The 56,121-nt window shown below is 72.5% G+C and carries 49 protein-coding genes and 3 pseudogenes (2 of these 52 only partly in view); 14 read left to right on the top strand and 38 right to left on the bottom strand.

Annotation, left to right across the window (positions count from 1 at the left end):
• The 3 genes in view from zwf to tkt are tightly spaced (at most 19 nt apart) and all read right to left on the bottom strand, a layout consistent with a single transcriptional unit that may run on beyond the window.
• A protein-coding gene (zwf, locus tag QFZ75_RS07025) for a glucose-6-phosphate dehydrogenase (protein WP_307534753.1) crosses the window boundary here: on the bottom strand, positions 1-1,103 show its 5' portion. Its footprint begins 640 nt before the window's first position; only the first 1,103 of its 1,743 coding nucleotides appear in the window; its start codon is at positions 1,101-1,103; its stop codon lies off the left edge, out of view.
• Positions 1,100-2,245 carry a transaldolase gene (gene tal / locus QFZ75_RS07020; protein WP_307534751.1) on the bottom strand — a complete coding sequence of 382 codons (1,146 nt, stop codon included), beginning with the start codon at positions 2,243-2,245 and terminating at the stop codon, positions 1,100-1,102. The genes zwf and tal overlap by 4 nt, the downstream gene beginning before the upstream one ends.
• A gap of 19 nt (positions 2,246-2,264) precedes the next feature.
• On the bottom strand, positions 2,265-4,340 hold the full coding sequence (gene tkt, locus QFZ75_RS07015) for a transketolase (RefSeq protein ID WP_307534749.1): 2,076 nt from the start codon (positions 4,338-4,340) through the stop codon (positions 2,265-2,267).
• A gap of 146 nt (positions 4,341-4,486) precedes the next feature.
• Between tkt and QFZ75_RS07010 the strand changes: the two genes are divergently transcribed.
• Positions 4,487-5,440, top strand: coding sequence for an AraC family transcriptional regulator (locus QFZ75_RS07010; RefSeq protein WP_307534747.1), 954 nt, complete (start codon positions 4,487-4,489; stop codon positions 5,438-5,440).
• 101 nt (positions 5,441-5,541) lie between these two features.
• Here the strand turns inward: QFZ75_RS07010 and QFZ75_RS07005 are convergent, their stop codons facing one another.
• From QFZ75_RS07005 to QFZ75_RS06955, 11 genes and pseudogenes are all read right to left on the bottom strand, one after another.
• The gene (locus tag QFZ75_RS07005; protein WP_307534745.1) at positions 5,542-6,918 is read right to left on the bottom strand and encodes a glycoside hydrolase family 16 protein; all 1,377 of its coding nucleotides are present in this window, start codon (positions 6,916-6,918) and stop codon (positions 5,542-5,544) included.
• Positions 6,919-7,228: 310 nt separating this feature from the next.
• On the bottom strand, positions 7,229-8,137 hold the full coding sequence (locus tag QFZ75_RS07000; protein WP_307534743.1) for a DUF72 domain-containing protein: 909 nt from the start codon (positions 8,135-8,137) through the stop codon (positions 7,229-7,231).
• A gap of 69 nt (positions 8,138-8,206) precedes the next feature.
• Positions 8,207-8,578 carry a hypothetical protein gene (locus tag QFZ75_RS06995; protein ID WP_307534742.1) on the bottom strand — a complete coding sequence of 124 codons (372 nt, stop codon included), beginning with the start codon at positions 8,576-8,578 and terminating at the stop codon, positions 8,207-8,209.
• A 62-nt stretch (positions 8,579-8,640) separates the two neighbouring features.
• A complete protein-coding gene (locus QFZ75_RS06990) occupies positions 8,641-9,399 on the bottom strand; it encodes an IclR family transcriptional regulator (RefSeq protein WP_307534740.1) in 759 nt (252 codons plus the stop codon).
• Between the two features lie 84 nt (positions 9,400-9,483).
• Positions 9,484-10,404, bottom strand: a complete 921-nt coding sequence (locus tag QFZ75_RS06985; RefSeq protein WP_307534738.1) for a GNAT family N-acetyltransferase — start codon at positions 10,402-10,404, stop codon at positions 9,484-9,486.
• A 121-nt stretch (positions 10,405-10,525) separates the two neighbouring features.
• Positions 10,526-10,819 (bottom strand): annotated as a pseudogene (locus tag QFZ75_RS06980) (histidinol-phosphatase); the annotation flags it as partial.
• 232 nt (positions 10,820-11,051) lie between these two features.
• Entirely contained in the window at positions 11,052-13,976 is a 2,925-nt protein-coding gene (locus QFZ75_RS06975) for a glycoside hydrolase family 2 TIM barrel-domain containing protein (RefSeq protein ID WP_307534737.1), read from the bottom strand.
• Positions 13,976-14,875 carry a carbohydrate ABC transporter permease gene (locus tag QFZ75_RS06970; protein ID WP_307534735.1) on the bottom strand — a complete coding sequence of 300 codons (900 nt, stop codon included), beginning with the start codon at positions 14,873-14,875 and terminating at the stop codon, positions 13,976-13,978. The genes QFZ75_RS06975 and QFZ75_RS06970 overlap by 1 nt, the downstream gene beginning before the upstream one ends.
• Positions 14,876-14,889: 14 nt before the next feature.
• Complete coding sequence (locus QFZ75_RS06965) at positions 14,890-15,852, bottom strand: carbohydrate ABC transporter permease (protein WP_307534732.1); 963 nt, start codon at positions 15,850-15,852, stop codon at positions 14,890-14,892.
• Entirely contained in the window at positions 15,852-17,138 is a 1,287-nt protein-coding gene (locus QFZ75_RS06960; RefSeq protein ID WP_307534730.1) for an extracellular solute-binding protein, read from the bottom strand. Before QFZ75_RS06960 ends, QFZ75_RS06965 begins: the two co-directional genes overlap by 1 nt.
• A gap of 37 nt (positions 17,139-17,175) precedes the next feature.
• Entirely contained in the window at positions 17,176-18,231 is a 1,056-nt protein-coding gene (locus tag QFZ75_RS06955) for a carbohydrate kinase family protein (RefSeq protein WP_307534728.1), read from the bottom strand.
• 148 nt (positions 18,232-18,379) lie between these two features.
• Here QFZ75_RS06955 and QFZ75_RS06950 point away from each other — a divergent pair, with 148 nt between their 5' ends.
• The 4 genes from QFZ75_RS06950 to QFZ75_RS06935 all read left to right on the top strand — a co-directional run bounded on the left by QFZ75_RS06950 (position 18,380) and on the right by QFZ75_RS06935 (position 24,292).
• Entirely contained in the window at positions 18,380-19,129 is a 750-nt protein-coding gene (locus tag QFZ75_RS06950; protein WP_307534726.1) for a DeoR/GlpR family DNA-binding transcription regulator, read from the top strand.
• Positions 19,130-19,193: 64 nt separating this feature from the next.
• Positions 19,194-20,531: a 6-phospho-beta-glucosidase gene (locus tag QFZ75_RS06945; protein ID WP_307534724.1), complete on the top strand. Its 1,338-nt coding sequence runs from the start codon at positions 19,194-19,196 to the stop codon at positions 20,529-20,531.
• A gap of 69 nt (positions 20,532-20,600) precedes the next feature.
• Complete coding sequence (locus tag QFZ75_RS06940) at positions 20,601-23,669, top strand: glycoside hydrolase family 38 C-terminal domain-containing protein (protein ID WP_307534723.1); 3,069 nt, start codon at positions 20,601-20,603, stop codon at positions 23,667-23,669.
• A 101-nt stretch (positions 23,670-23,770) separates the two neighbouring features.
• Positions 23,771-24,292 carry a cupin domain-containing protein gene (locus tag QFZ75_RS06935; RefSeq protein WP_307534721.1) on the top strand — a complete coding sequence of 174 codons (522 nt, stop codon included), beginning with the start codon at positions 23,771-23,773 and terminating at the stop codon, positions 24,290-24,292.
• Positions 24,293-24,398: 106 nt separating this feature from the next.
• Here the strand turns inward: QFZ75_RS06935 and QFZ75_RS06930 are convergent, their stop codons facing one another.
• Positions 24,399-25,571: an ATP-grasp domain-containing protein gene (locus QFZ75_RS06930; protein ID WP_307534719.1), complete on the bottom strand. Its 1,173-nt coding sequence runs from the start codon at positions 25,569-25,571 to the stop codon at positions 24,399-24,401.
• 340 nt (positions 25,572-25,911) lie between these two features.
• Here QFZ75_RS06930 and QFZ75_RS06925 point away from each other — a divergent pair, with 340 nt between their 5' ends.
• Both QFZ75_RS06925 and QFZ75_RS06920 read left to right on the top strand, forming a co-directional pair.
• Positions 25,912-26,817: a metallophosphoesterase gene (locus QFZ75_RS06925; protein WP_307534718.1), complete on the top strand. Its 906-nt coding sequence runs from the start codon at positions 25,912-25,914 to the stop codon at positions 26,815-26,817.
• Positions 26,765-27,472 carry a 4'-phosphopantetheinyl transferase gene (locus QFZ75_RS06920; protein WP_307534715.1) on the top strand — a complete coding sequence of 236 codons (708 nt, stop codon included), beginning with the start codon at positions 26,765-26,767 and terminating at the stop codon, positions 27,470-27,472. Before QFZ75_RS06925 ends, QFZ75_RS06920 begins: the two co-directional genes overlap by 53 nt.
• Before the next feature lie 51 nt (positions 27,473-27,523).
• On the opposite strand, the gene QFZ75_RS06915 is transcribed toward QFZ75_RS06920, so the two are convergent.
• From QFZ75_RS06915 to QFZ75_RS06900, 4 genes are all read right to left on the bottom strand, one after another.
• The gene (locus QFZ75_RS06915; protein WP_307534714.1) at positions 27,524-27,751 is read right to left on the bottom strand and encodes a hypothetical protein; all 228 of its coding nucleotides are present in this window, start codon (positions 27,749-27,751) and stop codon (positions 27,524-27,526) included.
• Between the two features lie 203 nt (positions 27,752-27,954).
• Positions 27,955-29,148 (bottom strand): MAB_1171c family putative transporter, encoded by a 1,194-nt coding sequence (locus QFZ75_RS06910; RefSeq protein ID WP_307534713.1) that lies wholly within the window; start codon positions 29,146-29,148, stop codon positions 27,955-27,957.
• 15 nt (positions 29,149-29,163) lie between these two features.
• Complete coding sequence (locus QFZ75_RS06905) at positions 29,164-29,694, bottom strand: toxin-antitoxin system, toxin component (protein WP_307534711.1); 531 nt, start codon at positions 29,692-29,694, stop codon at positions 29,164-29,166.
• A 32-nt stretch (positions 29,695-29,726) separates the two neighbouring features.
• Entirely contained in the window at positions 29,727-30,386 is a 660-nt protein-coding gene (locus QFZ75_RS06900; RefSeq protein WP_307534709.1) for a helix-turn-helix transcriptional regulator, read from the bottom strand.
• Positions 30,387-30,665: 279 nt separating this feature from the next.
• Between QFZ75_RS06900 and QFZ75_RS06895 the strand changes: the two genes are divergently transcribed.
• The gene (locus QFZ75_RS06895; RefSeq protein ID WP_307534707.1) at positions 30,666-31,343 is read left to right on the top strand and encodes a hypothetical protein; all 678 of its coding nucleotides are present in this window, start codon (positions 30,666-30,668) and stop codon (positions 31,341-31,343) included.
• 36 nt (positions 31,344-31,379) lie between these two features.
• On the opposite strand, the gene QFZ75_RS06890 is transcribed toward QFZ75_RS06895, so the two are convergent.
• From QFZ75_RS06890 to QFZ75_RS06875, 4 genes are read right to left on the bottom strand one after another with little or no spacing between them, the layout of a single operon-like run.
• Positions 31,380-32,198, bottom strand: a complete 819-nt coding sequence (locus tag QFZ75_RS06890; protein WP_307534705.1) for an ABC transporter ATP-binding protein — start codon at positions 32,196-32,198, stop codon at positions 31,380-31,382.
• Positions 32,199-32,218: 20 nt separating this feature from the next.
• Positions 32,219-32,998 carry an ABC transporter permease gene (locus QFZ75_RS06885; RefSeq protein WP_307544261.1) on the bottom strand — a complete coding sequence of 260 codons (780 nt, stop codon included), beginning with the start codon at positions 32,996-32,998 and terminating at the stop codon, positions 32,219-32,221.
• A gap of 8 nt (positions 32,999-33,006) precedes the next feature.
• A complete protein-coding gene (locus QFZ75_RS06880) occupies positions 33,007-33,780 on the bottom strand; it encodes an ABC transporter permease (protein ID WP_307534703.1) in 774 nt (257 codons plus the stop codon).
• Positions 33,777-34,757 (bottom strand): ABC transporter substrate-binding protein, encoded by a 981-nt coding sequence (locus QFZ75_RS06875; RefSeq protein ID WP_307534701.1) that lies wholly within the window; start codon positions 34,755-34,757, stop codon positions 33,777-33,779. The genes QFZ75_RS06880 and QFZ75_RS06875 overlap by 4 nt, the downstream gene beginning before the upstream one ends.
• 197 nt (positions 34,758-34,954) lie before the next feature.
• On the opposite strand from QFZ75_RS06875, the gene QFZ75_RS06870 reads away from it, so the two are divergent.
• Entirely contained in the window at positions 34,955-35,770 is an 816-nt protein-coding gene (locus QFZ75_RS06870; RefSeq protein WP_307544259.1) for an IclR family transcriptional regulator C-terminal domain-containing protein, read from the top strand.
• Here QFZ75_RS06870 and QFZ75_RS06865 read toward each other — a convergent pair.
• The 3 genes from QFZ75_RS06865 to QFZ75_RS06855 are packed head-to-tail and all read right to left on the bottom strand — an operon-like array spanning position 35,721 to position 37,923.
• Complete coding sequence (locus tag QFZ75_RS06865; RefSeq protein WP_307534699.1) at positions 35,721-36,695, bottom strand: PDR/VanB family oxidoreductase; 975 nt, start codon at positions 36,693-36,695, stop codon at positions 35,721-35,723. The two genes, QFZ75_RS06870 and QFZ75_RS06865, sit on opposite strands and share 50 nt — an antisense overlap.
• Positions 36,692-36,862, bottom strand: coding sequence for a hypothetical protein (locus tag QFZ75_RS06860; protein ID WP_307534697.1), 171 nt, complete (start codon positions 36,860-36,862; stop codon positions 36,692-36,694). The genes QFZ75_RS06865 and QFZ75_RS06860 overlap by 4 nt, the downstream gene beginning before the upstream one ends.
• Positions 36,859-37,923 (bottom strand): aromatic ring-hydroxylating dioxygenase subunit alpha, encoded by a 1,065-nt coding sequence (locus QFZ75_RS06855; protein ID WP_307534696.1) that lies wholly within the window; start codon positions 37,921-37,923, stop codon positions 36,859-36,861. The genes QFZ75_RS06860 and QFZ75_RS06855 overlap by 4 nt, the downstream gene beginning before the upstream one ends.
• 144 nt (positions 37,924-38,067) lie before the next feature.
• On the opposite strand from QFZ75_RS06855, the pseudogene QFZ75_RS41075 reads away from it, so the two are divergent.
• Positions 38,068-38,217 (top strand): annotated as a pseudogene (locus QFZ75_RS41075) (alpha/beta hydrolase); the annotation flags it as partial.
• A gap of 14 nt (positions 38,218-38,231) precedes the next feature.
• On the opposite strand, the gene QFZ75_RS06850 reads toward QFZ75_RS41075, so the two are convergent.
• The 5 genes from QFZ75_RS06850 to QFZ75_RS06830 form a co-directional block, all read right to left on the bottom strand.
• Positions 38,232-38,528, bottom strand: coding sequence for a DUF5133 domain-containing protein (locus QFZ75_RS06850; RefSeq protein WP_307534695.1), 297 nt, complete (start codon positions 38,526-38,528; stop codon positions 38,232-38,234).
• 94 nt (positions 38,529-38,622) lie between these two features.
• A complete protein-coding gene (locus tag QFZ75_RS06845) occupies positions 38,623-40,089 on the bottom strand; it encodes an aminotransferase class I/II-fold pyridoxal phosphate-dependent enzyme (RefSeq protein ID WP_307534694.1) in 1,467 nt (488 codons plus the stop codon).
• A gap of 105 nt (positions 40,090-40,194) precedes the next feature.
• On the bottom strand, positions 40,195-41,388 hold the full coding sequence (locus QFZ75_RS06840; protein WP_307534693.1) for an amidohydrolase: 1,194 nt from the start codon (positions 41,386-41,388) through the stop codon (positions 40,195-40,197).
• Positions 41,389-41,413: 25 nt separating this feature from the next.
• Complete coding sequence (locus tag QFZ75_RS06835) at positions 41,414-42,217, bottom strand: SDR family oxidoreductase (protein ID WP_307534692.1); 804 nt, start codon at positions 42,215-42,217, stop codon at positions 41,414-41,416.
• Positions 42,218-42,257: 40 nt separating this feature from the next.
• A complete protein-coding gene (locus QFZ75_RS06830; protein ID WP_307534690.1) occupies positions 42,258-42,584 on the bottom strand; it encodes a plasmid stabilization protein in 327 nt (108 codons plus the stop codon).
• A 304-nt stretch (positions 42,585-42,888) separates the two neighbouring features.
• Between QFZ75_RS06830 and QFZ75_RS06825 the strand changes: the two genes are divergently transcribed.
• Positions 42,889-44,943, top strand: coding sequence for a phosphocholine-specific phospholipase C (locus tag QFZ75_RS06825; RefSeq protein WP_307534688.1), 2,055 nt, complete (start codon positions 42,889-42,891; stop codon positions 44,941-44,943).
• 39 nt (positions 44,944-44,982) lie between these two features.
• Positions 44,983-45,405, top strand: a pseudogene (locus tag QFZ75_RS06820) (scramblase); the annotation flags it as partial.
• Between the two features lie 73 nt (positions 45,406-45,478).
• Here the strand turns inward: QFZ75_RS06820 and QFZ75_RS06815 are convergent.
• Both QFZ75_RS06815 and QFZ75_RS06810 read right to left on the bottom strand, forming a co-directional pair.
• A complete protein-coding gene (locus tag QFZ75_RS06815; protein WP_307534686.1) occupies positions 45,479-46,459 on the bottom strand; it encodes a DMT family transporter in 981 nt (326 codons plus the stop codon).
• Complete coding sequence (locus tag QFZ75_RS06810) at positions 46,456-47,292, bottom strand: phosphatase PAP2 family protein (RefSeq protein ID WP_307534684.1); 837 nt, start codon at positions 47,290-47,292, stop codon at positions 46,456-46,458. The genes QFZ75_RS06815 and QFZ75_RS06810 overlap by 4 nt, the downstream gene beginning before the upstream one ends.
• 228 nt (positions 47,293-47,520) lie before the next feature.
• Here QFZ75_RS06810 and QFZ75_RS06805 point away from each other — a divergent pair, with 228 nt between their 5' ends.
• On the top strand, positions 47,521-48,144 hold the full coding sequence (locus QFZ75_RS06805; RefSeq protein WP_307534682.1) for a TetR/AcrR family transcriptional regulator: 624 nt from the start codon (positions 47,521-47,523) through the stop codon (positions 48,142-48,144).
• A gap of 172 nt (positions 48,145-48,316) precedes the next feature.
• On the opposite strand, the gene QFZ75_RS06800 is transcribed toward QFZ75_RS06805, so the two are convergent.
• Positions 48,317-49,276, bottom strand: coding sequence for a DUF2510 domain-containing protein (locus QFZ75_RS06800; RefSeq protein WP_307534680.1), 960 nt, complete (start codon positions 49,274-49,276; stop codon positions 48,317-48,319).
• A 269-nt stretch (positions 49,277-49,545) separates the two neighbouring features.
• Here QFZ75_RS06800 and QFZ75_RS06795 point away from each other — a divergent pair, with 269 nt between their 5' ends.
• Positions 49,546-52,209, top strand: a complete 2,664-nt coding sequence (locus QFZ75_RS06795; RefSeq protein WP_307534679.1) for an AAA family ATPase — start codon at positions 49,546-49,548, stop codon at positions 52,207-52,209.
• 95 nt (positions 52,210-52,304) lie between these two features.
• Here the strand turns inward: QFZ75_RS06795 and pcaD are convergent, their stop codons facing one another.
• The 4 genes in view from pcaD to pcaH are tightly spaced (at most 2 nt apart) and all read right to left on the bottom strand, a layout consistent with a single transcriptional unit that may run on beyond the window.
• The gene (pcaD, locus tag QFZ75_RS06790) at positions 52,305-53,459 is read right to left on the bottom strand and encodes a 3-oxoadipate enol-lactonase (protein WP_307534677.1); all 1,155 of its coding nucleotides are present in this window, start codon (positions 53,457-53,459) and stop codon (positions 52,305-52,307) included.
• Positions 53,456-54,805 carry a 3-carboxy-cis,cis-muconate cycloisomerase gene (gene pcaB, locus QFZ75_RS06785; protein WP_307534676.1) on the bottom strand — a complete coding sequence of 450 codons (1,350 nt, stop codon included), beginning with the start codon at positions 54,803-54,805 and terminating at the stop codon, positions 53,456-53,458. Before pcaB ends, pcaD begins: the two co-directional genes overlap by 4 nt.
• Positions 54,802-55,365 (bottom strand): protocatechuate 3,4-dioxygenase subunit alpha, encoded by a 564-nt coding sequence (pcaG, locus tag QFZ75_RS06780; protein ID WP_307534675.1) that lies wholly within the window; start codon positions 55,363-55,365, stop codon positions 54,802-54,804. Before pcaG ends, pcaB begins: the two co-directional genes overlap by 4 nt.
• 2 nt (positions 55,366-55,367) lie before the next feature.
• Positions 55,368-56,121, bottom strand: partial view of a protocatechuate 3,4-dioxygenase subunit beta gene (gene pcaH, locus QFZ75_RS06775; RefSeq protein WP_307534674.1) — the 3' portion only. Its footprint extends 41 nt past the window's final position; 754 of the gene's 795 nt are visible here — the last part of the coding sequence; the start codon falls outside the window, past its right edge — the gene reads right to left on this strand; its stop codon occupies positions 55,368-55,370.

Raw genomic sequence — 56,121 nt, 5'->3', positions numbered from 1 at the left:
AGCTTCACGGACTTGAGGACCTTGAGCTTCTCGGTGAGCAGCGCGTCGGCGTCGAAGGCGATGGGCTCCTCCATCGCGGTCAGCGCCATCAGCTGCAGGAGGTGGTTCTGGATGACGTCACGGGCCGACCCGATGCCGTCGTAGTAGCCGGCGCGGCCACCGATGCCGATGTCCTCGGCCATCGTGATCTGTACGTGGTCGACGTACGACCGGTTCCAGACGGGCTCGTACATCTGATTGGCGAAGCGGAGCGCCAGGATGTTCTGGACGGTCTCCTTGCCGAGGTAGTGGTCGATCCGGAACACCTGCTCCGGGTCGAACACCTCGTGCACGACCCGGTTCAGCTCGCGCGCGCTCCTCAGATCGCGGCCGAACGGCTTCTCGATCACCGCGCGCCGCCAGGAACCGGCCGGCGCCTCGGCCAGGCCGTGCTTCTTGAGCTGCTTGACGACCTTGGGGAAGAACTTCGGCGGTACGGAGAGGTAGAAGGCGTAATTGCCGCTGGTGCCCCGGGACTTGTCCAGGTCGTCGACGGCGGAGCGCAGTTGCTCGAACGCCTCGTCGTCGTCGAAGTCGCCGGGGATGAACCGCATGCCCTCGGCGAGCTGCTGCCAGACCTCCTCGCGGAACTCGGTGCGCGCGTGATCGCGGACCGAGTCGTGCACGATCTGGGCGAAGTCCTCGTCCTCCCAGTCGCGCCGGGCGAAGCCGACGAGGGAGAAGCCGGGCGGCAGCAGCCCGCGGTTGGCCAGGTCGTAGACGGCCGGCATGAGCTTCTTGCGCGACAGGTCGCCCGTCACACCGAAGATGACCAGCCCGGAGGGGCCGGCGATCTTGGGCAGGCGGCGGTCCTGCGGGTCGCGCAGGGGGTTGTCCCAGCCGTCCGCGAGGTCCAGGAGCTCGGTGAGGGAACCGGGCTCGGCGTCGGTGTCGGTGTCGGTGTCGGCTTCGGCACCGGTGGCCGCCGGACCGCCGTCCGTGGTGCCGGTGCCGGTGCCGGCCGCCGTACGGTTCTCCGCGGCCTCCGCGGCCTCCGCGGCGGTGGCGTCCAGTGCCGTACCGGCCGGCTCCGCCTGGGCCCCCTTGGGGGTCTTCCTCCTCATTCCCCGTCAACTCCCTTGTCGTCGAGCGAAACCTTGACGGCGTCCAGCAGCTCGCCCCAGGCCGCCTCGAACTTCGCGACGCCCTCGTCCTCCAGCTGCCTGACCACCTCGTCGTACGAGATGCCCTGCTTCTCGACGGCCTCCAGGTCCGCGCGGGCCTGGGAGTAGCCGCCGCTCACCGTGTCGCCGCGGATCTCACCGTGGTCGGCGGTGGCGTTCAGCGTGCCCTCGGGCATCGTGTTGACGGTGCCGGGCGCGACCAGCTCGTCCACGTACAGCGTGTCCTTGTAGGCCGGGTCCTTGACGCCCGTCGAGGCCCACAGCGGGCGCTGCCTGTTGGCGCGGGCCCCGCCGAGGGCGGTCCAGCGGTCACCGCCGAAGACGTCCTCGTACGCCTCGTAGGCGAGCCGCGCGTTGGCCAGTGCCGCCCGGCCCTTCAGCGCGAGGGCCTCGTCCGTGCCGACCTTCTCCAGCCGCTTGTCGATCTCGCTGTCGACGCGGGAGACGAAGAAGGAGGCGACGGAGTGGATGAGGGAGAGGTCGAGGCCGGCGGCCTGCGCCTTCTCCAGACCGGCCAGGTAGGCGTCCATCACCTCGCGGTAGCGCTCCAGCGAGAAGATCAGCGTGACGTTGACGCCGATGCCGAGGCCGATGACCTCGGTGATCGCGGGCAGTCCGGCCTGGGTCGCCGGAATCTTGATCATCACGTTCGGGCGGTCGACCAGCCAGGAGAGCTGCTTGGCCTCGGCGACCGTCGCCCGCGTGTCGTTCGCCAGGCGCGGGTCGACCTCGATGGAGACCCGGCCGTCCCGGCCGCCGGTCCCGTCGTACACCGGCCGCAGTATGTCGGCGGCGGCGCGCACGTCGGCGGTGGTCATCATCCGTACGGCCTCGTCGACCGTCACACGCCGCGCGGCGAGGTCGGCGAGCTGCTCCTCGTAGCCTTCGCCGGAGCCGATCGCGGCCTGGAAGATCGAGGGGTTGGTGGTGACGCCGACGACGTGCCGGGTGTCGATGAGCCCGGCGAGGTTGCCGGACGTGATGCGCCCCCGGGACAGGTCGTCGAGCCAGACGGAGACGCCTTCGCCGGAGAGGGCCTTCAGGGGGTCGGTGGTGGTGGTTGTTTCGGTCACAGTGATCATCTTCCTTCGTGCGGTCGGATCAACCGCGGACTGCGGCAAGAGATTCCCGCGCGGACGCGGCCACGTTCTCGGCCGTGAAGCCGTACTCGGCGAACAGGGTCTTCGCGTCGGCGGAGGCGCCGAAGTGCTCCAGGGAGACGATGCGTCCGTTGTCACCGACGTACCGGTACCAGGTGAGACCGATGCCGGCCTCGACCGCCACGCGGGCCTTCACGGATGTCGGCAGGACGCTCTCCCTGTACTCGGCGGACTGCTCCTCGAACCACTCCACGGACGGCATCGACACCACCCGGGTGCCCACTCCCTCCGCTTCCAACTGCTCGCGTGCGGAGACGGCGAGCTGGACCTCGGACCCGGTGGCGATCAGGATCACGTCGGGCGCGGCGGTGGACGCCTCGCGCAGGACGTAGCCGCCCTTGGCCGCGTTCGCGTCGGCCTCGTACGTGGGTACGCCCTGACGGGTGAGGGCCAGACCGTGCGGCGCCGGGTTCGTCGCGTGCCGCCGGGTGATCTCCGCCCAGGCGACGGCGGTCTCGTTGGCGTCGGCCGGGCGCACGATGTTGAGCCCGGGGATGGCGCGCAGCGAGGCGAGGTGCTCGACCGGCTGGTGGGTGGGGCCGTCCTCGCCGAGTCCGACGGAGTCGTGCGTCCACACGTAGGTCACGGGGACCTGCATGAGGGCCGACAGGCGGACGGCGTTGCGCATGTAGTCGGAGAACACCAGGAAGGTGCCGCCGTAGATGCGGGTGTTGCCGTGCAGCGCGATGCCGTTCATCTCCGCGGCCATGGAGTGCTCGCGGATGCCGAAGTGGATGGTGCGGCCGTACGGGTTTGCCTCGGGGAGCGGGTTGTCCGCCGGGAGGAAGGACGACGTCTTGTCGATCGTCGTGTTGTTCGAGCCCGCGAGGTCGGCCGAGCCGCCCCACAGCTCGGGGAGCACCGCGCCGAGCGCCTGGAGGACCTTGCCGGAGGCGGCGCGGGTCGCCACGGACGTGCCGGCCTCGAACACCGGCAGCGCGGACTCCCAGCCCTCGGGCAGCTGCCCGGCCACGATCCGGTCGAAGAGCTTCGAACGCTCGGGCTGCGCGGTACGCCACTTCGCGAGCTGCCTGTTCCAGGCGGCGTGGGCCTCGGCGCCGCGGTCGAGCGCCCGGCGCGCGTGCGCCAGCACCTCGTCGGCGACCTCGAAGGACCGCTCCGGGTCGAAGCCCAGCAGGCGCTTGGTGGCCGCGATCTCCTCCGCGCCGAGCGCCGAGCCGTGCGCGGCCTCGGTGTTCTTCGCGTTCGGCGCGGGCCAGGCGATGACGGTGCGCATCGCGATGATCGACGGGCGCCCGGTCTCGTCCTTCGCGGCGGTGAGGGCCGCGTGCAGGGCGTGCGTGTCGATGTCGCCGTCCGCCGAGGGCTCGATCCGCTGCACGTGCCAGCCGTAGGCCTCGTACCGCTTCAGTACGTCCTCGGAGAAGGCCGTGGCGGTGTCGCCCTCGATCGAGATGTGGTTGTCGTCGTAGAGGAAGACGAGGTTGCCGAGCTTCTGGTGACCGGCCAGTGAGGACGCCTCGGCCGAGATGCCCTCCTCCAGGTCGCCGTCCGAGACGATCGCCCAGACGGTGTGGTCGAAGGGGGACTCGCCCTCGGGGGCGTCCGGGTCGAACAGGCCGCGCTCGTAGCGGGCGGCCATCGCCATGCCCACCGCGTTGGCGACACCCTGGCCGAGCGGTCCCGTGGTGGTCTCGACCCCGGCCGTGTGGCCGTACTCCGGGTGACCCGGCGTCTTCGAGCCGTGGGTGCGGAACGCCTTCAGGTCGTCCAGCTCCAGCTCGTAGCCGGAGAGGAAGAGCTGCGTGTAGAGGGTCAGCGAGGTGTGGCCGGGGGAGAGGACGAAGCGGTCACGGCCGGTCCACTCCGGGTCGGCGGGGTCATGACGCATCACCTTCTGAAAGAGGGTGTACGCCGCCGGGGCCAGCGCCATCGCCGTGCCGGGGTGGCCGTTGCCGACCTTCTGGACGGCGTCCGCCGCCAGCAGCCTGGCCGTATCCACGGCCCGCCGGTCCAGGTCGGTCCACTCCATGCCGTCAGACGTCTGCGTGCTCATCTTCAAGAAGTCCTTGCCGTAAGCCCGATAACTCGTTCGATGTGTTCAAGTTTAAAAGTCTGACCTTTTCGCGGCGAGGTCTCCCTGTGTCAGCCTTTGGTGAAAGTGGGACAACGACCACGGGACCGAGTCGACACGAGATGGACATGGCGGACAGAAGCACCCAACACGAAGACGGCCGGAGCGGGATCAGGACTTTCCCCTTCCCCGCCGGCCTCAGCGTTCTCGGCGTGGGCATGCAGGTGGGCCCGATGGAGTCAGGCCGCGGCTGGCATCTGGGTGAACAGACCGACCGCGTCCACCGCATCGACTACCACGTGGTCCTGCTCCTCCGGGGCGGTCCGGTACGCCACATGGTCGACTTCGACGAGTACGAGGCGGGGGACGGCGAGGTCCTGTGGATCCGCCCGGGCCAGGTGCACCGCTTCTCCTCGACGGCGCACTACCGCGGCACCGCTCTCATCATGCAGCCCGGCTTCCTGCCCCGCGCCACCGTCGAGGCGACCGGGCTCTACCGCTACGACCTGCCCCCGCTGCTGCGCCCCGACACGGCCCAGCGCGCCGCGCTGGAGCACTCCCTGGCCCAGCTGGAGCGCGAGTACGTCGACACGGGCACCCTGCCGCTCAGTCTGCACACCGCCGTGCTGCGGCACACCCTGACCGCGTTCCTGCTGCGTCTGGCCCATCTGGCGGCCGGCGCGGGCGCGGCGCACGGACATACCGGCGGCGAGCGGACCGGCGGTGAGCAGGACGGCAGCGAGCAGGGCGGCGCCGAGCAGGGTGGCGGTACCTTCGCCCGTTTCCGGGAGGCCGTCGAGAAGGGCTTCGCCACCAACCACAGCGTCAGCGCCTACGCCGACGCGCTCGGTTACTCCCGGCGCACCCTCGTCCGCGCGGTCCGCGCCGCGACCGCCGAGACACCCAAGGGCTTCATCGACAAGCGGGTCGTCCTGGAGGCCAAGCGCCTGCTGGCCCACACCGACATGCCGATCGGCCGTGTCGGCGCCGCCGTGGGCTTCCCCGACGCGGCCAACTTCTCCAAGTTCTTCACCCAGCACACCGGGACGACGCCGGTGGCGTTCCGGGCGGAGCTGCGCTGAGCCACCGCCGGGGCGCCGCCGGGAACCCCTGGGGGCGGCAAACCCTTGGGGGCGGCCCGTCCGGGCCGCCCCCAAGGGCGGATCCTGCCGCAACCGCGTTCTCAGTGACCGAAGCTGAACCAGTTCACGTTCACGAAGTCCGCCGGCTGACCGCTCGTGAAGGTCAGATAGACGTCGTGCGTCCCGGTGACGCCACTGATGTTCGCGGGTACGGTCCGCCAGCTCTGCCAGCCGCCCGTGTTGGCCAGGGCGAAGCTGCCGACGGGCGTGCTCGTACGGCTGTCGAGGCGGACCTCCACCAGACCGCTGACCGCGTTCCCGGCACCGCTCGCGACCCGGGCGGTGAACTGCCGGGCCGCCGAGGAACCGAAGTTGACACCCTTGTACTGCGCCCAGTCGCCGTTGGCGAGCGCGCCGATGTTCTGGCCGCCGCCCGAGTCGGTGGTGGTCTCGGTGATCGTGCCGCCCTGGCCGTCGAACGACTCGGCCTGGATCGCGCTGTACGCGTCACGGTTGCCGGTCGGGGGAGGAGTGGTGCCGCCGCCCGACGTGAGCACCTGGACGTAGTCCACGACCATCGGGTTGCCGGGCACCGTGGCGCCGTCGGGCCCGCCGCCGAAGGCGTCCACGAAACCGCCGCCCATCGCCACGTTCAGGATGATGAAGTACCCGTGGTTCGTGGCGTTCGCCCAGGTCGTCGCGTCGACCTGGTTGGCCCGCACGGTGTGGTAATTGACGTTGTCGACGTAGAAGCGGATCTCCTCCACGCTCGTCGAGCGGTCCCACTCCATGGCGTACGTGTGGAAGCCGGCCTGGCAGGTCGCGCCCGGACAGGCGGTGGAGCCGCCGATGCCGGTCGTCTCGTTGCACGGACCGCCCGGGCTGCTGCCGCAGTGCATGGTGGCCCACACGGTGTTGAGGCCCTGGACGTTCTCCATGAGGTCCAGTTCACCGACGCCCGGCCAGTTCTGGTAGTTGCCGCGGTAGGGCGCGCCCAGCATCCAGAACGCCGGCCAGTAGCCGCGGGCGGCGGCCCCCGTCACGTTCGGCATCTGGATACGGGACTGGACGCGCAGCTTGCCCCCGGCGGCCGGCTGGAAGTCGGTGCGGTTGGTCTCGATGCGGCCCGAGGTCCAGTTGCCCGAGGCGTCGCGGCGCGGCGTGATACGCAGGTTGCCGCTGCCGTCCAGGGCCACGTTGTTCGTGCTGGACGTCATGTTCTCGATCTCGCCCGTGCCCCAGTTGGTGGGGCCGCCCGGGTAGCCGTGGCCGGTGGCGTACTGCCAGTTCGAGGTGTTGACGCCGGTGCCCGCGGAACCGTTGAAGTCGTCGACGAAGACCTGGGTCCAGCCGCTGGGCGGCGCGGGCGCGTCGGCGGCCGCGGAACCGGCCGCCGCCAGGCTCAGCACGCCGACCAGAGCGACGAGCGTGCGCCGCAGACGACCGGGTCTCACGGGTGTGCCGGAAGTTTCCCTCATGGGTGCCTCTTCGGGTACGGAGTGGGGAGTGGGGGATGCGCGGCCGGTGCCGAGGGCGCTGAGAGCGCTCTCAAATCCGCTGCGCGGCCAATGTGCTCCCCGCCACCCCGGCCGTCAAGAGGTAAAGCAGAGAAAGCGCGCGCAGGCTCCGGGAGTTCACGCCGTGAAGGAGGGACGGATCGGACGTGACGCCAGAAAGCGCTTCCTGCTTGCCACTTGGACCAGGGCGTGCCTCGGTTGCCGGGCGGCGTCGGAGCCGTCGGGCGGCGCCCGCCGCGCTCCGGGCATCGCGTGGTCCGGTACGGGGAGGTCAGCGAGCGGGCCGGGGTGCGGTCGGCGCGGTCGGTGCGGTGGTCGTGGTGAGCAGGCCGCTCATCGTCTCCGCGGCGCGTACGGCGGCGTCGGCGCAGCAGTTGTTGAACAGGACGTGCAGTTCGTCGGCGCGCCCGGCCATCGCGCGCAGTCGCGGCAGCCACTGCGCCAGCTCGTCGGCCGTGTACGTGTGCCGGAAGCGGTCCTCCTTGCTCCCGGACCCCCACGACGTGCTGCGTCCGTGGAAGCGGACCACCGCGAGCCGGGACGTGGTGACCACGTCGACCGGTGGGACGGCGTCGGCGACGGACTGCGCCATGTCCACGCTGACCGTGCTCATGCCCAGCCGTGCGAGCAGGTCCGCGGACGTCTCACGCCGGTCCGGGTGCCACCAGTCCGGGTGCCGGAACTCCACGGCGACCGGCCATCCGGCGGCCCGCCCCGCCCATTCCCGCAGGACCGCCTCCGCCCGGTCCCCGGGTCCGAACCACGGCGGGAACTGGAACAGCAGGGCGCCCAGCCGTCCGGTCCGCCGCAGCGGTTCCAGGGCCGCGGTGTACCGCTGCCACAGTTCGTCCAGCAGCACGGGATCGGCCGCGTCGCGGGTGTGGCGGGTGTGGCGGGCCCGGAGGTCGGCGGGCAGGGCGGCGGTGCGGGTGGGATGCCCGGTGAAGAGGGAGAAGGCCTTCACGTCGAACCGGAAGCCGTCCGGGGTCCGCTCGGCCCACAGCAGGCTGTTGCGCTCGCTGGGCAGGCCGTAGTACGTGGAGTCGACCTCCACGACGGGGAAGCGCTCGGCGTAGTACCGCAGCCTGCCCTCGGCGTCCCGCCGGCCCGGCGGGTACCAGCCGCTGGTCACCAGCTTCGGATCCGTCCACGAACAGGTGCCGACGCGTGTGTCTCCCATGCCTCACCAGTTGCCCGGGGACGATGTCCGACACCTCCGGGTCCGGCACCACCCGGGTCCGGTACCGCTTCACGGGTTCGGGCCGTGCGGGCGGGGCCTCCTCGGCCGGGCCGAACCGCTCGTGGGCCCGGCGCGGCGGCGCGCGAGCCCACCACGCGCGTCGGCCCGGGGCCGATCTGCGGGACGGGCGCGAAACCGCCCGTCGTGAAGGCGCCGAACACGACCGCGGGCAGCGGCGTCGCGCGGCGGGATCAGGACCGGACCGGTGAGGGAGAAGGGCGGGACGAAGACGACGGCGAGGGCGGTGATGACGGTGAAGGCGGCGAGGGCGGTTTCAGGGCGCCCGGGCGGCGGCGCGTGGTGGACCGCCGTGGCGGGGGCGAACACCGGGATCCCGCGGGCCGCGAGCAGCGGCCGGGTGGTCCGGGACCGGGTGGACACGAGCGGTTCCTCACCGGCGAGAGGGATATCGGCCGACCACCACGACCGGTCCGGTCCGGTCGCTACGGCCTGGTCGGCTCGGGCTGCCAGCCCAGTGCCCTGGAGATCCCGCGCGCGGCGATCCGTACCGCCGGGACCAGCGCCGTCGTCCGTGCGTCCCGTTCGGGCACCACGACCGAGACCGCCGCCACCACCGAACCCTCCGTGCCGCGCACCGGAGCGGCCACCGACAGCGCGTCCACCGTGATCTGACGGTCGCTCAGAGCCACTCCCGTACGGCGCACTTCGGCGAGGGCGCGGCGCAGCGTGCCCGGATCCGTGAGGGTGTGCGCGGTGAACGCGGCGAGCGGTCCCGCGCAGTACTCCTCCTGGAACGCCGGCGCGCAGTGGGCGAGCATCGCGAGCCCCACACCGGTCGCGTGCAGCGGCCAGCGCGCGCCCACCTGGATCTTCACGCCGACGGCCGAACGCCCCGAGATCCACTCGATGTAGACGACCTCGGAGCCGTCGCGGACGGCCAGCTGCACGTTCTCGTGCGTCGCTTCGTAGAGGTCCTCCAGATACGGCAGCGCGACCTGCCGCAGCGCGAGCCCGCGCGGGGAGAGCGCCGCGATCTCCCAGAGCCGCAGGCCCACGTGGTAGACGCCGGCAGCGTCGCGTTCCAGGGCGCCCCACGCGGTGAGCGCACCCACCAGCCGGTGCGCGGTGGTCAGGGAGAGCCCGGCCCGGCGGCTGATCTCCGTGAGGGAGAGCGCCGGATGCTCGTGGTCGAAGGCGGCGAGCACGGCCAGCAGTCGCTCGGGCGCGGACAGCGAGGTCATGGGGGTCCGGTCGCGCGCCGAAGGCCCCGCCGGATCGCGAGCGCCTCGTCACCGGTCACCCGCCCCACGGTACGCCCGCCCTGGTCACAGGTCTTTTCCGAAGACCGTGGAGCTGTACCGGACCGCCATCCCGACGCGCAGGTACAGGTTCAGCGCGCCGGTGTCCGAGTGCGTCCCCAGGGTGCAGGTCCGCCGTCCGTGCCGGTGGCAGGCGCGGAACGCGTCGAGGAGCAGGAGGCGGGCGATGCCCCGGTTGCGGTGGTCGCGGCGCACGGCGACCTGTTCGATGTAACCCTCGTCGGTGTCCGGGAGGTCCAGCGAGAGCACGGCGCCCACCAGTTGCCCGTCGGCGAACGCCAGCGCCGACATCGCCGGTGCGAAGGCGGGGCGTCCGACGGTGTGCCGGGCCCACTCCTGGTAGCCCATGCGCCGTTGCTGCCATTCGTCGAAGGCGTCCTCGACGAGCTGGTGCACGTCGCGTCCGTCGCCGGCCCGGAACGACCGGACCGTGATGCCGGCGGGCGGTTCGGGCACGGCCGGCTCCTCCGGCATGAGGAACTCCAGCAGCCACTCGGTCGCCATCGGCCGGTACGCGCGTGAGCGCAGCAGCGCCACGGCGTCCGTGTCGCTGTCCGGGACGGTCTGGACGATGCGCGCACCGCCCGCCTGTCCGGCCCGGGCCTCGGCCCAGGCCAGGAGCGCACCGCCCAGGCCGCGGCCCCGGTGTGCGGGGTGGACGTCCACCTCGCAGCGTCGATCGACCCACGCCCGGGCGGCCAACCGCCCCGCCCGGTCGTGGATCAGCCGGGTGTCCGACTCCAGGACCAGGCCGGGCCTTGTGAAGTCGGCGGCGATGCGGCCGGGATCGGTCCGCTCCCGGCCGAAGAGCTCGCGCTCGCACGCCGCGACCAGGCGATGGACGTCACCGGTGTCGTCGGCGGTGATGTCAGCGGTGACCGGCCGCACCCGGTACTCCGGCGGCAGCCCTGGTACGAGATCCGGCAATGGAGGACACCCCCGAGGCGGCGGTACGACAGACACGGCACCGTGACAGTGTTCCGCCCGGCCCCGGGTGTGGACAACCGCTCGACCCGTTCACGTCACGGACCGCCCCGGGCCCCACGCCTCACCGGCCGTCCGTGACCTCCACGAACACCGGGTTCGAGTAGAACCACGTGCCGGCCCACGGATCACCGTCGCCCGGCGCGTGCGGGACCGGCCCGTGCGGGTCGACCGACGCGCCCAGGTACCCCGCCCCGTGCCGGTTGCCGTCGCTGCCGCGCAGCCGCACGTGGAAGGACTCGTCACCGGCGGTCAGCGGGATCCGCAGGGTGTACGTGTCCCTGCGGCCGGCCACGTCCGCCGTGTGCACGACCTTCGTGGCGGGCGCGCGCCAGGCGTCCCGGTCGGCCGCGAACCCGCACCCCGGCCCCGGGCCGCCGCCGGCGCGGCCGACGCCCCTGGCGCACCGGCCGCGAAGACGGCCCCGGACAGGCCCGCCCGGCACAGGAGCCGGCGCCGGGACACGCCCTGCGCGTCGAGTGCGGCGGCGGAGACGGACGGGTCGGCCCAACCGGGCAGTTCCTGCTCGAGCATGGTCTGCGGGGTTCCCCTGGGCTCGTGGTGTGTGTCGGTGGTTCGGTCCGGGAGGGTCACAGCACGCGCAGCGTCCACTCCCACCGGTGGGTGCCGGTCGCGACGAGGTACCGCGCCGAGGTGTCCGGGCCGCACGAGGCCGTACCGAGTCCCCGGTGCGCCGCGTCGAGGTGGACCACGCAGCCGGGCCGCGGCACCAGCTCGTCGTGGTGCGTGGCGGCCGCCAGGTCCTCGGCCCGGTACCGGTTGACCGAGACCTGCCCCGGCGCCCCCAGTTCCACGGCGAGGCCCGTCGCGTCCGGCGCCGACAGCGTGAACCGGCGCACCCCGTGCCGGCCGCCGCTCTCCTGCGGCCGCAGGTACGGCGTGAACAGCTCGTCCACCGGGAGCGAGTGGTGCCCCACGGGCGCGCCCGCGCTCCGGTCCGGGTACGCCTCCCAGGGGCCCTGCCCGTACCAGTCCAGGACGTCCAGGCCGGGCGCCGTCTCGAAGACGGTGCCGACCCTGGCCACGTCGTCGAGCCCCGCCGGCAGTTCGGCCGACTCCTCGATCCGGACACCGCCGGGGACGGGGGTGAACACCTGCTCGTGGCGGACGGGCCCGGCCCCGGTCGCGTACTCGCTGCGCACGACGACCCGGGGGCCCTCCTCGCGTACGTCCACGACCTTGCGTACGAGCGCGTCGAGACCCCAGTCGTGCCAGCGGGCCGCCATGCCGCCCAGCTCGTCGTTGTCGGTGGGCGCCCGCCACAGCGAGAGCACGGGCGCGGACACCAGCAGCGGGTGGACCAGCAGCGCGTCCTCGTCCAGCGTGACGGCGGGACCCGGCGCGGGCTCCGGGGGCGCGCCGGTGACCGGTGCGCCCAGCCGGACCTGCGGCACACACACCTCCGTGCCGAGCGGCGCCCACGCCTCGTCGTCCGCGGTGGTGACCCGCAGGGTCAGCCAGACCTCACCGGCGTCGGGTTCGGGGAGCGGGAACGGCGGCGGCACCTGCGCCGAGGCGCCCGGCGGCACGGCGGGCAGCTCGGCCGGCGCACGGTGCGTCGCCCCGTCGGCGTGCACCAGACGCCACTCGGCGGCCAGCCACTCCAGGCCGCGGAAGTGCTGCCGGTTGTGGATCCGGAGCACGCCCTCCTCGTACGTCAGGCGGACCGGGCCCGCGATCTCCCGGTGCTCGTACATCACGGGCTTGGGGGTCCGGTCGGGGAACACCACGCCGTCGGCGATGAACGCCCCGTCGTGGATCACCTCGCCGAAGTCGCCCCCGTAGGCCCAGCGGTGGCCGGGCGCGGTGACACCCTTGTCGTACAGACCCGCGCCGCCACGGCCGGCCGGTCGTCCGTCGTTCACACGCTGGAGGATGCCGTGGTCCCAGAACTCCCAGATGAAGCCGCCCTGAAGACCCGGGGTGGACTCGATGGCGGCCCAGGTGTCGGCGAGCGTGCCGTTGCTGTTGCCCATGGCGTGCGAGTACTCGCACTGGATGAGCGGCTTGGTCTGCCGGCCCGACAGGGCGTGGGCCACGCAGTCCTCGATCGGCGCGTACATCGGGCAGGCGATGTCGGAGGCGAGTGCCGGGTCCGCCCAGTCGAGCTTGGCGGCCCCCTCGTACTGGATCGGCCGCGTCGGGTCGTGGCGGCGCACCCAGCCCGCCGCCGCGTCGTGGTTGGCGCCGTAGTCGGACTCGTTGCCCAGCGACCAGATGATGACCGACGGGTGGTTCTTGTCCCGCAGGACCATGCGGGAGACCCGGTCGACGAACGCGGGCAGGTAGCGGGGGTCGCCGGCGATCTCGTGGGCGTGGTCGTGCGACTCGATGTCCGCCTCGTCCACGACGTAGAGGCCCAGTTCGTCGGCGAGGTCGTACAGCGCCGGGTCGTTCGGGTAGTGCGAGGTGCGGACCGCGTTGAAGCCGAACCGCTTGAGGAGGACGAGGTCCGCGCGCAGGTCGTCCGCGGTGACCGTGCGGCCGGTCAGCGGGTGGAAGTCGTGCCGGTTCACGCCCCGGATGTAGACCCGCTCGCCGTTGACCAGCAGGTCCCGGCCGACGATCTCGACGTCCCGGAAACCGACCCGGTGGTGCGAGGTGTCCGCGACCGAGCCGTCGGCCCGGTGCAGCCGCACGGCCAGGTCGTACAGCGCGGGCGTCTCGGCGGTCCACGGGCGGACGTCCTGGACGACGGTCCGCAGCCGCGCCTCGCCGAAGAAGTCGGACACCCGCATGTCCTCGGCGTTGAGGCGGTCGAACTCGGTGTCCTGGGTGAGGAGCCGGCCGTCGAGGTCGGCGGTGACGTACCAGCCCCCGGGGAGCGGCCCCGCCGTGTCGCGCACCGTGCAGTCGACCAGCAGCCCGCCGTCGCGCCCCGCGCGCACGGTCACGTCCGCGAGGTGCAGCGGATCGGTGGCGTACAGCAGCACCGAACGGGTGATGCCCGCGTGCCACCACTGGTCCTGGTCCTCGATGTGCGAGGCGTCGGACCACTTGACGACCGTGCACCGTACGGTCGCCGGATCCCCGGGGCGGACGATGCCGGAGAGGTCGAACTCGGCGGCCAGGTGGGAGTCCTTGGAGATGCCGGCCGGACGGCCGTTCACATGGACGAGCAGCACGCTCTCGGCCGCGCCGACCTGCAGGACGATCCGGCGGCCCGCCCACTCGGCGGGGATGTCCACGGACCGCTCGTAGACGCCCGTCGGGTTCACGGCGGGCGAGTGCGGCGGGACGTCGTCGAACGGCATCCGCACATTGGTGTACTGGGGCAGGTCGTCGGTGCCCTGCACGGTCCACACGCCCGGCACGTCGGCGAGGGTCCACTCGCCCGACGCGCCGGTCGGCGAGGGCAGCAGCTGGAAGTGCCAGGAGCCGTCCAGGGACAGCGCGCCGGAGCGCCGGTCCACCGCGTTCATGGGCAGCCGCCGCCAGGAGGTGATCTCCGGTGACTCCCAGGGACGCAGGGCGAGCAGGTGGTCGCGTCGCATCAGCGGATCGCTCCCTTGCCGAGGTCGGCGATGATCTGCTTGGCGCCGATCGCGAAGACGATCAGCAGCGGGATCAGGGCCAGGACCGCGCCCGTCATGACCATTCCGTAGTCCGTGGTGCCGTGGACGCCGTTGAGCTGGGACAGGGCGACCTGGAGCGTCACGTTGTCCGGGTTGGTGAGGGCGATCAGCGGCCAGGCGTAGTCGTTCCACTGGCCCATGAACGTGAAGATGCCGAGGAAGGCCAGCCCGGGGCGGACCACGGGCAGCGCCACGTGCCAGTACTGGCGCAGGAAGCTCGCCCCGTCGATCTTCGAGGCGTCGAGCAGCTCGTCGTGGATCGCGCTCCTCATGTACTGCCGCATCCAGAAGATGCCGAAGGCGTTCGCGGCGGCCGGCACGATCAGCGAGGTCATCGAGCCGATCCAGCCCAGTTTCGCCATGATCACGAACTGCGGGATGGCCGCGAGCTGCGCCGGCACCATGAAGATCGCCATCATCATCGCGAACAGCGTCCGCCGGCCGGGGAACGTGAACTTGGCGAAGACGAACGCGGCCAGCGAGTCGAAGAACAGGACGAGGAACGTCACGGAGACGGCGACGAGCAGCGAGTTGAACATCGACCCGAAGAAGTCGATGCTGTCGAAGAGTTTGTCGAGGTTCTCGCCGAAGTGCGAGCCGGGCAGCAGCTTCGGCGGGTAGGAGAAGATCTCGGTCGACGTGTGCGTCGACATGATCACGGCCCAGTAGAACGGGAACGCGGAGAGCAGCACCCCGAGGAACAGGGAGACGTGCAGCGCGATGCCCCTGCGCCGGTCGCCCCGGATGCGCGTGCCACCGCCGGGCTCGGCGCGCGGCGGTTCGGTGAGGGCGGGCTCGGTCTGTGTGGTGGTTGCCATGGTGACGGGCCTCCCTAGTCTTCGCCCCGGCGCTGCACCAGGCGCCAGTTGATGATCGAGAAGATGACGACGACGAGGAAGATGCCCCAGGCCACGGCCGCGCCGTAGCCGAAGTCGTTGTTGTCGAAGGTCTGCTGGAAGAAGTAGAGGACCATCGTCCGGCCGGCGTGGTCGGGACCGCCCGAGAACGTCGACTCGTTGGCGGTGGACTGCAGCAGCACCTGCGGTTCGGAGAAGCTCTGCAGTCCGGTGACGGTCGAGATGACGAGCACGAACAGCAGCACCGGCCGCATCAGCGGCAGCGTGATCCGGAAGAAGGTCTGCACGGGCCCGGCGCCGTCCATCCGCGCCGCCTCGTACAGCTCGCCGGGGATCGTCTGGAGTCCGGCGAGGAAGATGATCGCGTTGTAGCCGGTCCACTGCCAGGTCATCAGGGTGGCGATGGCGACCTTGATGCCCCACGGGGTGTTCAGCCAGGCCACCTGGTCGAGTCCGACCGCCTGCAACAGGGCGTTCACCAGGCCGAAGTTGGTGGAGAAGACCGAGCCGAAGATGATCGCGACGGCGACGACCGAGGTGACGTTGGGCAGGAAGTACGCGAAGCGGTAGACGTTCTTGAAGCGGACCGCCGAGTTGAGCATCACCGCCGTCACCATCGCCAGGAAGATCATGGGGAAGGTGGCCAGCGCCCAGATGATCAGCGTGTTGCCGATCGAGCTCCAGAAGTCGGTGTCGCTCAGCAGGTAGCGGTACTGCGAGAGCCCCGCGTACTCCATCGGACCGAGGCCGTCCCACCGGTGGAACGACAGGTACAGCGAGAAGCCGACCGGGATCAGGCCGAAGGCGAGGAAGAGGAGGTAGAAGGGCGAGATCGCGGCGTACAGCCGCCAGTGGCTCAGGATGCCCTTCTTCGGGTGGGCGGAGGGCGGTCCGGCGGGGGGCGCCGGAGGCCTGTCGACCAGGGGAGCGGTGGCCATCAGTGGCTCACCCCCAGGTGGTCCGCGATGCGCCGGCACTTGCTCATGGCGTCCTTCCAGGCCTGCTCGGGGTTCTTGCCGAGGACGCCGACGTTCTTGATCTCGTCCCTGACGGGCTGCCCGAGCGCCACGTCGTACGGGCTGTTGAAGGCGACCGGGATCTTCTCCGCGGCCGGCCCGTAGACGTCCATCGTGATCTGGCCGCCGAAGAACGGGTCGGGCTCGCGCAGCTTCTTCATGTCGTACGAGGCGGGGGTCGACGGGAAGAGCCCGGCGTCCATGAAGCCCTGGGCCTGGTTGTCCGCCCCGAGCAGCCAGGTGATGATCTCGAAGGCCTTCTCGGGTTCGCGGCACGCCTTGGTGATGGCCAGGAACGAACCGCCGACGTTGGAGGGGCCGCCGGGACAGCTCGCGACCCGCCACCTGCCCTTGGTCCTCGGGTACTGCAGCTTGAGGTCGCCCGCGTTCCACGAGGCGTTGAGCTGGCTGGGCAGCTCGCCGCTCTCGGTGGCCGAGATCGAGTCGGGGGTGCCCGTCACGATGCTCGACGCGAGCCCGCGCCGCTTGGCCTCCACGGCCCGGTCCCAGCAGACCCGCACGTGTTCCTGGTCGCCGATGAAGTGCTTGTCGCGGTTCACGAACCGCTCGGTGCCCTGCCCGATCGACATCTCGAAGACACTGGTGATGTCGGTCAGGATGAACGCCCCGCGAACCCGCTTCTTCAGCTGTTCACCGGCCGCGAAGAACTGCTCCCAGGTGCCCATCTCCCTGGAGACGTCCTCCGGTTCGTGCGCCAGGCCCGCCTTCTCGTAGACGGCCGGCTGGTAGAACTGCACGACGGGACCGACGTCGATGGGGAAGCCGACGAGGCTGCCGTCCGGGGCGACCCCCTGCTGCCACTTCCAGTCCAGGTACCGGTCCTTGAGCTTCTCCGCGCCGAGCGTGCGCAGGTCCACGAACTGGCCGGCGTTCGGCAGGTACGACGCCATGTCCTCGCCCTTGAGCCCCGCGATGTCGGGGACGTGGGCCCGGCCGGTCATCGTGGTGATGAGCTTGGAGCGGTAGTAGCCGCCGATCTGGATGGCGTTCAGGTCGACAGCGTTGTCGTAACGCGCCTTGGCCTTCTTGACGACGGTGTCGCTCAGGCCGCCGCTCCAGTACCAGAGCACCATGTTCCGGCCCGTCGAGCCGGTCGGTACGGCGCAGCCGGACGCCAGGCCGCCGAGCGCGGTCGCGGCCGTACCGGCCAGGCCCGCGCGGAGCAGGCCCCTTCGTGAGAGCCGCACAGCTCCCACCGCCTTTCGCATGTGTTCGGTCTTCGCATCAGGGGAGATCGGGAGAGATCGGGGGTGCCGTGGGGGCGGGTGGGGTCACCGGCGCGTGGGGGAGCGGGGGGCCGGGGTCGGCGGGCAGCCGGTCGGCCAGGAAGCCGTACGTGCGCCGCAGTGCGGGGTCGTCGAGCGAGTGCCACCACCGGTGGACGCCGTACCAGCCGGGCGCGGCCAGCGCCCCGCCGTGCCGCCGTACGGAGAGCCCGGCGGCCAGGACCGCGAAGCGCAGCCGCTCATCGAGGGGCCAGCCCTCGAGCGAGGCCGCGACGAAACTCGCGCCGAAGACGTCGCCGGCGCCCGTCGCGTCCAGCACGTCGGTGGCGAGGGCGGGCACGTCCGCGTACTCGCCGGTGGTCTGGTCGACGGCGACCGCGCCGTCGCCGCCGCGGGTGACCACGGCCACCGGCACCAGCTCGGAGAGCCGGGAGAGCGCGCCGGCCGCGGTGTCGGTACGGGTGTACGCCCTCGCCTCGGCCTCGTTCGGGAGGAAGGCGTGGCACAGGGCGAGCTGGTCGAGGAGGTCCGGGGACCACTGCTCGCCGGGGTCCCAGCCGACGTCCGCGTAGACCCGCGTGCCGTTCGCGGCGGCCTTGGCGAGCCAGGCGCGGGGCTCGGCCTCCAGATGCACGAGGGCGGTGCGCGCGGCGGGCGGGTCGCCCATCAGCGCGTCCTGCGAGTACGGGGGCTCCTGGCCGTGGGTGACCAGGGCCCGGTCCTGGCCGTACGCGATCGAGACGGTGACCGGGGTGTGCCAGCCGTCCGCGGTACGCGAGAGCGAGAGGTCGATGTGCTCCTGGCCGGCCAGGACCCCACGGCAGTACGCGCCGTAGTAGTCGTCGCCGAACACCGTGGCCAGGGAGGTGCTCAGGCCGTAGCGGGCGGCGGCCACCGCCAGGTTCGCGATGCCGCCCGGGCTCGTGCCCATCCCGCCGGTCCAGACCTCCTTGCCGGGCGTCGGCGGCCTGCCCAGACCGGTCAGGACGAGGTCGTAGAAGAGCAGCCCGGTCAGCAGCACATCGGGCCGCGCATCGGGCCGTTCGTCACCCACGAGCGCATCCTCTCGTCAAAACTCTTCACTTTCGATGCACGGGATCGTGTTTCGGTGGACAGGATCGTGCGCGTCTCCGGCCGATTTGGCAAGAGTCGAGCAGAATCGAGCATAGAAATGATCGGCAATGACGAGTACTGTTCGGCGCGTGCTGGCAGAGCGACGACATCAACTCATCCTGCGGGCCCTGCGCTCCGGCGGCCCCGCGGCCGTGACCGACCTCTCGGAGCAGCTCGGCGTGAGCCCCGCCACCGTCCGGCGTGACCTGCTCAAACTGGAGGAGGAGGGCCTGCTGACCCGGGTGCACGGCGGGGCGGTCGCCGAGGAGGGCGACCAGCCCTTCGCCGAGGTCGCCGAGGTGCGCGTGGCCGAGAAGGACGCCATAGCGCAGCGCGCGGCGGCGCTCGTCGAGGACGGCCAGTCCGTGCTGCTCGACATCGGCACCACCGCCTACCGGCTGGCCCGGCAGCTGCACGGCCGCCGTATCACCGTGATCACCAGCAACCTCGTCGTGTACGAGGAACTGGTGGACGACGAGGCCGTCGAGCTCGTACTGCTCGGGGGCATGGTCCGCCGCGAGTACCGCTCGCTGGTCGGCTTCCTCACCGAGGACAACCTGCGCCAGCTGCATGCGGACTGGCTGTTCCTGGGAACCAGTGGAGTGCGGCCGGGCGGCCAGGTGATGGACACGACCGTCGTCGAGGTGCCGGTGAAGCGCGCCATGATCAAGGCGGCCGACCGGGTCGTCCTGCTCGCCGACCGCGCCAAGTTCCCGGGAACGGGGATGGCGAAGGTCTGCGGGCCGGAGGAACTGGACGTGGTGGTGACCAACGGGCCGGCGGACGCCGGCACGCGGGCCGCCCTGGAGGAGGCCGGCGTGAGCGTGGTGCTCACGTGACCGGCGTGCGCGGGGACGCGGCGACAGGGCCCGGGACCCCGGGGAACAGCGAAAGGGCAGTTGCGTGAAGCTGACGATTCTGGGCGGTGGCGGATTCCGCGTGCCGCTCGTGTACGGGGCGCTCCTCGGGGACCGCGGCGAGGGCCGCGTCACCGACGTCGTCCTGCACGACCTGGACGCGGGACGGCTCTCCGCGGTCGCCCGGGTCCTCGCCGAGCAGGCGGCGGACGCCTTGGACGCACCCACCGTGACGGCCACCACGGATCTCGACGAGGCGCTGCGCGGCGCCGACTTCATCTTCTCCGCGATCCGGGTCGGCGGCCTGGAGGGCCGCGCCGCCGACGAGCGGGTCGCCCTCGACCAGGGCGTCCTCGGCCAGGAGACCGTCGGCGCCGGCGGCATCGCCTACGGCCTGCGCACGGTGCCCGTCGCCGTCGACATCGCCCGGCGGGCGGCCCGGCTCGCCCCCGACGCCTGGCTCATCAACTTCACCAACCCGGCGGGCCTGGTCACCGAGGCCATGTCCCGCCACCTGGGCGACCGCGTCATCGGCATCTGCGACTCGCCGGTCGGCCTCGGCCGCCGCATCGCCCGGGTACTGGGCGCCGAGCCGCGCGAGGCGTGGATCGACTACGTCGGCCTCAACCACCTCGGCTGGGTCCGCGGACTGCACGTCGCCGGACGCGACGAACTCCCCCGGCTGCTCGCCGACCCCGACCTCCTCGGCTCCTTCGAGGAGGGCAAGCTCTTCGGCACCGACTGGCTGCGGTCGCTCGGCGCGATCCCCAACGAGTACCTGCACTACTACTACTTCAACCGCGAGACGGTCCGCGCCTACAGCAGGGCCGAGAAGACCCGCGGCGCGTTCCTGCGCGACCAGCAGGCCCGGTTCTACGAGGAGATGAGCCGGCCCGGCAGCGCCGCCCTCACCGCCTGGGACCGCACCCGCGCCGAGCGCGAGGCCACCTACATGTCCGAGAACCGGGAGACGGCCGGCGCCGGCGAGCGCGACGCCGACGACCTGTCCGGCGGCTACGAGAAGGTGGCGCTCGCCCTGATGCGGGCCATCGCCCGCGACGAGCGCACCACCCTCATCCTCAACGTCCGCAACCAGGGCACCCTCTCGGTCCTCGACGCGGACGCCGTCATCGAGGTGCCCTGCCTGGTCGACGCCAACGGCGCGCACCCGGTCGCCGTGGCCCCGCTGCCCGACCACGCGACCGGCCTGGTGTGCGCGGTCAAGGCGGTGGAGCGCGAGGTGCTCGCCGCCGCGGAGTCCGGCTCACGCACCACCGCCGTGAAGGCGTTCGCGCTGCACCCGCTCGTCGACTCCGTGAACGTCGCCCGCAACCTCGTCGACGGCTACACCGCGGTCCACCCCGGACTGGCGTACCTCACGTAAGTGCCTGCCCCCGTAGTGCCTCCGTAGTGCCTGCCCCCGTACCGTCCTTCCCGCTGTCTGGAGATGTACATGCACGACGAACGCCGGCGCATCGAGGAGCGCGTCCAGCGCCTCCACGACCAGCGCGTCAAGGCCGCCATCTACGCTGCCGCCGTGCCCTTCGAGGTGGAGGCCTGGCAGGCGCCGGGGGAGCCCGTCCCCTTCGAGGAGGCCGCGGCCGCACCGTACGAGCCCTTCACGATGGACACCCCGTGGGGCCCGCCCTGGGGCACCACCTGGTTCCGGATGCGCGGGCGGGTGCCCGAGGAGTGGGCGGGCCGGCGCGTCGAGGCCGTCATCGACCTCGGCTTCGTCGGCGACTGGCCCGGCAACCAGGCCGAGGCCCTCGTCCACCGCACGGACGGCACCCCGCTGAAGGCGGTCAACCCGCTCAACCAGTACGTGCCGATCGCCAACCCCGCCACCGGCGGCGAACGGATCGACTACCTCGTCGAGGCGGCCTCCAACCCGGACATCCTCGCCGACGACTTCTCCAGGACCACCCCGATGGGCGACGTCCGTACCGCGGGCGACAAGCCGCTCTACACCTTCCGGCGGGCCGACCTCGCGATCCTCGACGAGGAGGTCTGGCACCTCGACCTGGACCTCCAGGTGCTGCGCGAGCTGATGCTGGAGCTGGGCGAGCACGACCCCCGCCGGCACGAGATCACCCACGCCCTGGACCGGGCGCTGGACCTGCTGGACCTCGACGACGTCTCCGGCTCGGCGGCCGGCGTACGGGCCGCGCTGCGGCCCGCGCTGGCCAGGCCCGCCAACGCCAGCGCCCACATCGTCTCCGGCGTCGGCCACGCGCACATCGACTCCGCCTGGCTGTGGCCGATCCGCGAGACCAAGCGCAAGACGTCCCGCACCTTCTCGAACGTCACCTCGCTCGCCGACGAGTACGAGGACTTCGTCTTCGCCTGCTCACAGGCCCAGCAGTACGAGTGGGTGCGCGACAACCACCCGAAGATCTGGGCCCGCATCCAGGAGTCGGTCAAGAAGGGCCAGTGGGCGCCGGTCGGTGGCATGTGGGTCGAGGCCGACGGCAACCTGCCCGGCGGCGAGGCCGTCGCCCGCCAGCTCATCCACGGCAAGCGGTTCTTCATCGAGCACTTCGGCGTCGAGACCAAGGGCGTGTGGCTGCCCGACTCCTTCGGCTACACCGCGTCCTATCCGCAGCTCGCCAAGCTGGCCGGCAACGAGTGGTTCCTCACCCAGAAGATCTCCTGGAACCAGACCAACAAGTTCCCCCACCACACCTTCTGGTGGGAGGGAATCGACGGCACACGGATCTTCACGCACTTCCCGCCCATCGACACCTACAACGCCAGTTTCCACGGCGAGGAGATGGCCCTCGCCTCGCGCAACTACCAGGAGAAGGGCGTCGCCAGGCGCTCGCTGGCCCCCTTCGGCCACGGCGACGGAGGCGGCGGCCCCACGCGCGAGATCATGGAACGGGCCCGCCGGCTGGCCGACCTGGAGGGCTCGCCGAAGGTCGTCGTCGAACACCCCGACGCCTTCTTCGCCAAGGCCCGCGAGGAGTACCCGGACGCCCCCGTCTGGGTCGGCGAGCTCTACCTGGAGCTGCACCGCGCCACCTACACCTCGCAGGCCCGCACCAAGCAGGGCAACCGCCGCAGCGAACACAAGCTCCGCGAGGCGGAGTTGTGGGCCACGACGGCCGCGCTGCACGCCCCCGGGTACGCCTATCCGCACGAGAAGCTCGACCGGCTCTGGAAGACGGTCCTGCTCCACCAGTTCCACGACATCCTGCCGGGCTCCTCCATCGCCTGGGTGCACCGCGAGGCGGAGGCCGAGTACGCGCGCGTCGCCGAGGAGGTCGAGGAGCTGACCGCCGAGGCGGTCACCGCGCTCGGCACGGGCGGCCCCCGCGTCTTCAACACGAGCCCTGTCGAGCGCCGCGAGGTCGTACGGACGGCCGACGGCACCCTGGCCCACACCGTCGTCCCGGCGAACGGCAGCGCGCCCCTCGGCACCGGCACCGGCACCGGCACCGGCGGGGCGCCCGCTCCGGTGACGGTCACCGGCCGCGTCCTCGACAACGGCCTGGTCCGCGTCGAGGTCGCCGAGGACGGCACCCTGGCCTCCGTGCGCGACCTGCGCGCCGGCGGCCGCGAGGTCCTGGCGGAGCGGGGCAACCTGCTCCGGCTGCACACGGACCTGCCGAACCACTGGGACGCCTGGGACGTCGACAAGCACTACCGGAACCGCTACACGGACCTGCTGGACGCCGAGTCCGTGACGGTCGTCGAGCAGGACCCGCTGCTCGGCGCGATCCGGGTCGAGCGCTCCTTCGGCAACGGCTCGCGCATCACCCAGACGATCAGCCTGCGCGCCGGCAGCGCCCGTATCGACGTCGGGACGGACATCGACTGGCACGAGGCCGAGAAGTTCCTCAAGGCGGGCTTCCCGGTGGACATCCGGGCGGCCCACTCGTCCGCGGAGATCGCGTTCGGCCACATCCAGCGGCCCACGCACACCAACACCAGCTGGGAGTCGGCCCGCTTCGAGGTCTCCGGCCACCGCTGGGTCCACCTGGGCGAGCCCGGCTACGGCGTCGCCGTCATCAACGACTCCACCTACGGCCACGACGTCTCCCGCACGGTCCGCGAGGACGGGGGCACGACGACCACGGTCCGGCTCAGCCTGGTCCGCGCCCCGCGCATCCCGGACCCGGGGGCCGACCAGGGCAGGCACCGCTTCACCTACGCGCTGCTGCCGGGCGCGAGCATCGAGGACGCGGTCGCCGAGGGCTACGCGCTCAACCTGCCGCTGCGGGTGGCCGATTCGGCGGGCACACCCGAACCGGTCGTCTCCGTGGACGGCGAGGGCGTGACCGTCGAGGCGGTCAAGATCGCCGACGACGCCTCGGGCGATGTCGTCGTGCGCGTCTACGAGTCCCGCGGCGGCCGTGCGCAGGGCACCCTGCGCACGAGCTTCCCGCTGGCCGGCGCACAGCTCACCGACCTCCTGGAGCGCCCGCTGGCGACGGCCGGCACGAACGGGAACAGCGTCGCCGTCACCCTGCGCCCCTTCGAGATCCAGACGCTGCGGCTGGCGGTGGGGAAGCGGTAGGAGGCGCTGTGGGCGCGCTGCAGGAGGCGTTGAATTGACCCATGGATCCGGGTGGCGAATGCCCCATGTCACCGGTCACCCGGCTCCGTAGGGTCGTACTCATGACGACGAACGAGCAGCACGAGATGCCGCACACGACGGAGTTCGCTCCGGTCCTCACCCGCGCCGCCGAGGCGGAGACGACGAGCGACCCCAGCAGCGTGATGACGCTGTTCGCGGACTCCGGCACCACGGGCGGGCGGCTGACCTGCTACCGGTCCACGTTCGCGGCGGGCGCGCCCGGCGCCCCCGCCCACCTGCACACGAAGGCGTCGGAGCTGTTCTTCGTGATCGGCGGATCGCTGCAGGTGCTGCTGGGTGAGGAGATCACCGTCCTCGAAGCCGGCGACTTCCTCGTCGTGCCGCCACACACCCCCCATGCCTTCGCGGCCGCGCCGGGCGCGACGGCGGACGTGCTGTTCGTGTTCACGCCCGGCGCCGGACGCTTCGACTATCTGCGGCTGCTCGGGCGGGTGATGCGCGGCGAGGCCGATCCGCAGGAGATCAGGGACTCCTCCGAGCGGTTCGACAACCACTACGTCGACAGCCCGGTGTGGCGCGAGGCCCTCTCGGCCCGCAGCTGAGACGCACGGGCCCGGCACCGCCGAGGTGCCGGGCCCGTGCGTTCGCACGAGGCGATCAGCCGCGTCGATCCGGACGGCCGGGGGGCGGCGGCCGGACCGTCGGGGGTCAGACCGTCAGGGGACTGTCCGACGTTTGTGCGAGGTGCGTGGCTTGCGCCGAACGGGTGGCCTCGGCGCTCGGCGCGCCCGCGGCGGCGTCCGGGGCCGGCACCGGGGCGGACAGGTCCGGGTCGAGGTCCGTGTGGAGCGGCGTCGACGACGGACGTACCGCGCGGGGCCCGGAGACCACCGCGTAGTCCTGGCCGAGGAACGGCGGGACGAGCTCGCCGGGCTCCTCGCCGAGCGCGAGGCGCACGGCGGCCCACGGAGCGTTGATCCCGCACTGCGAGAGCTGGTGCAGACCGCCCGCCGGGCGGGTGTTGACGTCCATGAGGACCGGCTCGTCGCCGAGCATCCGGAACTGGATGTTGGTCAGGTAGTGCAGCCCGAAGCCCTCCGCGAGGACCCGCGCCGGCTCGGTCCACCGCGGGTCGAGCGTGAAGCCGCGCCGCCGCCCGTTCTTGGTACGGCCCACGGCCATCCGCACCCGCCCGTCCGGACCGGTGAGGCAGTCCACGGACACCTCCGGCTCGCCCAGCAGGGGCATCACCAGCCAGTCCACGGGTTCGTCGGCCCCCCGCAGTGCCTGCAGGACCAGGTCCAGCGGCATGTACGGGCTGGGGAAACCGCTCAGGTGCATGAGCGAGAAGGGGGTGCGCGTGATGATGCGGAAACCGACGCCGCCGGCTCCCGAGGCCGGCTTGAAGCACGCCTTGTGGCCCGCCGCCTCCAGCTCGTCCACCGCCGCGATCAGCTCGTCCGCGGTACGGACCCGCCACCACGGCGGAACGGGCACACCGAGCTCCCTGACGGCCTCGTACGCGACGACCTTGTCCTGGAAGGTGTGCACGGCCGCGGCGGGCGGCGCGAGCAGCGCGGTGCCCGCCGCCGCGAAGTCCTCGCGGTGCTCGGCGAGGGCAGCCTGGTGCAGGACGGGCACGAACACGTCGATCGCGTGCCGGGCGCACTGGTCGAGCGCGTACTCGACGTAGGCGGCCGGGGACAGGCCCGTCGGCTCCATCGCGGCGGTGTCCGCGGCGGCCAGGATGGGGGAGTCCGGATCACCGTGGGTCGCGTGGATCTCGACGGCGCGACCGCACGGATTTCGCCGCAGCTGATCCATGAAGAACACGTTCTCCGCATACGTGCGATTGAGCCAGACGCGTACGCGAGAGACCATGCAAGCCGCCTTTCAGGGTTCACGGGCAGGACGAAGCAGGCCGTGCCCGGCCAAGATGTGGAGTGGGTACACAAAACCGCCGTTCGAAAACGGGGGATCGTGGCGGTTGTGTATGGCCGATCATAGGGCTTCCTGAGGGATGGTGCTGCTACGGGCGTGTTACGGAATGGCCGGACGGGCCCGTGGGACCTCCCGCGACAGGCCGGAACCCGTGCGCCGCCGCGCCCCCTTACGGCCCCCTATCCGCGGCATCGGCCCTTGTACCGCGGAGCGCACATGTGTTCTTGTGGTCGTATTCGGGCGGCCGGAGGGCCTGCCGGACCGGCGAGGGGGCGCGAGGGTGACGACGGCTGACCGTCAGGGCCGGCTGCTGGCGATCAGCGACCTGCACATCGGACATGCGGAGAACCGCGCACTCGTCGAGGAGATGCGCCCCGAGACCGACGACGACTGGCTCCTGGTGGCCGGAGACGTCGCGGAGACGGTGGCCGACATCCGCTGGGCCCTCGGGACCCTCGCCGGCCGCTTCCGCAAGGTGGTCTGGGCGCCCGGCAACCACGAGCTGTGGACCCACCCCAAGGACACCGTCACGCTGCGCGGGGTGGCCCGCTACGAGCACCTCGTGGAGGTCTGCCGGGAGCTGGGCGTGCTCACCCCGGAGGACCCGTACCCCGTGTGGGAGGGCCCCGACGGGCCGGTCGCCGTGGCCCCGCTCTTCCTCGGCTACGACTACTCGTACCTGCCCGCGGGCTGCACGACCAAGGAGGCGGGCCTCGCGTACGCCCACGGGACCGGCATCGTCTGCACGGACGAGCACGTGCTGCACCCCGACCCGTACCCCAGCCGCGAGGCCTGGTGCCGGGCCCGGGTGGCCGAGACCGCGCGCAGGCTCGACGCGATACCCGCGGAGCTGCCCACGGTCCTCGTCAACCACTACCCGCTGGACCGGCACCCCACGGAGATCCTCTGGTACCCGGAGTTTGCCATGTGGTGCGGCACGACCCTCACCGCGGACTGGCACCGCACCTACCGCGTGGCCGCCATGGTCTACGGCCACCTGCACATCCCCCGCACCACCTGGCGCGACGGCGTCCGCTTCGAAGAGGTGTCGGTGGGTTACCCCCGTGAGTGGCGCAAGCGCCCGGAGCCCCCGGGCCGGCTGCGCCGCATTCTGCCGATGGAGGTCGGACCCGGTGATCGAGGAGCTGCTCCCGGAGTCGGTCGTGGCCGTGGAGGCACACGCTGACGACCACCCGGCGGGCGCCCACGGCGCGACGCCGTACCCCGAGCTGTATCCCGAGGAAGCGGCGCTGATCGCGCGCGCGGTCCACAAGCGCCGCCGGGAGTTCACCGTGGTGCGCGGCTGCGCGAGGCGTGCCATGGAGAAGCTCGGCGTGCCCCCGCAGGCCGTCCTGCCCGGTGAGCGGGGAGCCCCGCAGTGGCCCGCCGGGCTGATCGGCAGCATGACGCACTGCGACGGCTACGCGGCCGCCGCGCTGGCCCGCGCCGCCGACCTGGCCTCGCTCGGCATCGACGCCGAGCCCCACGCGCCGCTCCCGGACGACGTGCTGCCGTCGGTGGCGCTGCCCGGCGAGACGCGGCGGCTGCGCGACCTCGCCGGGGAGCACCCCCGGGTCCACTGGGACCGGCTCCTGTTCAGCGCCAAGGAATCGGTCTACAAGGCGTGGTTCCCCCTCACCGGGAAGTGGCTCGACTTCGCCGAGGCGGACATCGAGGTCTTCACGGATCCCGGACACACCACGTCCGGCGGCCTGCGCGCCGTACTCCTCGTGCCCGGTCCGGTGGTGGACGGCCGTCGCGTCGACCGCTTCGACGGACGGTGGACGGTGAGCCGGGGACTCGTGGCGACCTCGGTGACCGTGCCGCGCGGACGGGACTGAGCGCGGCGCGGGTCGGCCCCGCGCTCCCGGCCCGGGGACGGCGGTGACCCGTCACATCTTCGGGCACCAGGTGTGCAGCAGCCGGAAGAACGCCTCCTCGTTGCCCGCGAGCCCCGCCGCGGCCAGTGCCTGCTCCGCCTCCGCGAGGGCGGCGGGCGGCACGACGGCCGGCCGGCCCGGACCGGGCGGTCCGTCCATCGTGGCCCGTACGGTCTGCAGCAGGCGAAGATAGGCCTGTACGGCGGTGCGTTCGTGATCGGTCAGTACGGCGGTCGGCATCGGACGGCCCTCCCGGTTCGGCTCGGCTGCGGCTCTTCGGCCGCTTCTTCCGCGGTCGCCACGCCGCCGCACAGCGGTGGCGCTGGGTCCAGCTTGCCGTCCACCACTGACAACGCCCTTTCCGCACGGTTCGTTCACCCGCCCGGCGAAGCGGGAGAACCGGAGAAATCCCTGTTCAGGAGGGGGCCGCGGAGGAACAGGCCCTAATGGGCCCGCTCCGGGAAGTCGTCCTGCGGTCTGGGCGCGGGCAGGTCGCGGGCGATCGCGACGAGGGGCGAGCGGCGCAGCGCGCAGGACATCCGCACGAGGTCGCGGGGACCCTCGGCCGCGGCCGTCCGCGCGCGGTCGACGACCCGGCCCTCCGGGTCGGCGGCCCGGGCCCGCACGGCCGCCGCCACCATCGCCGCGTCGGCCTCGGCGAGGGCCTCGGCGGGGTCCGAGCCCGCCGCCAGCGCCGCGTCACGCGCCCGCGCCCGCAGCACGGCGTCGAAGTAGGGGGACAGGCTCAGCAGGCCGTCGTGGATGTCCGACTCCCGCTGCGTGACCCGCAGCCCGGCCGGCGACCACCAGGACATCCGCACCGCGCGGTCCGCGTACGGCCGCACCGGCCCTAGTTCGCGCCAGAGCGGGCCGAGCCGGTGGTACGCCGTCCAGGCCGCCCACGTGTCGGCGGCCCGCTGGCAGGCCAGCGGGAGGCAGAAGCCGACCGCGCTGATCTGCGCGCCGGCCGAGGCGAGCACCGGGGCCACGTCGGAGCTGAGGTAGTCGAGGTTCCCGCCGTTCCAGCGCGCGACCACCGCGGCGGTCTTGGCGCTCAGATAGGCGATGTTGCACACGTAGCCCGCCACGATGATCAGCAGCCCGGCCCGCAGCCGGCCGTGGACCTGCAGGGCCCAGCGACCGCACATCACGTTCATCGCGACGCCCGCCACGGCCAGCGCGCCGAGGTAGAGCACGATCATCTCGCGGACGAACGGCTCACCGGCGTAGTACGTGTCGAAGTCCCGCAGCCGCTCGACGGGGGTGTCGCCGAGGGCGAACAGCACGACGAGCGCCACGATGACGACGCCGTACCCGGTGATCCAGCGCCACGACGTCCGCCGGGTCACCTCCGGCGGCCCGCCGCGCCAGTTGACGATCAGCACCAGACAGGCCGCGCTGAACGCGCTCAGCAGGCAGTAGACGAGCGGCGCGGAGACGTTCGTGACACCGACGAGGTCGTTCACCTCGGCGATGGTCGGCGGTGCCGCGAAGAAGAACACCAGCCCCGTCAGCGCCATCAGCCAGCACACCGACCGCAGCAGCGGATCACGCCACGAGCGCAGCAGCGAGGGGCCCTTGACGGCCAGCGCGGCCGCCATGGCGACGGCGGGCAGGTAGTAACTGGACCCGTCCACGGTGCGCCGGCGCCGTCAGCCCTGCGGCCCGCGATAGCCCAGGGACGCCTCGATCCGGCCCGCGAGCCCCTCACGCCGTACCGGCCCGCGCGGCGCCGGGCCGGCCAGCCATCCCCGGCACCTGCTCGCCAGCAGCAGGCCGAAGCTCTCGGCGTCCTTCTCGTCGGCCAGGTCGAACCGGGTGCGCGCCGCCACCTTCAGCACGGTCGCCCGCAGGTCGGCACCGTCCGACAGCAGCCGGGCGGCGACCTCGGCGCCCGCCACGTGGTGGCCGTGGTGGCCCGCGCTCATGTGCCACAGCTCGTGGCCCAGGATCACCAGCTGGTGGTCGGGCGCGGTGCGCTCCTCGATGACCACGAGGTCCTGTTCCGCCATGTCGAGCCAGAGCCCGCTGGCGGTGCCGGGCGGGAAGGGGGCCGTGCGGAACCGGACGGGGCGGCCCCGCCGTCTGCTCATGGCCGCGCACAGCGCCGCGTACAGCTCCCGGGGCTCCGCCGGCACCGGCAGCGAGAGTTCGTCGACCAGCTCGCCGCACAGGCGGCGCATATGCCTTCCGATGCCCACCGCAGTCCCCCGGATCACGACTCTGGCCGCTTGACGCTCTCCAGGAGCATGTCCAGCCACTCGGCGACCTTGTCCCGGTGCTGGTCGGTGGGGAGCTGCGCGGCCCGCCAGGCGATGCCGCGGACCCCGTGGTCCTGCAGCAGCCGCTCCAGCTGGTCGGGCGCGGCTGCCGGGTTCGATCCGCGCTCCCGGTCGGCGAGCCGCTGGAGCAGGTCCTGCTCGGTGCGCTGCAGGGCACCGGCGAGCGCCTCGGGGTCCTCGGCGGTCAGGAAGCCGGCGTGCACCCGGAAGAAGCGCTGGATGGCGTCGCAGTGCTCCATCGTCGGGCGCCGGTCGCCGTTGATGAGCGCGCCCGCCTGCTGGCGCGACATGCCCGCGCCGTCGGCGATCTCCTGCTGGGTGTACCGGCGCCCGTTGGGCTTCAGCCGGGTACGGCGCAGCAGGTCCAGGCGCTGCAGGAAACGCGCCTGGAGGTCGGGTTCGCCCGCGGTCCGCCCGTTCAGCAGGGACCGGACCACGACCTCGGGGACACCCGACGCGGCGGACAGCCTGCGGACGTCGAACACCTCGCCGTGCGGTGCGCCGAGCCGGTCCGCGAGACCGGCGACCCGGGCCACGACGGCCGGCAGCAGACCCGTCGCCGTGGCGCCCGGAACCTCGAAGCCATCCGTCACCGAACAGTTCTCCTACGTCTTGATCGACCGACCGCTGTGGGGGGAGCCGCATCCCCCGGACGTGAAGTCCCTGTGGGGGATCCGTGCAGCGCAGCGTGAACTGCCCGAAGACCGGAGAGTAGCCCTTGGTCGAACGCACATCCAGGTGTCGCCACAACTGTGGCGGGATTCAGCCGTCAACAGGCGCCGAATGCCACGATAGTTGACACCGCTCCGACCGGGGTAGCAGGATCACGACGCCGCGTGAAGCCCGCATAGGCAAGAGGGGTGGACCTCCCGATGGCGTACCAGGCAGGAGGGCCCCGGCCGCAGCCGCGGCCCGTTCCCGAGAGTCTCGAGGCCCAGGCGTACCTCCAGGACTACGCGGTGCTTCTGGACGCCGTTCCCTTCCCGTCCGTCGTCGTCGACCACCGCTGGGACGTCGTCCTCGCCAACGGTGCGTTCGAGACACTTTTCCGCGGGGTCGGCCCGCACCCCACCGCCATGCCCGGCGACAACTTCCTGCGGTTCGTGCTGTTCCATCCGGACGCGGGCACGGTTCTCGCCGAGCACGAGTCGAGCTGGTGCCTGCCGATGCTGGCGCACTTCGCCGCCGCCGTGGAGCGGCACGGCCACGACCACGGACTCCAGTCGATCCTGCGGGACATCGCCCAGGACCCGATCATGGACGCCGCCTACCGGCACGGCCTGCCGCACTGGATCCGCTCGGTCGGCCCGGACGCCGTCGAGCACGACGGCGCGGTACGCCCGCTGCTGCACCCGGACCCGCGGTGGGGGAGCACCTGCCGGATCATCGGCGAGACCCCCAAGTCCCTGCACGACATGGGGTACACGCGGCTGACGCTGGTCCTGCGCGAGGCCCGCCGCCCGACGCCCGCGACGCGCCGGACGAACCGGCCGGGCCGCGGACGGCGGGCGGCGAACCACCTCAGCGTGGTGCCCGCCACCGAGGTGTGAGGACCTCCGCCGGCGGCCGGTGACACGTGTGTGCCCTCACCGCCGCGGAGGCGTGTCCTCGGGTTCCTTCACCGGCCGGCCGGTGGGCGTCCCGCGTTTCGCCGCCTGGATCTGCTCGTACACCTGGGTGCGCAGTTCGGCGAAGCGCGGGGCCACTCGGGTGTGCAACTGGTCCCGGTCGGCGGGCAGGTCGACCTCCAGCCGCTCCTGCACGACGGTCGGCGAGGAGGACAGGACCAGCACCCGCTCGCCCAGGTAGACGGCCTCGTCGATGTCGTGCGTCACGAACAGGATCGTGATGCCCCGCTGCCGCCACAGCCCCCGCACCAGATCCTCCAGATCGGCACGGGTCTGGGCGTCGACCGCCGCGAACGGCTCGTCCATGAGCAGCACCCGGGGCTCGTACGCCAGGGCGCGGGCGATCGCCACCCGCTGCTGCATGCCGCCGGACAGCTGCCACGGGTACGCGCCCGCGGCGTCCGTGAGCCCGACGGACGCCAGCGCGTCGGCGACGAGCCCACGCCTCCTCGCACCGTCCAGCTTCTTGTGCCTGAGCGGAAGTTCGACGTTCTCGCGCACCCGCATCCAGGGGAACAGGCTGCGCCCGTACTCCTGGAGGACGACGGCCATGTCCGGCGGCGGCCCGGTCACCCGCCGGCCCCCGATCAGCACCTCGCCCGCCGTGGGCGTGAGCAGCCCGCCCACGCACTTCAGCAGCGTCGTCTTGCCGCAGCCCGACGGCCCGACCAGACACACCAGTTCACCGGCGTCCACCGTGAAGGTGAGGTCGCGCACCGCCTCCACCCGCCGGCCCGATCCCTCGTAGACCTTCCGCAGACCGCGTACGTCGAGCATGGACCGTCCTTTCGCGAGGTTCACGACGACCGCCGGGACGCGTCGCGCAGACCGTGGTACCAGCCGAGCGCGCGCCGCTCGGCCAGCCGGAAGAGGACCGACAGGACGAACCCGAGCAGACCGAGCAGCAGGATCCCGGTCCACATCTCGGGGATGGCGAAGCCGCGCTGGAACTGGACGACGGTGAAGCCGAGCCCGTTGCTGGCGGCGAACATCTCGCTGATGACCATCAGGATGATGCCGACGGACAGAGCCTGGCGCAGCCCCGCGAAGATCTGCGGGCTCGCCGCGGGCAGCACCAGGTGCCGCAGCCGTGCCACGCCCGTGATGCCGTAGGAGCGGGCCGTCTCGGACATCACGGAGTCCACCGCCCGTACGCCCTCGACGGTGTTGAGCAGGACCGGCCAGACGCAGCCGCTCGCGATCACCACGATCTTCATCGTGTCGCCGATGCCCGCGAACAGCATGATGACCGGCACGAGCACGGGCGGCGGCACCGCGCGCAGGAACTCCAGCACCGGTTCGCACACCGCCCGCACCCGCCGGTACGAACCGATGACCGTGCCCAGCGCCACCCCCGCGACGGCCGCGCACGCGTAACCGGCCGTCAGCCGCACGAGGCTCGGCAGGATGTCCCCACGCAGCCGCTCGCCGGTCCAGACGTCCGGGAACGTGGTGAGGATCGTGCGCAGCGGCGGCCAGTACACGTCCGTGCTGTCGTTTGACGCGGACCACCACGCCACGACGAGCACGGCGGGCAGCGCGACGACGAGGAACAGCCGCAGCAGGAGGTACCGCACCCGTGCGCTCACACCGCCACCTCTCCGCGCACGGACTGGTGCCAGGACAGCGCCCGCCGTTCGACGGTCCGCGCCCCCACGTTGATCAGCAGCCCGAGCAGACCGGTGACCACGACCAGCGCGTACATCTCCGGTACCGCCTGGGAGGTCTGGGCGACGGCGATGCGCGCACCCAGCCCCGGTGCGCCGATCACGAGTTCGGCCGTGACCGTGAGGATCAGCGCCACCGCGGCGGCCAGCCTCACCCCCGTCATGACGTACGGCAGGGCGGTGGGCCACAGCACGTGGCGCACCCGCGCCCAGGTGCCCAGGCCGTACGAGCGGGCGGTCTCCTCGGCGACCGGGTCGACGTCCTGGACGCCGTACATGACCTGGACGAGGACCTGCCAGAACGACGCGTAGACCACCAGCAGGAGCACCGAGCGCAGTTCGGTGCCGTACAGCAGCACCGCGAGCGGGATCAGCGCGACCGACGGGATCGGGCGCAGGAACTCGATCGTCGACGCGGTCGCCTCGCGGAGGTAGGGCGTGACCGAGATCAGGACACCCGCGGCGACGCCCGCGACGACGGCGATCGAGAGCCCGATCGCCCAGCCGGTGAGGGTGTCCCCGAGCGCGGTCCAGAACGCCTCGTCGGACAGTTCGCCGGCGAGCGCGCCGGTGATGCGGCTGGTCGGCGGGAAGTGGTCCTCGTCCACCGGGCCGAGCCGGGGCACCGCCTCGCCGAGGGCGAGGAAGGCCGCGAGCCCGGCCGCGCCCAGCAGGGCGTCGGCTCCTCTCACGGCAGCAGCTTGTCCAGGTCCGGCGCCTTCTCGAACAGGCCGTCCTGCCGGCCCAGTTCGGCCAGCCGCTCGATGGAGGGACGGTCCGGCTCGGCGGGCCACCGGGGCAGGACCAGCGACTTCACCAGGGGCTGCGGGATCTTCGTGTAGGTGCTGATGATCTTACGGACCTCCGCCGGGTGGCTGTCGGCGTACTCCAGGGACTCGGCGGTCGCCTCCTGGAACTTCTTCACCGTCTCCGGGTTCTTGCGCGTGTACTGCTGGGAGGTGAAGTACATGGCCACGGTGAGGTCGGGCGACACGTCGTAGAAGAGCGACGCGATGGAGGTGCCGCCCTCGGCCTTGATGCTGGCGAGCGCGGGTTCCACGACACAGGCCGCGTCCACCCGGCCGCCCTCCAGAGCGGCCGGCATCTGGTCGAACGGCATCTCCACGAACTTCACCTTCGACGGGTCGCCGCCGTCCTTGCGGACCGACTCCCTGGTCGAGGTGTCGCAGATGTTGTTGAGCGTGTTGGCGGCGACCTTCTTGCCCTCCACGTCCTTGGCGGACTTCAGGGGGCTGCCCTTCCTGACGGCGAGCTCCGCGAAGTCGGCGCCCTCCTCGCCGGTGGAGGCCACACCGTTCACCACCGCCTTGACCGGCACGTTCTTCGACTGGGCGGTCAGCAGCGACGTCATGTTGCTGAAGCCGAAGTCGAACTGGCCGGAGACGACACCGGGCACGATGGCCGCGCCGCCCTGCGCGCTGGTGAGCGACAGCTCGATGCCGCGCTCGCTGTAGAAGCCCTTCTTCTGGCCCAGGTACAGCGGGGCGACGTCGATGATGGGGATGACGCCCACCTTCACCGTGACGGTGTCCCCGCCCCCGGACGCCTTGCCCTTGTCGTCGTCCGACCCGGAGGAGTCGGACGAACCGCAGGCCGTCGCGGCGACCAGGGCGGTGCCGGTCACCAAGCCGATGAGCAGACGACGCATGACTCCCCCTAGTGGGACAGTTCTTCGACAGGCTGTGCGCAGACCGCACAGAAGTGCTCAGCGGGAACGTAGAACGGGGGTGTGGAACAGGTCAATGCCCTTGACGCGCACGGTCGTTGACAGTTGCCGAAGTGTGCTCCTAGCGTGCGCAGAGCGCACCCCCGTGCGTCCCGTGCGTGCGTCCCGTGGAGGCGATGATGCCTGCTGGAACCCGCGAACCGCATTTCGTGCGCTCCTTCGAGCGCGGTCTCGCGGTCATCCGCGCCTTCGACGCCGACCATCCGGAACTCACGCTCAGCGAGGTGGCGCGGGTCACCGACCTGACCCGCGCGGCGGCCCGCCGCTTCCTGCTGACACTCTTCGACCTGGGGTACGTGGAGACGGACGGGCGGATGTTCCGGCTCACCCCGCGCGTCCTGGAACTCGGATACTCGTACCTGTCCGGTGTCACCCTGCCGGAGATCGCCGAGCCGCACCTGGAGCAACTCGTCGCGCGGATCAGGGAGTCGTCGTCCCTGTGCGTCCTCGACGGCGACGACGTCGTGTACGTCGCCCGCGTGCCGACGCACCGCATCATGACCGCGACGATCACCGTCGGGACCCGTTTCCCGGCCCATGTCACCTCGGTCGGCCGGGTGCTGCTCGCGCAGCTTCCCGACGAGGAGATCACCGTGCGCCTGGCGCGCGCGGACCTGCGGCCCCTGACGGCCCGCACGATCGGCTCCGCCGACCTGCTCCGCGCCGAGCTGCGCCGGGTGCGCCGTCAGGGGTACGCGATCGTCGACCAGGAACTGGAGGAGGGGCTGCGCTCGGTCGCCGTCCCGGTGCGCGACCGGGACGGCGAGGCGGTGGCGGCGGTCAACGTCCCCGTGCACGCCAGCCGCAACTCGGTGGAGTCCGTACGCCGTGACCTGCTGCCCCACCTGCTGGCCACGGTCGCCCGGATCGAGGCGGACCTGCGGATCACAGGCCGAGCACGAGGCGCTTCCCGCGGCACCGGGACACACAGATGAACATCGTGTCGCCGGCCGCCCGCTCCTCGTCCGTGAGCACCGAGTCCCGGTGGTCCGGGACGCCCTCCAGGACGTCCGTCTCGCAGGTCCCGCAGGTGCCCTCGGTGCAGGAGTACAGCGCGTCGACGCCGGCGGCCAGCACGGTGTCGAGCACGGACGCGTCCGCGGGGACGGTGAGCGTCCGCCCCGAGCGCCGCAGGACGACCTCGAACTCCGTGTCCTCGCCCGCTTCCCGGACGCCCGGTCCCCGGACGGCGGGCCCGACGGGACTGAAGCGCTCGACGTGCAGGGAACCCGCGGGCCATCCGGCGCACCGCTCCGCCACGGCGTCCAGCAGCGGCGCGGGACCGCAGCAGTAGACGAGCGTGTCCGGCGCGGGGGAGACCGGCACGCAGGCGAGGTCGAGCAGCCCGAACTCGTCCTGCGGGACGACGCGCACCCGGTCCCCGTACCGCTCCAGCTCCGCCCGGAACGCCATGGTCCGCCGGGTCCGCCCGCCGTAGAGCAGCGTCCAGTCCGCGCCCGCCGCCTCGGCCGCGGCCAGCATCGGCAGGAGCGGGGTGATGCCGATGCCGCCCGCGACGAACCGGTAGCGGGGCGAGGGCAGCAGGGCGAAGTGGTTGCGCGGACCGCGCACACGGACCCTGTCACCGGCCGTCAGCCGGTCGTGCACCTGGGCGGATCCGCCGCGTCCGCCGGGTTCGCGCAGCACCGCGACGCGCCACGCGTGCCGGTCGGCCGGATCGCCGCACAACGAGTACTGCCGTTCCAGGCCCGGCCCCAGGACGACGTCGACATGGGCGCCGGGTTCCCAGCCGGGAAGTTCCCCGCCCAGCGGATGGCGCAGGGTGAGGGCGAGCACGCCGTCGGCCACCGGCTCCCGGCGGTCGACGACGAGTTCGGCCTCGTACGCGTACGTGGTCATGAGCCCTTTCCTCGGGGCGTGTGTCCTTCGGGGTGGGCGAGCATCCACTCCCACATCTCGACCGGGTCCTCGGCGGCGTGCTCGGCCCCGCAGTGGCAGGTGCCGAGCAGCACGTCCGTGCCGGGCAGCCAGTCGACGCGGTAGACCTCACTCCTCTGGCCGGTCACCGGACCCTCTCCACCGGCCCGGCGCCCTCCTCGACCAGCCGGGCCAGGATGCGGCGGGCGGCCAGACCACCGGTGTCGATGTTGATGCTCAGCTCCTGGTACCCGGCGCGCTCCGTGCCGAGGGCGCGCTGCAGCAGGGTGAGCGCGTCGACGTCCTGCATCACGACGGTGTGGTTGTTGGCCCGCAGGAACTCGGTCACCTCGGCGTCGTCCGTCGCCCAGTCGCGTGACACCATCCAGAAGTCGTACACCCTGCCGTCAACGGACGGCGTGATGGCGTACGTGATCTCCGTGTGGAAGCCGTCCGGATCGCTGCCGTCCGGCTCGGGCACGACACCGGCCGGCGCGATCCGGCTGTGCAGCAGGTACAGGCACGGCGCGTGGTACTCGATGTCCTGCCAGCGGGTGATCCGCCCCTCGATACCGGTCGACTTCGCGTAGAAGGGCGGGCACTCGGCGTCGTCCATGCGCCGGCTGACCCGTACGACGCCGGCGCCCTCGTCCACCTCGGTGGTGATCGGCGTCTCGGCGACCTCGGGTGTGCCGATGTAGCCGCCGTGCAGGTAGGTCTCGTGGGACAGGTCGAGGAGGTTGTCGACGAGGAGGCCGTAGTCGGCGTCGATCGGCTCCATCCCGCCGACGGTGACCCAGCCGGGGGAGCCGAGGTGGGGGGCGCGCGGAATCGTCCCCGGGTCGGCGAGGGCGGGATCACCGATCCACACCCAGACGAGCGCGTCCTGCTCGACCACGGGGTACGCGGCCACGCGGGCGGTGCGGGGAATGCGTTTCTGCCCGGGTACGTACACACAGGCGCCCGTGGTGTCGTACGTGAAGCCGTGGTACCCGCAGACGATCCGGTCACCGTCGAGCCCGCTCGCCGACAACGGATACCGCCGGTGCACACACCGGTCGTGCAGGGCCACGGGCCGCCCGTCGCCCTCGGTCCGGTAGAGGACGAGCGGCTCCCCGAGCACGGTCCGCCCGAGCAGTTCCCGCCCCACTTCGTGCGCGTGGGCGACGACGTACCACTGGTTCCTGGCGAAGGCGGTGGTGTGCGGCATGGCGTTCGGCTCCCGTCCCTGGGTCGTGGCGACATCGTCGGGAAGGGCTCCGGGGATACGCAACAGGCCTTCCGCGGTACGGAAGGCCTACCGCTCAGGGCGCGTGTGTGGCGAAGGGGCCGACGCCGGACGAGTCCGCCCTTCGCGCCGGTCGACGACCCGGCAGGTCTGCCGGCCACCTGCACCGACACCGGTTCGGCCGAGGTCTTCCGCGACGAGGACAGTGACTGCGCCACCCTGTTCCCGCACGCGCGCATCCCGGCCGGGGCCCGCCGGACCCGCACCGAACGGCTCGTGGCGGTGCGCGTTCAGGCCGCGAGGATCGGGTCCTCCGGGAGGGACTCCTGCGGGACCTCCCGGGGGGCCTGCGCCCCCGGGAGCTTGGCCGCCGCCAGGATCTCGTCCGCCGCCGCGATCGCGTCGGTGATCGCGGACGTTCCCGTCATCACGCACAGCGTGTACGAGACGTCCGCCAGCTCCTGCTCCCATGCCGCGTCGGACGCGTGCGCGAGGGCGATACGGGCGCTCGCGTAGCGGGCGAGCAGAGTTCTCACGGAGCGCGGATCCGGCTTCAACACGACCACAGATTCCTCCCAGGCACTCATCGGTGTCGTCCGTGTGCCCCCGTAACGTCCCTTCATGCCGAACTCGTGCTCGGTTCGTGGCCGGCCCGTGCGCGGTCCGGTCCCCGGGGCGGGGTCAGCTCTCGACCGCGACCCGTACGCTCCTGATCTCCGTGTCCGCCGCGTCCGGTACGACCATGCCCGCGTCGACGCCGGTGCGCAGGTAGCGCAGGACCTCGGTGTTCAGGCGCTCCCCGGGCAGCGCGGCGGGGATGCCGGGCGGGTACGGCGTGAGCATCTCCGCGGTGATCCGGCCGGCCGCCTTCTCCCAGGGGACCTGTTCGGTCGGCCCGAAGAACGCGTCGCGCGGGAGCGCGACCTGCTCCAGCCGCAGCTGTTCGGGGTCCGGGATCTCGACCCTCTCCGCGGGCCGCAGCTCGTGCGCGTGCGCGGCGACGTCGCGCAGGGCCGTCAGGAGGGTCTTCGCGGACTCCTCGTCGTCGGCATGGGTCAGCTGGGCGCTGATGCGGCGGTGGTCGGACAGGTGCAGGTTGATCCGGTGGTGCTCGCGCAGCCAGTCGGCCGCCCGGTAGCCCGTCGTGCCCAGCGAGGTGATGTCGACGATGACCTGGAGGGGGTCCATGTCCGACGCGAGGCCCGTCCCGCAGAAGTCGCCCCGGCCGTGCACGTGCATGCCCTCGATGCCCGCGATCCGGTCCCGTACGGACGCGGCCAGGGCCAGCGCGTCGTCGTACAGGGCGTGCCCGTGCTCGACCATCTGCCGGCGCCATCCGTCCAGGGCCGCGTAGACGAGCACGGAGGGGCTCGTCGTGCCGAGCAGGTCCGCACGGCTCTTGAGCACCTCGGGGTCGACCAGGTCGCCCTGGAGGTGGAAGACCGACCCCTGTTCGAGGCCCGAGCCCATCTTGTGCACCGAGGTCACACAGACGTCGGCCCCGGCGTCCATGGCCCAGGTCGGCAGGTCCGGGTGGAACGGCAGGTGGGCGCCCCAGGCCTCGTCCACGATGAGCGGCTTGCCGCGCTCGTGGCAGACCCGCGCGACGGCGGCCAGGTCGGAACAGGTGCCGTACGGCGTGGGCGTGGTGACGAGCGCGCCCTTCGCGTCCGGGTGTTCGTCGAAGGCCGCCTCGAACGCCTCCGCGGACGGCGGGTGCGCCAGGTGCAGCCGGGAGTCCCACTGCGGCGCGACCCAGACGGGCCGGATGCCCGAAAGGATGAGACCCGACACCACCGCCTTGTGCGCGTCACGCCCCACCAGCAGTTTCTCGTGCGGCCCGGCCACCGACAGCATGGCGGCCTTGACCGACAGGGAACTGCCGCAGGTCGAGAAGAAGGTGTGCTCGGCCCCGACGGCGTCCGCCATGAGGGCCTGTGCCTTCTCCAGGACGCCATGGGAGGACGTCCGGTCGTCCAGCCCGCTGGTCGCCAGGACGTCCGAACGGAAGACCGCGTCCCCGAGCACCGCGCGGACCCGGGGATCGGCGCCCCGCCCCTGCTTGTGGCCCGGCGGGGTGAAGGGGGTCTGCCCCTCGGCGTGGTAGGCCGCCAGGGCTTCGAGCACCGGCGCTTTCGAGTGGTCCATGTGTCTCGACTGCCCTCGCCCCGGGGGAGGGAAACGACGTGCCGTCCCAGGTGCGGCCGTGCGGATGAACGGACTCCGGGCCCGCGCCGCCGGAGCCGCGCGTCGCTACAGTCCCGCGGCCGCCTTCTCCCGCAGGCACCGCCACGCCCGCTCCGCGACCTCCGGGGTGAGCAGGACGTCCGCCGCCGTACAGGCCAGCGCCCGTGCCGCGGCGAGCATGGCGACGCGCCCCCGTTCACCGGCGGCGGCCTCGGCGAACTGCGGGGTGTGGTCGCTGCCGGACTCGTCCATGATCGCGACGAAGGGATGGATGGCGGGCACCCGCGTACTGACGTTGCCGATGTCGGAGGAGCCGAGGTAGACACCCGGTTCGGGTTCCCGCGCGGAGAGGCCGGCTCGCGCGAGGTGCTCCGCGAACCGGCCGGACAGCACGTCGTTGTCGCGGAAGTGCTCGTACCCGGCCGTGACCCGGGCCGTGTCGGCCCGGGTCCCCGTCGAGCGCGCGACGCCCTCGGCGCAGCGCGCCAGCTCGGCCTCCAGGTCGTCGAGCGCCGCCGTGGTGCCGCCGCGCAGCCCGAACAGGCCCTCGGCGAACGCCGGCACGATGTTGGTGGCCGTGCCGCCCTCCGTCACGATGCCCTGGACATGCGATCCGGGCGGCAGGCGCCGGCCCAGCACGGCGAGTGTGTTGAACAGCTGGATGAGCGCCGCCAGCGCGTCGATGCCCTCGGTCGGGCTGCCCGTCGGGTGCGCGGCACGGCCGTGGAACCCCACCCGGACCTGGCGCTGCGCGGTCAGCGGCGCCCACGTCCAGGTGTGCACGCCCGGATGGAACATCAGGGCCGCGTCGACCCCTTCGAAGACCCCCGCGTCGGTGAGCGTCACCTTGCCGCCGCCGTCCTCCTCGGCGGGGGTGCCGACCGCGAGGAGCGTGCCGTCCAGCCGCTCCAGCGCCCCGCGCAGCGCCAGGGCCGCGCCGAGACCCGCCGCGGCGATCAGGTTGTGCCCGCAGGCGTGCCCGAGGTCCGGCAGCGCGTCGTACTCCATCAGCAGCGCGACGCAGGGCCCGCCGCCCTCACCCGTCCGGGCGGTGAACGCCGTGGGCAGGCCCGCCACACCGCGCTCGACGAGGAAGCCCTCCCGCTCGAAGTGCCCGGTCAGCAGCTCCACCGCCCGGTGCTCCCGGAAGGCGAGCTCCGGCGAGCGGTGCAGTTCCAGGGCGACCTCCCAGAGCAGGCCGGCCCGGGCGGTCACCTCCCGTCCGATACGGGCGTACGCGACGTCGGGTGTGATCGGCATGCCGGCCCCCAGCGAGCTCGAACGTTCAGTTCCCGGACTCGCCCGACCCCGGTTCGGCCATCTTCCGGTGCGCCTGGGACTTGGCCGCGTCGGGCAGCACCTTGTTGGCCAGGCCCTGTGCCTTGGTCTTGACGGAGCCCGCGACGAGCTTGTCCTTGCCGGAGAAGAGCGCGTCGAGGCCCTGCCGGGCGACCTGGGCCGGGTCGTCCTTGTCCTGCTGTCCGATCTTCGTGTCGTCCATGTCGGCACGGTGGAAGAAGTCGGTCTCGGTCGGCCCGGGCATCAGCGAGGTCAGGGTGACGCGGGTGTCCTTGAGCTCGTTCTGCAGGGCCTCGGTGAAGGACTGCAGGAACGACTTCGAGGCGTTGTAGACCGCCTGGAAGGAGCCGGGCATCGTCGAGGCGATGGAGGAGGTGATCAGGATGCGGCCCGCGTCCCGGACGACCATGTCCCGTACGACGCGCTTGGCCAGGTGCACCGTCGAGCGGACGTTGAGGTCGATGATCTCCAGTTCGTCCGCCAGGTCGGTGTCGGCGAACGCGCCGCCGCGTCCCACCCCGGCGTTCAGGGCGACGACCTCCAGCGGCCGGCCCAGCGTCGAGGCCGCCGCGAAGAGGGCCTCGGTGTCCTCGTAGACGCGCAGGTCGGCCTGGACCACCTCCACCTCGGCACCCGCCGCGCGGATCCGCCGGGCCGCGTCCTGGAGCCGTACGGAGTCCTCGGCGTTGACCACGAGGTCGTAACCGCGCTCGGCCAACTGCCTGGCCAGTTCGAAACCGATGCCGCTGGAGGCGCCCGTGACGAGGGCCAGCGGCTTGTCGTTGCTCATGCGGATCTCACTCCCGGCGTGAATTCGGTGCGACTCGTCCTCAGCGGCCCAGTGCCTTGCTGAGCTGCTGCTTGTTCATCGACGACCGGCCCTCGATGTTCTTCTTCCTGGCCTCCGCGTACAGCTGGTCCCGGGTCGGCCCCTCGGAGCCGCTGTGCGAGCGCTGCCCGCCCCGCTGGGAGGAGGACTTCGGGTCGCGGGTCGACGTCCTGCTCGACGTCTTCGACTCCCCCGAGCGGGCGCGTTCCTTGTTGACCGTCCGGGCGGCGATCTCCTCCGCGCGCTTCTCGGAGGTGCCGCGCTTCTCGGCGCCCTCCTTGATGTGCTCGTACTGACGCTCGCGCTTGGGGCTGGATCCTGAGGGCACGGCACTCTCCTTCTCGTCAGCGGGTCGACGGGCCACCACGGCCCGCAGCACCTACGGGTACCCCTACCTCACTCGCAAAACCGGCGGTCCGCCACGCGGGGGCGTCCCGACAGGGGACCGGCGCCTCCTGCGGCGGCCGGCATCTCACGTACCGCTGTGTTTCACACGGGAGCCACGCGACCCTTCCCTGACGTTCGTTGCGCTTGGAACACTCCTGTGGCGCACGTTCCGGCACACCCCGGTCCGTCCGTGAGTCGTCCCCGCAGTCGCCCCGTACCCGTCAGCGCGAGAGGTCCCCCCAGCCATGACCGAAGTGAATCGGCGCCGTTTCCTGCAACTCGCGGGCGGTACCGCGGCGTTCACCGCGCTGTCGCAGAGCATCGCCAAGGCGGCCGCGATCCCCGCGGGCCACCGACGCGGCACCATCGAGGACGTCGAACACGTCGTCGTCCTCATGCAGGAGAACCGGTCCTTCGACCACTACTTCGGCGCGCTGCGGGGTGTCCGCGGTTTCGGCGACCCGCACCCGGTCACGCTCGACAACGGCAGGTCCGTGTGGCACCAGTCGGACGGCACCAGGGACCTGCTGCCGTTCCGCCCGGAGGCCGACGACCTCGGCATGCAGTTCCTGGAGGGCCTGCCGCACAGCTGGCCCGACGGGCACGCCGCCTACAACGGGGGCAAGTACGACAGGTGGGTGCCCGCGAAGGGCGCCACGACCATGGCGTACCTGACCCGCGAGGACATCCCGTTCCACTACGCGCTCGCCGACGCCTTCACCGTCTGCGACGCCTACCACTGCTCCTTCATCGGCTCCACCGACCCGAACCGCTACTACATGTGGACGGGTTTCACCGGCAACGACGGCAAGGGCGGCGGGCCGGTCCTCGGCAACGACGAGGCCGGCTACGACTGGACGACCTACCCCGAGCGGCTGGAGGAGGCCGGGATCTCCTGGAAGGTCTACCAGGACATCGGCGACGGCCTGGACGCGGCCGGCTCCTGGGGCTGGATCCCGGACGCGTACCGCGGCAACTACGGCGACAACTCGCTGCTGTACTTCAACAAGTACCGCAACGCCAAGGCCGGCGACCCGCTCCACGACAAGGCCCGCACCGGCACCGACGCCCGCAGGGGTGAGGGCTACTTCGATCAGCTGCGCGCCGACGTCGTGGGCGGCAGACTGCCGCAGGTCTCCTGGATAGCCGCCCCCGAGGCCTTCTCCGAGCACTCCAACTGGCCGTCCAACTACGGCGCCTGGTACATCTCCCAGGTCCTGGAGGCGCTCACCGCCGACCCGGAGGTCTGGGCGAAGACGGCCCTGTTCATCACGTACGACGAGAACGACGGCTTCTTCGACCACCTCGTCCCGCCGCTGCCGCCGCAGTCCGCCGAGCGGGGCAGGTCCACCGTCGACGTCGGCCCGGACCTCTTCGCGGGCAGCCCGACGCACGTCGCCGGGCCGTACGGTCTCGGCCCGCGGGTGCCGATGCTCGTCGTCTCGCCCTGGAGCAAGGGCGGTTACGTCTGCTCCGAGACCCTCGACCACACCTCGATCGTGCGGTTCCTGGAGCGCCGGTTCGGTGTCGAGGAGCCGAACATCTCGCCGTGGCGCCGGGCCGTCTGCGGCGACCTGACCTCGGCCTTCGACTTCTCCCGCAAGGACAGCGCGCCGGCCGGGCTACCGGACACCGACGCGTACGAGCCGCAGGACAAGGAGCGGCACCCGGACTACAGGCCGACTCCGCCGGCGGACCCGGAGCTGCCCCGGCAGGAGCGCGGCCTGCGGCCCGCCCGCCCGCTGCGGTACGCCCCGTGGATCGACGGCTCGGCGGACGCGAAGGCGGGGAGGCTCACGCTGACCTTCGCCTCCGGCCGGAAGGCCGGCGCCTCCTTCCACGTGACCTCCGGGAACCGCGCCGACGGCCCCTGGACCTACACCACCGAGGCAGGCAAGAGTGTCTCGGACACCTGGAACACCGCGTCCTCGGGCGGCTCGTACGACCTGACCGTGCACGGGCCCAACGGCTTCCTGCGCGTCTTCAAGGGCCCGGGGAGGACGGCCGGACCCGAGGTCACCGCCCGTCACGACGGGGACGGCATCGAGCTGACGTTCACCAACAAGGGAACCCGTACGGCGAACCTCGCACTCACCGACGGCTACGGCGGCAGGTCCAGGTCGTTCAAGGTGCGTCCCGGCGCGACCGTCAGGCACACCGTCGACCTGCGCGCGAGCAGGCGCTGGTACGACCTCACCGTCGTGTCCGAGGCGGACGGTTCGTTCCTGCGCCGGTTCGCCGGGCACGTCGAGAACGGCCGGGCGGGCGTCAGCGACCCGGCGATCGGCACGGTCCGCTGACCGGTGGGACGGAAGTGGTGCGACGAGTCCCGCGTCGGCCGTACCGGTCGTGTACCTGCAGGCCCGGGACGGTGTGCCCCGCACGCGGCCGGCGGCAGCCTGGTCACCGAACCGGTCCTGGTGGTGAACCAGAAGGCCAAGCTGATCGAGTCGACCAACGAGTACAAGGTCATGGACCAGCAGGGCAACCGGCTCGGCCCGGCCGTCCAGGTCGGGCGGAGCGCACTGAGGAAGGTGCTGCGCTTCGTCGCGAGCATCGACCAGTTCATGACGCACAGGTTCGGGATCCGCGACGCGCACGGTCAGCCGCAACTGCTGCTGACCCGGCCCCGCAAGTTCCTGAAGTCCCGGGTGCTGGTGGCGCGTCCGGACGGTTCGCCGGCCGGTGAGATCGCCCGGCAGAACATGTTCGGGAAGATCGACTTCGCGGTCGTCGACCACGCCGACACCGCTCAAGCAGGACTCGCGCGGCCTGGGCTGACCGCCGCTCCGGCGCCGTGTTCCGGCGCCGGCTGGGACGGCCGGGGACGGGGGGCTACAGCGAGGTGAGGTGCCCCGGGTTCTGCTGCCGGGGCAGCAGCGAGGGTTCGTACGCGGCCGGGTCGGGCCCGAGTGCGAGGACCGCGGCCACCGGATGCGGTTCGTCCCCCCTCTCCGCGGGCACGGCCACCGGCGCGGGCACGGGCGGCACGGGCGGCACGGGCGCGGAACGCGACAGCGTCACCACGCCCCAGGCCGCGACGGCCGCCCCGGCCGCCGCGAGGAGCAGCCCCGCCGCCCCGCCCTGCAGCCGCTCGCCGAGCAGCGAGAGGCCGATGGCTGCGGCGGCGATCGGATTGGCCAGCGTCACGACGGCGAGCGGCGCGCCGAGGCCACCCTTGTAGGCGGTCTGCGACAGCAGCAGCCCGCCCGCGGCGAACGCCGCGACCAACACGGCCACCACGACGACCTGCCCGCTCAGCAGCGGACCCGAACGGTCCGTCACGGCGACGGTCACGGTCTGGGTGAGCGCCGAGGCGACCCCCGAGGCGACGCCGGACGCGGACGCGTGCCGCAGCCCGGGGCGCGCGCCCGGCCGGGCCAGCGCGCCGATGAGGGCCGCGGTGGCGCCCGTGACGGCCAGCGCCTGCGGGACGCTCAGCACGTCGTCGGGCGCGGGCCCGGACGCGGTGACGAGCACGGCGCAGAGCCCGGCCAGCGTCAGCGCCGTACCGCGCCACTCGACCGCGCTGACCCGGCGTCCCGCCAGGCGTGCGCCCAGGGGCACCGCGGCGACCAGGGTGAGCGCGCCGAGCGGCTGGACGAGGGTGAGTGTTCCGTACTTGAGGGCGGCCACGTGCAGCAGCGCGGCCCCGGCGTTGAGGCCGACCGACCACCACCAGGCGCCACGGCCCAGCAGCCGCAGCATCCCCGCGTCCGCGCTCCGGGAGGCCAGGCGTTCCTGGGCCACCGCGGCGCCCGCGTAGGCGACGGCGGAGACCAGGGACAGGACGACGGCGAGGAGGGTGGCGCTCATCGGCCGGCTCCCACGAGCTCGGGCGCCTGCGGTGCGCCGGCCGCCTGTTCCTGTTCCTGCTTCTGCTTCTGCTTCTGCTTCTGCGGTACGAGGCTGCCGGCGGCGCCGTCGTCCCGGGGCGGGCGCAGGACGGCGAGAGCGATGCCGAGGAGCGCGCCGGCCACGATCGCGTCGAACCAGTAGTGGTTCGCCGTACCGACGATCACCAGCAGCGTCACCAGCGGGTGCAGCAGCCACAGCCACCGCCACCGGGACCGGGTCGCGGCGATCAGGCCGACCGCGATCATCAGGGCCCAGCCGAAGTGCAGCGACGGCATCGCGGCGAACTGGTTCGAGAGGGAGTCGGTCCCGGGCGAGGCGCCGTACACGGTCGGTCCGTACACCTGCCCGGTGTCCACGAGGCCGGTCGCGGCCAGCATGCGCGGCGGGGCGAGCGGGAACGTGAGATGCGTCACCAGGGCGGCCGCGGTGACCGCGGCGAGGACCCGGCGGGCCCACAGGTAGTGCCCCGGCCGCCGCAGGTACAGCCAGCTCAGGAAGGCCACCGTGGCGGGGAAGTGCACGGTCGCGTAATAGGTGTTGGCGAGGTGGACGAGGAGGTCGCCGTGCAGCATCGCGGACTGCACGGAGCTCTCGCCGGGCAGGTGCAGGAACCGTTCGAGGTCCCACACGCGGTGCGCGTTCGCGAAGGCCTCGGCGGTGTGGCCGGTGGCCAGCTGACGGCCGAGCTTATAGACGAGGAAGAGGCCCGCGACGAGCAGGACCTCACGGACGAGGGGAGGCCGCGGCTTCGCGGCTGATCCCTTCTGTGCAGGCTCGGTTGGGAGTTCCATCCCCCGGCCCCTTTGCTTGACGGTCTCGGTTGCGCTGATGCGTGGTGAGCCCAGGAGGGGATCCACTCGGCACAGGGGTGGGTCCTGTCCAAGGCTCATCGATACGCCAGTGTACCGATACGGCAGCGTTCCGGTACACTGGCGTATCGATAGAGCGTCCGCCGGACCGGGAACCACCGTCCGGACCACCGGGGGGCGCGGGCCGCCGGGTGAGCGAGGAGAAGCGTCATGACGTCGCAGGCAGCGGAGGGACCGGAGACGGTCGCCGCCTCGCGCCGCTCCAAGATCACGCCGGAGCGTGAGCAGGAGTTCTTCGACGCCGTGCTCGCCCAGGTCCGTGAGTGCGGCTACGACGCCCTGACCATGGAGGGTGTCGCCGCCAGCACCCGGTGCAGCAAGTCCACGCTCTACCGGCAGTGGAAGACGAAGCCGCAGTTCGTGGCGGCGGCGCTGCGCGCCAACCACTGCCCCAAGTTCATCGGCATCGACACCGGTTCGCTCGCCGGCGACCTGCGCGCCGTCGCCCGTACGGCGGGCGAGCGGTCCGACGAGGACACGCGGCTCATGCAGGCGCTCGGGCAGTCGGTGATGCAGGACGAGGAACTGAAGCGCGCACTGCGCGACGCCCTGGTGGAACCCGAACTCGACGCGCTGCGGGCGATGATCGGGCGGGCGGTCGAGCGGGGCGAGATCACCGCCGACCATCCGGTGCTGGAGTTCCTGCCGGCGCAGCTGCTCGGCGTGCTGCGCGTCCGGCCCATCCTGGAGGGGAGGCCCGCGGACGCGGACTACCTCCTGCGCTACGTGGAAGTGGCCCTGCTGCCCGCGCTGGGCCTGTCGGACACCACCTGAGACTCGGGCCGCCGTCCATGGGATGACTGGACGGTGACCTGATCGCGCCGCACCGTGGGGACGGGGGCGGCGCGCACCCCCCGGCCGGGTGGGGCGCCTCTTCGCCCGAAGAGGCGCCCCACCCGGCCGACCGGTGTGCGGGACCCGTACCGTGGTCCGGCCGCCGTACGGCCTAGACGTCCTGCCCGCTGCCCCCGCCGGAGGACTCCTTGATGCCCTTCGTGATCTGGTCGATCACGGCCTGCCCGGGCGCGTCCGCCCCGACGTCGACGCCGAAGCGCACGACCACGAGCTGCTCGGCGCCGGCCGGTGCCGGGAAGACCAGCGACTCGACGTAGCCGTCGGCGCCCTTGCTGGTGACGACCTTCCAGCGGACCGCGTACCCCTTCTGCCCGGCCACGGTGACCGCCTCGGAGGACAGCTCGTCGTGCGAGGTGATCTTTCCGTAGCTCTTCCCGCCGTACGACTCCTCCGCGTTCTTGGCGATGTCCTCCTTGGCAGCGGCCTCCGCGGTGGTGGCCTTCAGCTCCAGGGCGAGCGCGGGGGCGGAGTACGCGCCGCCCTTGGTGCAGGTCGCCGAGGTGTCGCCCGGGCACTTGTAGGAGTCCTTGGACGTCACCTGGGCGCCCACCTGCAGGGTCGAGCCGCTCCAGTCGTCCGGCACCGGGAGGCTGATGCCGTTGACCGGGTCGGCGGCGAAGCCCTTCTCGCTCTGCTGCGGCTGCGGGGCCGCGCTCCCGCCGCCGTCCTGGCCGCCGGGGCCGCCCTGGCCGCCGCCGTCCTGCCCCTGCGGGCCGCCCGGCAGCGACGGCGTCGGCCGGGCACCGCTCTGCTCACTGCTGCCCGGATCGTCGTCCGTGGTCAGCGCGTACACCCCGCCGCCGATGCCCGCGAGCACCGCGACGGCGGCGGCCACGGCTATCGCCGTACGCACTCCGCGTCTGGAGCCGCCCGGGTTCGCGCCCTGGTACGGGGCGTCCGGCGGGTAGGCCGGTGGACCCCATGCGGCGGCCGACTCCGCGGGGCGTGTCTGGTCCGTCCATGTCCTGCCGTCCCACCAGCGCTGGGTGGCGGGACCGTCACTTGTCTGCCCGGGGTCGGGATACCAGCCGGGGGGAGTCGCCTGCGTCATGGGTCCACCGTATGAGGCGTGGGTGAAAGCCGGATGAGAGGACCCCCGTTCAGGTCACGCCGGTCACCTCGGTCACGTCGATCACCCGGGCCGCGCCGTTCCCCCCGATCCGCGCGGCCCCGCGCGCCGGTACCGGAAGCCGGTCGCGGTGTGTGACCGCCGGCCGTCGACGTGACGGCAACGCGTGTCCCGACCAGGCTCCATCGCGCCTTCCGGAGGACTAGGCTCGAAGTCTGTACGCCATTGGGGCGACCTGGGGAGGTAGCGGTATGACGGAGGCACGGCCGGGCGCGGCCGCCTCGACACCGCTCTGGGAGCGTGACGCGGAACTGGCCGCGGTCACGGAAGCCGTCGACGCCCTGTGCGCCGGATCCGCCGTGGGCAGCCTGCTCGTGTTCACCGGCGAGGCCGGCATGGGCAAGACCGCACTGCTCGCCCGGGTCCGCGCCGTCGCGGAGGGCCGCTGCACGGTCTGGTCGGCGCGAGGCGGCGAGACCATCACGTCCGTTCCGTTCAACGTCGTACGGCAGTTGCTGCAGCCCGCGCTCGTGGCGCTGATGCCGGACGAGGCGCGCGAGTACTTCGGCGACTGGTACGACATCGCGGGGCCGGCCCTCGGGATAGCGGCGCCCGGCGAACGCCAGGCCGACCCGCAGGGCGTGTGCGACGGCCTGGTCGCCGCCGTGCGCAGGCTCGCCCGGCGCGAGTGGCCGCTGGTGCTGACGATCGACGACGCCCACTGGGCGGACCAGGAGACCCTGCACTGGCTGGCCGCGTTCGCCGAGCGCCTCGACGACCTGCCCGTCCTCGTCGTGGTCGCCCGGCGCCCGGGGGACGCCACCGGTGAGAACGCCCGCCACCTGGAAACGATCGGCGCGCTGGCCCGCCCGATGCCCAGCCTGCGCGCCCTGACCCCCGACGCCACGGCCGGCCTCACCCGCGCCACGCTCGGCGCGCACGCCGACGCCCCGTTCTGCCGCGAGGTCTGGGCCGTCACCGGCGGCAACCCCTACGACACCGTGGAACTCCTCGCCAAGGTCCTGGACAGCGAACTCGACCCCGTCGAGAGCTCCGCCGCCGGGTTACGGGCCCTGAACCGCTCCGCGCGCGGCCGCGGCCTGGTCGACCGGCTGGAAGGGCTCGGCGTCGACGCCACGAAGTTCGCCTGGGCGGCCGCCATCCTCGGTACGCAGATCTCCGTGGACCTCGCCGCCGAACTGTCCGGCCTGCCCCGGGACGACGCCGAGCGCTGCGCGGCACGGCTGAGCGCGGCCCGCATCCTCACCGGAGCCGACCGCTCCGTGGGCCAGGACCTCGACGGCGAGCTGGAGTTCGTCCATCCGCTCATCGCCACCGCCGTCTACCGGTCCATCCCGGACGCGCTGCGCACCGCGATGCACGGGGTGGCCGCCTCGGTCGTCACCGCCTCGGGGCTCGGCGCCGCCGCGGCCTCCCGGCACCTGCTGGAGGTCCATCCGGACGACGACCCCGAGCTGGTCGAACAGATGCGGGAGGCCGCCCGCGAGCACCTCGCCGTCGGCGCCCCGGACGCGGCCCGCCGATGTCTGGAGCGGGCCCTCCTGGAACCGCCGCTCCCGGAGGTCCACGCGCGCGTGCTCTACGAACTGGGCTGCGCCACGCTCCTGACCTCCCCGGCCACCACGATCGCCCATCTGCGGCAGGCGCTCACGGTGCACGGCCTGGAGGAGGAGCTGAGGGTCGACGCGGTCTGCCGGCTGTCCTCCGTGCTCGTCCACAACGACCAGCTGGAGGAGGCCGTCGCCACGGTCGACGCGGAGGCCGCCCGCCTCGGGCCCGGCCCCGCCCGGATGCGGCTGCAGGCCGTGCACTACATGTGGGAGGGCATCCACGCCGGCGAGGAGGACGCGCCCGGCCGCTCCCGCAGACTGGCCCAGCTCGTGGAGCCGCTCACCGGCCGCGACAACTCCGAGCGCGCCCTGCTCGTCCTGCGCGCCTTCGACGCCATGACCCGCGGTGAGAACGCCGAGGAGGTCGCCGAGCTGTGCGACCGCTCGCTCGTCAACGGCCGCCTCGCGCCGGGGCTCGGCTGGACCGACACCGAGTGGAGCTTCGAGCTCCTCATGATGCTCGGCATCTCGTACACGTACGTGGACCGCCTCGACCGGGCCGAGAGCCTCTTCACCGAGGCCCAGCGTTCCTACGAGTCGGCCGGCTGGAGCGGTGGCCACCTGGCCCTCGCGCACGCCTTCGGCGGGTACGTGCTGCGCAGGCGGGGCCGCCTCAGGCAGGCCGACGAGTCGCTGCGCCGGGCACTGCGGCTCGCGGACCGGGTCGGGCAGGGCCTGCCCATGCACTGGTCGGCGGCGTGCATGCTCATCGACACGCTGCTGGCCCGCGGCCATGTCGGCGAGGCCGAGGAGATCGCCGAACGGTACTCCTTCGAGCCGCCGCACCCGTCCACGATCGTCCTGCCGGACACCCACTCGATAAGGGGCCGGCTGCTCATCGCCACCGGCCGCTTCGAGGAGGGCGTGCACGAGCTGGAGACCGCCGAGAAGATGTCCGAGGCGCGCGGCGGACACAACACCGTGATGGCGCCCTGGGCGGGCGACCTCGCCCGGGCCCTCGCGGTCGAGGACCCGCGGCGCGCCGCGCAGGTGGCCGCCGACGCCCGTATCCAGGCCGAGCGCTTCGGCACCGACACGGCCATCGGCGAGGCGCTGCGCTGCGCCGCCGCGCTGGAGACCGGCCGGCGGTCGGTCGAACTGCTCGGCCGGGCGGTCACCTACCTGGAAGCGTCCCCCTGCGCCTACGAACACGCGGCGGCCCGGGTCGAGTACGGCATCGCCTCCCGCTCACCCGTGGAGATCAACCGGGGCCTGACCCTGGCCCGGTCCTGCGGGGCGGACACCCTGGCGACGAAGGCCCAGGAGGCCCTGGACACCCTGTAAGGGGACCCGTCAGGGGCCTCTCGGGGGCGCGGGGATGCGCGGACCGGCCCCCACGCACCCGCACCCGTACACGCACCAGGAGGAGCCGCCCACGCCTACCGGCCGGGCGGCTCCTCGGCCAGCACCCGCTGGGCCACCGCGAACGCCGAGTTCGCCGCAGGCACCCCGCAGTACACCGCGGTCTGCAGCAGAACGGCGCCGATCTCCTCCGGGGTCAACCCGTTGCGGCGGGCGGCACGCACGTGCATCGCCAGTTCCTCGTAGTGGCCGTGCGCGACCAGCGCGGTCATGGTGATCATGCTCCGCTCGCGGCGGCCGAGTGTCTCGTCCGTCCAGATCTCGCCCCACGCGTACCGCGAGATGAAGTCCTGGAACCGCGCCGTGAACGCGGACTGCCGCGCCTGCGCCGCGTCCACGTGCACATCACCGAGCACCTGCCGCCGCACCTCCATGCCCCGCCGCGCGTCACCGCCGAAGTGCGCGCGCAACGCGGTCAGCACGGCCTCCGGCCGCTCGGCGGGCGCCAGATGGGAGGCGCCCGGAACCTCGACGAGCGCGGCCCCCGGCACCGCGTCCGCGATCTCCCGCAGGTGCGCGGGCGGGGTCGCCCGGTCCTCGCGTCCGGCGACGGCCAGGGTGGGGGCGCCGATGCGGGACAGCTCCCCGCGCAGGTCGAAGGCGGCCAGCGCGTCACAGCACGCCGCGTACGCGTCCGGGTCGGCCGTCCGCTGGTCCTCGACCAGCCGCGGCACCGTGAACCCGGGCGTGAACCAACGGGACGCGGCGCTCTCGGCGAGCCGCGCCACCCCCTCGCCGCGTACGAGCGCGGCCCGCTCCCGCCACGGCTTCGAGCCGTTGAAGTGCGCCGAGGAGCAGATCACGGCGAGCTTCTCCACCCGCTCCGGGTGGTGGACGGCGAGGTGCAGCCCCACCGCCCCGCCCAGCGAGACACCGGCGTACGAGAACCGGTCGATCCCCAGGGAGTCCGCGAGCGCCAGCACCAGCGCGGCGAGGTCGGCGACGACCGCGCCCGGGCCGATCAGACGGGCGGGGGAGCCGCCGTGACCCGGCAGGTCCCAGCGCACGACCCGGTGGGAGACCGAGAGTTCGGGCGCCACCGCGTCCCACAGGGCGGTCGACGTGCCGAGGGAGGGCCCGAGGAGCAGCGGGGGAGCGGCGGCGGACCCTTCGAGGCGGTGGTGGAGCAACGTGTCGTCGGTCGCGGCGGTTCGGTCGGTACGGCTGGTCAACGTCGCTCCAGGGCGCGGTCGGTGAGGGCTCCCGCGGAGCCGGTGTACCGGGCGGGATCGGTGAGGCCCACCAGGTCGAGGCCTTGCGACCCGGTCTCCTCGGCGAGCAGTTCCACCAGGGGCCGGTCCTCCTCGGTGGCCCGCCGGGCGGCTCGGGTGAGCAGCTCCTTGGCCTGTGCCCGCCCGAGCACCGGCGCGAGTTCGGCGGACAGCCGCTCGGAGACGATCAGGCCGTGCGTGAGGCCGAGATGGGCGCGCATCGCGTCCGGGTGGACCCGCAGGCCCCCGGTCAGCCCGGCCGCGTCCCGCGCGGCCCCGCCGACCAGCCGGAGCAGGTCACGCAGGGGCTCCCACTCGGCGTGCCAGGCACCGGCGGGCCGTTCGTCCTCGGCGGACAGGGACGCGTACAGCGTGGCCGCGAGCTGCGGCGCCCGGCGGGCCGCGGCGGCGACCAGCGTGGCCCGTACGGGGTTCGCCTTGTGCGGCATGGCGGAGGACCCGCCGCCCGTGCCCTCGCTCAGCTCGCGGATCTCCGTGCGGGAGAGGGTGAGCACGTCCGCGGCCGTCTTGCCGAGGGCGCCCGCGGTGAAGGCGAGGGCCCCCGCCAGGTCGGCGACCGGCGTCCGGAGCGTGTGCCAGGGCAGCACCGGTGCGGCGAGGCCCAGTTCACGGGCGTACGCCTCGACGAGGGCACCCGTGTCGCGGGCCCCGTACGCGACGAAGGCCGCCAGCGTGCCGGCCGCGCCGCCGAGTTGCGCCGGCAGGGCGTCCCGTACCAGCCGCACGCGGTCCCGGGCGTCCAGCACCAGGGAGCGCCAGCCCGCAGCCTTCAGGCCGAAGGTGGTCGGCACGGCGTGCTGGGTGAGCGTCCGTCCCGGCATGACGGTGTCCCGGTGCTCGCGTGCCAGCCCCGCCAGCGCGCGCTCCGTGCGGGCGAGGTCGGCCAGGACCGGGTCCAGCGTCCGGGCCGCGACCAGCATGGTGGCGGTGTCCATGATGTCCTGGCTGGTCGCACCCCGGTGGACGCAGGAGGCGTGCTCGGCGCCGACCGCCGCGCCCAGGGCGGCGACCAGCGGGATCACCGGGTTGCCGCCGTCCCGCGCGCGCAGCGCGAGCGCGCGGACGTCGAAGCGCGCGGCGCGGGCCGCGGCGGTGACGGCGTCGGCGGCCCCGGCCGGGACGAGACCGAGCGAGGCCTGCGCCCGGGTGAGGGCCGCCTCCGCGTCGAGCAGCGCCTGGAGGAAGGCCTGGTCGCCCGTCGCGGTCTCGGCGGGCGATCCCACGCGCCCGGGCGCGAGGAGCCCCGCGTCGGAGCAAGGGCGTTCGGCCGGTTCGGCTGCTGTCACCGGAACTCCAGGAAGACCGTTTCGCCTTCACCCTGAAGACGGATGTCGAAACGGTACGCCCGGTTCGTGCCCCCGGCCGCGATCAGCGTGGCGCGCCGCCCGGCCGGCAGCGAGTCGAGCAGCGGGTCCGCGCCGTCGGCGAGGTACGCGCGGGTGAAGAGGTGGTGCGTGAGCCCGCGCGCGAACACGCACACGCTGATGTACGGCAGCCCGGGGTTGCCGGGCGGCAGCGTGTGCAGCGCGTAGTGTCCGTCGGCGTCCGTGGGCACCCGCCCGTAGCCCGTGAAGTCGACGCCGTTGCGGCCGAGGAAACCACCGGTCGACGGATCGCGGCGCATCGAACCGGGGGTGCCCGCCAGGGAGCCGTCGGGGGCGGCCTGCCAGAAGTCGAGCAGCGCGTCGGGCACCGGGGCACCCGCGCCGTCGTACACGTACCCGTGCAGGCTGATCGCGTCCGGGTGGCCCTGCGGGGCGATGCGGTCGCCGTCGGGGAAGGGGAGCGCGTGCCCGTAGAACGGGCCGATGGTGTGGGACGGTGTGGGGAGCAGTTGCTCGGCCATGGTCAACGGCCTTCCTCGATCCAGGTGGCGGAGGGACCGTCGAGGACGATGTCCCAGGTGTAGCCCATCGAGAACCCGGGTCGCGACAGGTCGTGGTCGTAGGCCGCCATGAGCCGGTCGCGGGCCGCCCGGTCCGTCACCGACCGCAGGATCGGGTCGTAGCGGAACAGCGGGTCGTTCGGGAAGTACATCTGCGTCACCAGCCGCTGGGTGAACGCCGTGCCGAACACCGAGAAGTGGATGTGGGCGGGCCGCCACGCGTTGGCGTGGTTGCCCCAGGGGTAGGGGCCCGGCTTGATCGTGGTGAACGAGTACTGGCCCTGATCGTCCGTCAGCGCCCGTCCCACCCCGGTGAAGTTCGGGTCGAGCGGCGCCGGGTGCTGCTCGCGCAGGTGGGCGTACCGGCCGGCGGCGTTGGCCTGCCAGATCTCCACGAGCTGGCCGCGCACGGGGCGGCCGTCGCGGTCGAGCAGCCGGCCCGAGACGGTCATCCGCTCGCCGATCGGCTCGCCGCGGTGCTGGATCGTCAGGTCGCTGTCGTGCTCGGTGATGTCGGTGACGCCGAACACCGGCCCGGACAGCTCGACGGCCTCCGGGTCACCGCCGCTCACGGCGACCAGCGGCTGTTTCGGGTGGCGCAGCAGGGAGCTGCGGTACGGGGCGTAGTCGCGCCGCGGGTGGTGCAGGACCGGGGCGCCGCCGGCGACCGCCTTGTCGTACGCGTCCTGCTGGTCCTTGATCTCGATGTCGATGTCC

It is taken from the genome of Streptomyces sp. V3I8 (assembly GCF_030817535.1).
GTDB lineage: Bacteria > Actinomycetota > Actinomycetes > Streptomycetales > Streptomycetaceae > Streptomyces.
This window is presented reverse-complemented; position numbering and strand designations above follow the sequence as displayed.

What these genes read in the sequence shown, in the direction of transcription:
- tal (WP_307534751.1), bottom strand. Translation starts at nt 2,245, where the DNA reads ATGATCACTGTGACCGAAACAACCACCACCACCGACCCCCTGAAGGCC.
- tkt (WP_307534749.1), bottom strand. Translation starts at nt 4,340, where the DNA reads ATGAGCACGCAGACGTCTGACGGCATGGAGTGGACCGACCTGGACCGG.
- QFZ75_RS07010 (WP_307534747.1), top strand. Translation starts at nt 4,487, where the DNA reads ATGGCGGACAGAAGCACCCAACACGAAGACGGCCGGAGCGGGATCAGG.
- QFZ75_RS07005 (WP_307534745.1), bottom strand. Translation starts at nt 6,918, where the DNA reads ATGAGGGAAACTTCCGGCACACCCGTGAGACCCGGTCGTCTGCGGCGC.
- QFZ75_RS07000 (WP_307534743.1), bottom strand. Translation starts at nt 8,137, where the DNA reads ATGGGAGACACACGCGTCGGCACCTGTTCGTGGACGGATCCGAAGCTG.
- QFZ75_RS06990 (WP_307534740.1), bottom strand. Translation starts at nt 9,399, where the DNA reads ATGACCTCGCTGTCCGCGCCCGAGCGACTGCTGGCCGTGCTCGCCGCC.
- QFZ75_RS06975 (WP_307534737.1), bottom strand. Translation starts at nt 13,976, where the DNA reads ATGCGACGCGACCACCTGCTCGCCCTGCGTCCCTGGGAGTCACCGGAG.
- QFZ75_RS06970 (WP_307534735.1), bottom strand. Translation starts at nt 14,875, where the DNA reads ATGGCAACCACCACACAGACCGAGCCCGCCCTCACCGAACCGCCGCGC.
- QFZ75_RS06965 (WP_307534732.1), bottom strand. Translation starts at nt 15,852, where the DNA reads ATGGCCACCGCTCCCCTGGTCGACAGGCCTCCGGCGCCCCCCGCCGGA.
- QFZ75_RS06940 (WP_307534723.1), top strand. Translation starts at nt 20,601, where the DNA reads ATGCACGACGAACGCCGGCGCATCGAGGAGCGCGTCCAGCGCCTCCAC.
- QFZ75_RS06935 (WP_307534721.1), top strand. Translation starts at nt 23,771, where the DNA reads ATGACGACGAACGAGCAGCACGAGATGCCGCACACGACGGAGTTCGCT.
- QFZ75_RS06930 (WP_307534719.1), bottom strand. Translation starts at nt 25,571, where the DNA reads ATGGTCTCTCGCGTACGCGTCTGGCTCAATCGCACGTATGCGGAGAAC.
- QFZ75_RS06915 (WP_307534714.1), bottom strand. Translation starts at nt 27,751, where the DNA reads ATGCCGACCGCCGTACTGACCGATCACGAACGCACCGCCGTACAGGCC.
- QFZ75_RS06905 (WP_307534711.1), bottom strand. Translation starts at nt 29,694, where the DNA reads ATGCGCCGCCTGTGCGGCGAGCTGGTCGACGAACTCTCGCTGCCGGTG.
- QFZ75_RS06895 (WP_307534707.1), top strand. Translation starts at nt 30,666, where the DNA reads ATGGCGTACCAGGCAGGAGGGCCCCGGCCGCAGCCGCGGCCCGTTCCC.
- QFZ75_RS06890 (WP_307534705.1), bottom strand. Translation starts at nt 32,198, where the DNA reads ATGCTCGACGTACGCGGTCTGCGGAAGGTCTACGAGGGATCGGGCCGG.
- QFZ75_RS06875 (WP_307534701.1), bottom strand. Translation starts at nt 34,757, where the DNA reads ATGCGTCGTCTGCTCATCGGCTTGGTGACCGGCACCGCCCTGGTCGCC.
- QFZ75_RS06870 (WP_307544259.1), top strand. Translation starts at nt 34,955, where the DNA reads ATGCCTGCTGGAACCCGCGAACCGCATTTCGTGCGCTCCTTCGAGCGC.
- QFZ75_RS06865 (WP_307534699.1), bottom strand. Translation starts at nt 36,695, where the DNA reads ATGACCACGTACGCGTACGAGGCCGAACTCGTCGTCGACCGCCGGGAG.
- QFZ75_RS06855 (WP_307534696.1), bottom strand. Translation starts at nt 37,923, where the DNA reads ATGCCGCACACCACCGCCTTCGCCAGGAACCAGTGGTACGTCGTCGCC.
- QFZ75_RS06850 (WP_307534695.1), bottom strand. Translation starts at nt 38,528, where the DNA reads ATGAGTGCCTGGGAGGAATCTGTGGTCGTGTTGAAGCCGGATCCGCGC.
- QFZ75_RS06845 (WP_307534694.1), bottom strand. Translation starts at nt 40,089, where the DNA reads ATGGACCACTCGAAAGCGCCGGTGCTCGAAGCCCTGGCGGCCTACCAC.
- QFZ75_RS06840 (WP_307534693.1), bottom strand. Translation starts at nt 41,388, where the DNA reads ATGCCGATCACACCCGACGTCGCGTACGCCCGTATCGGACGGGAGGTG.
- QFZ75_RS06835 (WP_307534692.1), bottom strand. Translation starts at nt 42,217, where the DNA reads ATGAGCAACGACAAGCCGCTGGCCCTCGTCACGGGCGCCTCCAGCGGC.
- QFZ75_RS06825 (WP_307534688.1), top strand. Translation starts at nt 42,889, where the DNA reads ATGACCGAAGTGAATCGGCGCCGTTTCCTGCAACTCGCGGGCGGTACC.
- QFZ75_RS06815 (WP_307534686.1), bottom strand. Translation starts at nt 46,459, where the DNA reads ATGAGCGCCACCCTCCTCGCCGTCGTCCTGTCCCTGGTCTCCGCCGTC.
- QFZ75_RS06810 (WP_307534684.1), bottom strand. Translation starts at nt 47,292, where the DNA reads ATGGAACTCCCAACCGAGCCTGCACAGAAGGGATCAGCCGCGAAGCCG.
- QFZ75_RS06805 (WP_307534682.1), top strand. Translation starts at nt 47,521, where the DNA reads ATGACGTCGCAGGCAGCGGAGGGACCGGAGACGGTCGCCGCCTCGCGC.
- QFZ75_RS06800 (WP_307534680.1), bottom strand. Translation starts at nt 49,276, where the DNA reads ATGACGCAGGCGACTCCCCCCGGCTGGTATCCCGACCCCGGGCAGACA.
- QFZ75_RS06795 (WP_307534679.1), top strand. Translation starts at nt 49,546, where the DNA reads ATGACGGAGGCACGGCCGGGCGCGGCCGCCTCGACACCGCTCTGGGAG.
- pcaG (WP_307534675.1), bottom strand. Translation starts at nt 55,365, where the DNA reads ATGGCCGAGCAACTGCTCCCCACACCGTCCCACACCATCGGCCCGTTC.